Source organism: Candidatus Pseudothioglobus sp. uisw_070, assembly GCF_059512545.2.
This window is the reverse complement of the sequence record NZ_CM183456.2, coordinates 1324986-1381933: the sequence shown is the minus strand read 5'-3', so window position 1 is coordinate 1381933 and position 56948 is coordinate 1324986. Positions and strand designations below refer to the sequence as shown.

Here is a 56948-nt window from a genome sequence, read left to right as displayed (position 1 = left end):
GCTCCTCCAAGCTCTAAAAACATACCTTCATTATTTTTTAGTGGCTCATCATTCCATGTCATATGACAGGCCGCCGCTTCTTCTCCTGCGCCAATAAGAGGAACGAATGAGGCATAGTCTCCATAATGCCCTTGGTGTCCTTGAACGCCTGCGTGATATATTTCAGCAACCAAGTCATTTTTCTTCATTCCAGGTTCTGCCACCTGCATAACCCTTTCATAAACTCCTTCGATAACCTTACCTGCACGTTTCATGTAAGTAATCTCAGTTTCAGATTTAACGGCTCTTTGCCAGTTAACTAACCCTGTCTGATCACTGAAAGTTGCTGCAGGAAGTGAGCTATATAATGACTCTGCGGCTCTGGCAGAGAAATAATAGTTGTCTTTTTCTAGACCAATTCTTTTAGTATGCAGACCTTTCTCTTTTAGGATATTGGCAAGGAACTCCATTGGATGTCTCTCGGGGCTCATCACATAATCATCTGGATATGAGAGGATATTATTTAACTCAAGGTCTGTAGTAAGTTCTGCCCCTTTTGCATCAATCCCTCTGCCATACCAAAAAAGACTACCATCTGTTGTAATTACAACGCATTGATGAACATAAAATGACCAGCCATCATAACCCGTTAACCAGAACATATTAGCAGGGTCGTAAACAATTAAAACTTCTACGTTTAAAGCATTCATTGATTTGCGTGTCTTTAATTGTCTATCAAGGTACTCCTCTTGAGAAAATCTTCTTCTTTCTTGTTTCATTGTATTCTCCTAAAATTCTTAAGAAATTTCTTTAAATGCCTTCTCTAAATCAGCAATCAAATCCTCTACATCCTCAATTCCAGTTGAGTATCTGACTAAGCCTTCAGGTATTCCAGCAGCCTTTCGCTCTTCTGCGCTACACTCTACATGACTTGTCGTTAATGGAGGACCAACTACCGTTTCAACGCATCCCAAATTAGCCGCCATATGAGCATAGTTAAGTTTTGGTAAAAATTTCTTAATTGAATCTAGACCACCTTTAACAGAAAAACTTAACATTCCGCCGTATCCATCATTCATTTGTTCTTTAGCTATCTCATGCCCAGGATGAGATTCCAATCCAGGGTAATTAACCTGTTCAACCAAAGGATGATTTTGTAAATACGTTGCAATTAACATAGCGCTTTCATTTTGTCTTTCAACTCGAAGCTTTAATGTTTTCATACCTCTTAAGAGGCTATAGGCATCCATTGGAGCAAGGGTAGCGCCATTTATTTCACGGTAATGATAAATTTTCTTAACTAGGTCTTGATTGCCACAAATTATCCCTCCAAGAGCATCTGCGTGACCCCCTAAATATTTAGAGGCTGAATGCAGAGTAATATCAGCACCAAGCTCAAGCGGTCTTTGATTGATTGGAGTTGCAAATGTGTTATCAACAACGACTAGTGCACCTACTTTTTTAGCTGCCGCACTTAAGCGTTTGATATCTGTAATTTTAATGGTTGGATTGGTTGGCGTTTCTAAATATAACACCTTGCAGCCTTTAGCAATTTCACTTTCTATTTGCTCATAATTACCCGTTTCACAAAGACTAACATCAATATTAAGTGGCGGTAAAAATTCATTAAAAATGACATTTGTGCCCCCATAACTATCCTTGATTGAAACAAGGCGGTCGCCAGGCTTTAAAAAGGTGGCTAAGGTATTACTAATTGCCGCCATCCCCGAGGAAAAGCTAGTTGCCGCTTCAGCACCTTCAAGTTCTTTTACTTTATCCTCAAAAGCGCGGACTGTTGGGTTTGTATTTCGAGAGTATATATGGCCTTCAGCTTCACCTAGGGCAACTTTATGCCAAGTATCAATATCTTCGTAGGCAAATGAAACGCTGTGAACGACTGGTACTTGAGTTGAGCGCTCATATAGTTCGTGCTCTTGCTCTCCACCCCAAATACTTTGAGTGGATTGACCGATGTGTTTTTTTTCAAGCATAAGTAACCTCTTATAGTTGCGTTGAGTATAAAAAAAAATGATAATAAATCACTTAAATCCTATTTTCAAGGCAGCGCTTAATAAGCCTTTATCTTGATAAAAATTATTATACATCCACTTCGATGCTTTTGACAATCTTGAATTTTCATATTGATCGAGATTTCAATAAACTTAGAGCAGTAAATAAATATTGCTAAATTAATAGTTTCTGATATATTGCGAGTCTGCAATACACCACATTCAACTCTTTAAAACTATGAGTATATCTACCTCAAAAGAGTCAACTGACAACAAATCAACAATTGTTAAGTCTAACTTTCTTTGTGTGTTTTCCATACTTCTTTTTGCAACGGGCTTTCCTGCTGCTGAATATTTATTAAAGGACTGGGATGTTGTTAGCGTAATCACAGCTCGAAATGTTTTTTCCTTTATTTTAATTTTTATAATTTGGTTATTTATTGAAGGAATACAAAAAGTCAAATCTGCTAAATGGTTAAAGGGTTTTTTAATAGGCTTATCAGGATTTGGAATTGGGGCTTTTTTAATCCTTATGCTTCAATCATTAACAACACCAGTAATCGCAGCACTAGCTGTAGCCACAATGCCAGTTTTTGCTGTGAGTTTGGAGATGCTACTTGATGGACGTAAAATGACATTATGGTTTTTCTTTGGTGTCGTTCTAGTATTATTTGGTGGCTATATTGCTTCAGGCGCCTCACTAAGAGAGGATAATGTTGGCATAGCTGCTCTCATAGGAATTATTGGAGTTGCATTATTTGCATGGGGCTCCAGAGCAACAGTCAAAAGCCTTCCTGGCATGACTAACTTAGGTCAAACAGCAGTCACATCTTTTGGTATGGCGGGGCTATCAATAGTCTTATATTTTGTCTGTAGTGTATTTTTTGATTTAACTAATGCTACGTCAATTATTACTATTGAGCATTTAGGCTTAGTGCTTATTTACGCTTGGCTTGGGTTGGGAATTTCTCAAATTTTCTGGATAAAGGCTGTTAGTCAACTCGGAATTGGTTTGGCGTCATTTCATTTAAATGCTGTTCCATTCTACGTCATGTTTATGCTGTTTCTTCTTGGTGATAGCTGGATATGGCATCAAGCATTTGGAGCTTTAATCGTTATTTCTGGGGTTATATTAGCTCAACAAAAGTCTTCAAAGAAAAAAGCAGAATTTTTTGAGTTACCTTAGTTCTGCAAGGATTGCCCTGTCGAGCTTATTGAGATCTTTAAATGTTTTGATATTTGTAAAAGACTCTTCTAGCAACTTAATAATTCTATCCTTTTGGTCATATCCATGCTCCAGCAGTAAATATCCACCAATGTTAAGAAATTCTGCTGATTTGGTGATGATTTCTCTGATGTCATTAAGCCCATCATCACCTGAGACTAAGGCTTCAATAGGTTCATATTTTAAATCTTCTAAGTGAGGGTCATGCTCATTAATATACGGCGGGTTACTGACAATTAAATCAAATTTTGAAAGAGGTAATGGGTCAAACCAACTGCCACAATAAAAATCAACATATTTAGTTGAATTGAGTTTGGCAATATTCAGCGCATCAATCGACAGATCAGTGGCTGAAATCTTCCATTTTGGACGCTTTTCAGAAAGAGTTATGGCTATTATGCCGCTTCCAGTTCCTAGGTCTAGTAAGGTTATTTTTTTATTTTTATCAAACGTATCAAGTGCAATGTCGATTAATAGTTCTGTTTCGGGTCTTGGAATTAAAGTTGCAGGTGAGACTATAAAATCAAGATCATAAAATCCTTGAGTGCCTTTGAGATAGGCAAAAGGCTTGCCATTACTTCTTTGCTTAATTAAACTATCGAGTGTTTTAAGTTCTGCATTATTTAGCTCATAATCCAGATTTGAAAACAACTGCTCTTTAGTTTGTTCAAGTGCTAAACATAAGAGTTTTAATATATCTTTGACATCGATCTTAAGATAGTCTTTAGTCGATTTTCTTATAGACATGGAGTAAATTTAGGTTGCTTGAGATTGTAAAAAGCTTCTAATTTCTATGTAATATTTCATTTTTAATATTATATCAATAAGCGAGTTTTGGTAATTGGTTTATGTTCTATGGGATGATAATGTTATTTGTGAAAAGTAGCTGTATGTTAAATTTAGTTTTATACCAACCCGAGATACCCAGTAACACAGGAAGTCTAATACGTTTGTCAGCAAATATGGGTGCAAATCTTCACCTTATAAAGCCTTATGGATTTGAGATTAATGATAAGCGCTTAAGACGAGCTGGGCTTGACTATAAAGAGTTAGCTCAGGTTTATGAATATGAAAATTTTGATGACTACTTAGACAAAGCTAACCCAGCTAAACTCTATTTTGTAAGTACAAAAGTGAGTAGAAGCTATGCTGACGTTAAATACCACAGTGATGATTCATTTCTATTTGGCTCTGAAACTAAGGGTCTTCCAAAGGAGATAATGGATGAATATGATGGCATAACCCTACCTATGCAAAAAGGCTCGAGAAGTCTAAATCTTTCAAACTGTGTTTCAATCGTAGCATATGAGGCTTGGAGACAGGTTGGATTTTCTAACTAAGAATATATTTTTAGCTTAGCTCAAGTAATTGGTAAGCATTATTAAAGTCTTTAATTGAAACTTCATTTTTTCCAGCAAGCTGGACTCTCTTGAGGCTTAAGACGCCATTTCCAGTCGCAATATAGCAATTATTTTTACTTTGCTCAATGATTGTTCCTGGGATTTTTGAAGATTCATGTTGAACTTCATCAGCCTCAATAATTCTAATAACCTTGCTTTCGAATTGTTTAGCTTTTGCGTAAGTTTGAGCTATAGGTCTTGGATTAAAGGCTCTAATCATCAGGCTTATATTTTTCGCACTTTGATGCCAGTCTATTTGAGCTTCCCCTTTCACAATCTTTTTTGCATAAATCGCGTCTTTATTATTTTGAGGAGTAGCCTTTAATTCCTTTAATCGATTTAAAGCATTAAAAATTAATTCAGCCCCCATGATTGATAAAGATTCTGTGAGTGATTGAGAGGTCTCATTACTGGCAATTAAATATTTTTGTGTAAGTAAAACATCTCCAGTGTCAAGCCCCTCATTCATTTGCATTATTGAAATTCCAGTTTCTTTATCTCCTGAAAGGATCGCTCTTTCGATAGGGGCAGCTCCCCTCCATCTTGGTAGCAGAGATGCATGAATGTTAAGACATCCATGCATTGGAGTTTTAAGTGCATTACTTGGAAGTATCTGGCCATACGCTGCAACCACCATGATATCTGGGTTTAGTGAGGTCAATATTTTTTGATTTTGCTTACTACTGAAATCTTCAGGTTGAATAACTCGCAAATTATTTTCTTCTGCGTATAGTTTAACTGGGCAGGCTGTTAAAACCTTTCCTCTTCCTTTTGGCCTATCAGGTTGGCAATATACCCCAATTATCTCATGATCGGATTTATGAAGAATGGCTAGAGATTCGACAGCAAATTTAGGGGTTCCTGCAAAAACTATGCGCATTACTTAATGGATTTTCGCCCTGCTTTAATGGCAATTGAAATTTGATTTGGGGAGGTTCCACCTAGATGATTTCGAGAGTTAATAGAGCCTTCTAGAGAGATTACATCAAAAATATCTTCTTCAATTAAAGAGTTAAATTTTTTGAGCTCATTAATTGAAAATTCACTTAAGTCTTTACCTTCTTTGATTCCATAAAAGACAGCCTTACCAACAATATCATGCGCATCTCTAAAAGCTAAACCCTTCTTTACAAGATAATCTGCTAAATCAGTTGCAGTTGTATAACCTTTAAGAGCAGATTGATACATGTTTTCTTTGTTAGTTTTGATCGTTGGAACCATATCAGCAAAAACACGAAGACAAGAATAAATAGTTTCAACACTATCAAATAGCGGCTCTTTATCTTCCTGGTTATCCTTGTTGTATGCCAATGGCTGACCTTTCATTATTGTTAATAGGGAAATTAAATTACCAGTTACTCGACCAGTCTTACCTCGCACTAATTCTGGAACATCTGGATTTTTCTTTTGAGGCATAATGGATGAGCCAGTGCAAAAGCTATCAGGAAGAGATATGAATTCAAATTGTGCGCTTGACCATAGAATTAGCTCTTCAGAAAACCTTGAAAGATGCATCATAATTAGACTCGCATTTGAAGTAAACTCAATCGCAAAATCACGGTCACTGACAGCATCAATCGAGTTTAAGCTTATTCGCTCAAATCCTAAAAGTTCAGCAGTACGTTCGCGATTAATTGGATAACTAGTTCCCGCAAGAGCAGCGCTCCCTAATGGCATTGTATTAATTCTTTTAAAGCTCTCTTGCAGGCGCTCACGATCTCGCTTGAGCATCTCAAAATAGGCCAGTAAATGATGGCCAAAGCTAATTGGCTGAGCAGCTTGAAGGTGAGTAAACCCAGGCATAATCGTTTCTTTTTCTTGCTCTGCTAGATCAAGAAGAGCATTTAAAAGTCTTTCTAACTCTTTTGTAATTAGCCGTACTTGATCTCTAAGGTAGAGTCTAATGTCAGTCGCAACTTGATCATTTCGAGAGCGACCAGTATGAAGTTTTTTCCCTGAATCTCCACAAATTTCAGTTAACCTTGATTCAATATTCATGTGAACATCTTCCAGTTCAACTGACCAACTAAATTGATCATTAACTATTTCATCTTTGACTTTATCAAGGCCTTCAAGAATTTGTTTTAGCTCAGAGCTTCTAAGGACATTAACTTCATAGAGCATTGTTGCATGAGCAATAGAACCCTCAATGTCATAGAGTGCAAGAACTTTATCAAAGGTAACAGATGCGCCAAAAATTTTGACAAATTTATCTGTTGGCTGATTAAAGCGTCCACCCCATAAATGATTTTTTTTAGACTTCATAGTTCAATTTACTCTGTCATTAATACGAATTTCAATAACTGCACATTATTCCACTATATAGGCGATAAGTTACTGAAAATAATATAAAAACCTTTTTTAGGTGAGTATTGATTACTAAAAATATATTTTTTATCATTATAAATATAATTGGCAAAAGCCAACATTATTAATAAACACTCGATAAAATATTGTTGGTAGTAAATTGAATTGGAGACATTATCACAGTGCTTAAAATTGCAACACGTAAAAGCCCTCTGGCCCTTTGGCAGGCAGAGTTTGTTAAGTCAAGACTGCAATTTTTTAATCCTAATATAGAGGTTGAGTTGGTAAAAATGACTACTCAGGGCGATAAGATATTAAATTCACCACTTTCAAAGATTGGCGGCAAAAGTCTATTCATTAAAGAGCTCGAAATAGGTATTCTGGAAGGAAGGGCTGATATTGCTGTTCATTCTATGAAAGATGTTCCTTATGAGCTTCCAAAGGAATTCGAGGTTGGAGCAATTTTGGAGCGAGAAAATCCTTTTGATGCATTTGTTTCAAATGATTTTGATAGCATAAGTGAACTTCCACATGGAGCTAGAGTTGGTTCTTGTAGTTTAAGGCGTATAGTTCAATTAAAAGTATTAAGGCCTGATTTGACCATTTTAGATTTAAGAGGAAATGTTAATACTCGATTAAGAAAGCTTGATGAAGGTCAGTATGACGCTATTATTTTGGCATGCTCAGGCCTTATAAGGCTGGGTTTTGAAGGTAGAATTAAGCAGCATCTGAGCGCTGAAAAATCCTTACCAGCAGTTGGTCAGGGTGCTTTAGGTATAGAGATTAGAAAAGGTGATATGGACATAATTAGACTTATTGAGCCGCTTGTAAATAAAAAAACCATGAATGAGGTTTGTGCTGAAAGGGCAATGAATTCTACTCTTGAGGGTGGATGTTCAGTTGCAATTGGTGGCTATGCAACCAGTAATAACACTGAGATGAGACTTAAGGGTATGGTCGGTAATGTTGATTCTGGAGTTATTTTGAGGGTAGAAGAAAGTGGCGATATATCAAAGCCAAAGGTATTAGGTGAGCTTGTAGCTAATAAGTTATTATCTATGGGAGCAAAAGAGCTCTTAAACGAGGTTTAATTTGATTTTAACTAATAAACAATTAAATGTATATTTAGAAGAGCATAATGACTGGAGTATCGTTAATGAAAAGCTTTCTAAGACGTTTAAGTTTTCTAACTTTATCCAAGCTTTTGGTTTTATGACGGAAGTTGCAATTACCTCAGAAGCTATGGATCATCACCCAGAATGGTCAAATGTTTATAATAGAGTTGAGATTAATTTGATTACTCATAGTGAGGGCGGAATAACAAAGCTTGATACTGAGCTTGCTAAGAAGATTGACACTATCAGTAGCTCTATAAAATCATAAATAAGTTAACTAATCAAATAAAGCATCAACAAAATCTTTTGCATTAAAAGGTTTTAAATCATCGATTGCTTCCCCAACCCCAATAAAACGAATAGGTAGTTTAAGAGAGTCTGAAACTGCAAATAAAACTCCACCTTTAGCTGTTCCATCAAGTTTAGTGACAGCGAGTCCTGATAGGTTTATGGATTTATGAAATTCATTTGCTTGTTGAATCGCATTTTGACCTGACCCACCATCGATAACTAAGAGAGTTTCATGTGGCGCATCTTCATTATGTTTTTTAAGTACTCTCTTAATTTTTTCAAGTTCTTGCATTAAATTATCTTGTGTATGAAGTCTTCCTGCAGTATCTGCAATTAAGATATCAATATTTTTAGCAATCGCTGACTGGTAAGCATCATATACAACCGAGGCTGCGTCTGCCCCTGTTTTTTGAGCGATGACTGGAATATCATTCCTCTCTCCCCAAACTTGAAGCTGCTCAACAGCAGCAGCACGAAAAGTGTCTCCAGCTGCAAGCATTACAGATTTTCCCTCACTTTGAAATAGCTTAGCAAGTTTACCAATCGTGGTAGTTTTTCCAGCGCCATTGATACCAACAACAAGAATAACAAAAGTTTTATCAACATTTGTTTGTAGTAAATTTTCTTTAATTAAGAATGATTCAAGTTCAATTTTTATAAGTTCATAAAGGCCATCACTGTCCTTAAGTTCTTTTCTAGATGCTTTTTTTCTCACAGATTCAATAACCTTGTCAGTTGTTTGAATACCTATATCTGCTCCAATTAAAAGCATTTCTAAATCTTCAAGAAGTGCTTCATCTATTTTCTTTTTACCCATTAGAAGGGATGAAAGACCATCTCCAAGCTTAGTTTTGGATTTAAATAGCCGATCTTTTAGTGAAGGTTTTTTTGTCTCACCTTCAGACTCAGGGCTTTGATTTTTTTTAAAAAAGTTTAGCATTAAAGTTCAATTATAAAGACTAGGCAAATTTTACTATGTCAATCAACATAATAACTGTTAATCAATAGATAGTGTTTCATATAACTTCTTTAATTAATCCTATAAATTCATTGTATTCTGACGGTATTATGTAACTATTTTGGAGTTCAAATGCTTTGGATTAAGGCTTTTCACATTTTGACGGTAATAACTTGGTTTGCAGCACTGTTTTATTTGCCGCGACTTTTTGTTTACCATGCTATGTCAACTGATGAGATTAGTATAGAGCGCTTCAAAGTAATGGAGCGAAAACTATATAGAGGCATTATGATGCCAAGCTTCATTATCACAACGCTTATGGGTGTCTGGATGCTTTATGGCTATGCTTGGGAAGTCTATGCTGATCAATATTGGCTTCAGCTTAAACTAGCTTTAGTTGCAGTTCTAATTGCGTATCATTTTTATTGTGGCTATTTGGTGAGAGTATTTGCTGAAGATAAAAATACACGTAGTCATACTTTTTATCGATGGTTTAATGAGTTTCCAGTTTTACTTCTTGTTGGCATTATTATTCTTGTTGTTGTTAAGCCTTTTTAAAAATTTAGTTATATAATTTAAATCTTTATTTCAAAAAAAATAAACTGATGAGCATCTCGCAAGACACAAAAGAGTTAAATTCATATATCAATAAAAAAGTTGATATTGAATCAGTTGCTTCTTTTAAAGGCAATGAGCACATTATCAAATTAAATCTTAAGTTTGATATTAATCAAATGCGCGAAGCGCTTGATGAAGTTAAAGCTATGTCAGAGTTTAAAACTGCTGCGTCAGGGTTTCATGCTCTTGCGATGACTCACAGAAAGAATAGCTCTGTTGAGTCTGATAATAATCTTGTGGGTCGCTACTATACTCGCTTAGATGATAGCTATGAAGAGATAGCCAAGGATGAGTTAGTTGATGAAGGTTCATTTACTGAGCTTGTTGAAGTGTTTAAGGGTACTTATTTTGAAACCATTCACAAGGAACTATCAGCTCGTTACCCTATTGGAAGGGTTCGCATATTAGAGAAAGATAGCTTTAATTGCAATTCATGGCATAGAGATCCTGAGCCAAGGATACATATTCCAATTTATACAAACCCAGGTTCTTTATTTATAGTTAACCATCACTGCACCCACCTTCCTGCTGATGGCTCCGTATATTTTACGGATACGAGGGGTTACCACACCGCCCTTAATGGTGGAGATGAGCCTAGAACTCATCTTGTAGCCACTTTAGCCTATCCAGAATACAAGCCTTAAGAGTAAATTAGTTATGAGCCAATATAAGAAAAATATTAGTAACCAAGAGAAGTTAGAGAGTCCAATAGATTTTCGAAGTGATACAGTTACTTTGCCATCCAATGAAATGCTTGCAAGTATAGATAATACAAAGCTTGGAGATGATGTTTATGAAGAGGATATTGAAGTAATCGAGCTACAAGAATTTGCAGCGAATCTCTTAGGAAAAGAAGCAAGCTTATTTTTTCCTAGTGGCACTCAAAGTAATTTAACTGCTATGCTCGCCCATTGTCAAAGAGGTGATGAAGTTTTGATTGGAAGACACTATCATACTAATGTTTATGAGGCTCGAGGAGTTTCAGTTTTAGGCGGTGTGGGGATTTGTCCTATTGATACTTCAGCATCTGGATCTATGAAAGTAAGTGATATGCTCAGTCAAATTAAAGATAACGACCCTCACTATGCTGTAACAAAACTTCTTTGTTTAGAGAACACTTTTTCTGGAAAAGTTCAGCCTCAACCGGAGCTTGATGCATTGGCAAAAGCGGCGCATAGTAAAGGTTTAAAAGTACATTTGGATGGTGCTCGCTTATTTAATGCACATATACATTCAGGCCTAACACTGAAGGCTTTAACTGAAAATTTTGATAGTATATCAATATGCTTATCAAAAGGCTTAGGCGCTCCAATTGGGTCTCTTTTAGTAAGTGATCAAGCTACCATTAATAGAGCCTTACGATTACGAAAGATGCTTGGTGGCGGCATGAGACAAGTTGGCGTTATCGCTGCTTATGGAATGTATGCTTTAAAGAATAATGTAAAGAGGCTTCAAGAGGATCATGATAATGCAAAATATCTTGCTAGTGGCTTGTCATCATTATCAGAATTAACTATAGACTATGGTGAAAATCAAACAAATATGGTTTTTGTAGATTGTCCAGAACAGCACAGAGAAAGCTTAGGAAAACACCTTTTTGATAGAAATATTATAATTTCTAATCTTGATCGAGGAAGGTTAGTATGCCACTTAGGAATTAGTAAAGAAGATATTTTGGTGGTTATTGATGCTTTTAAAGATTATTTTAAAAATATTTAAATTATTAGATAAGAATTTGGTCTAAAAAAGTTTTAGTGCGATCACTTTTTGGGTTATTAAAGAATTCATCTGGAGTATTTTGCTCCACAATCTCACCATCTGCCATAAATATTATTCTGTCTGCAACTTGTCTGGCAAAGCCCATTTCATGAGTAACACAAATCATTGTCATGCCGCTATTTGCAAGCTCGACCATGGTATCCAAAACTTCTGAAACCATTTCGGGGTCTAGCGCTGAAGTTGGCTCATCAAATAACATGACTTTAGGCTCCATACATAAGCTCCTAGCAATAGCAACTCGCTGCTGCTGACCACCAGATAGTTGATCTGGATATTTGTCTGCCTGCTCTGGAATCTTGACTTGTTCAAGCATGGCCACTGCTCTTTTTTCTGCTTCTTTTTTATCAATTCCTCTGACCCAATTTGGCCCAGCCATGCAGTTTTCAAGGACTGTTAAGTGTGGAAATAAATTAAAATTTTGGAATACCATTCCAATGTCTCGTCGAACAATATCAACATCTTTCATGGTTTCATGAAGCTCAACTCCGCTGACATGAATTTTACCTTCTTGATGAGCCTCAAGTCGATTGAGACATCGAATTAGAGTCGATTTTCCTGATCCAGATGGGCCACAGATGACAATTTTTTCTTTAAGATTTATTTCAAGATTTATATCCTTAAGCGCCTGAAAATCTCCATACCATTTGCTGACACCATCCAGTGATATAACAGGGTTTTCATTTTTAGCTTTAGTATTCACAATCAAGCCTTTTGTTGGTATTTTCTTTCAATGCGAGCTTGAATCATTTCAAGAATGATTGTAAGGGCCCAATAAATCATTGCAGCTGTAAGTAGCATTTCCAAATTATTGAAATCTTTAGAGCCAATTTTTTTGGCCATGAACATTAACTCCCAAATCCCAAGAACAGAAACTAAAGAACTGTCCTTAAGCATCGCAATAAATTGGTTGCCAGTTGGGGGAACTATAATTGGTATTGACTGGGGTAATATAATTTTTCGAAGTATCAGTCCAAATTTAAAACCTAATGCTCTTGAGGCTTCCCATTGCCCTTTTGGTATGCTTTGAATACCTGCACGAAAAATCTCCGTCATGTAGGCACCATAACAAAGTGACAGAGCTGCAATACCAGAAGGAATAGCATCAATCATGAATCCTAGTTGAGGAAGGCCCATATAAATTAGATAAATTTGAAGAAGAAGGGGGAGTCCTCTAAATAAAGACGTATAAAAACTTGCTATCGCATAAGCAAAGCCATTATTTGAAAGTTTAGCAATAGCTCCAACGATTGCTATTGCAGTAGCAATTGCAATTGAAACTGCTGAAATATAAATCGTAGTAAATAGACCCTTAGAAATCATAAGCCAAATTTTGCTTGGTTCACCGATAAATATATACGCTAACTCAAGATCAAAAGAGTAGGCAAAAGCAAGAAAAAGAAAAAATAATTCAATCCAAACAATGAATATTTGAATTTTCAACCTAGCAAAGCTAATTAATAATAAATTTAGGACAAATATTATTGAAAGTACAAAAGAGACAACCAGTCGACCAAAAAAACCACTTTCTTGCGGTTTTCCAATAACTGGACTGAGGAATTCACCAAATATGGTGTTGGTAAAATTAAAGGCAAAGAAAAACGCCAATACCGCTATTGATAATCCTAAAAGAAACGCTGGTTTGTGCAGCGATTTATCTTCAATAACGGTATCGACGAACATACCTTTCTCTAAAAACTAATTAAAACTTATATAACTAAATGCTCTAATTAAAACGCAATAGTGTAGTCATTTGAACTACCATCTGCATTTTTAAACCACTTCATTGACATTGACGTCAATGTGTAGTCTTTTTTCATATCAGCAATAATTCTAGCAATCTCTGCATCTAACTCAGGATCATCATTACCTTTGTCAGTTGCTACTGAAAGAGGCTCGAAGAAAGCAGGATCACCTAAGAAACGAATTGGGTATCCATCTTCTATAGCGCCTTGAATCATCGGGATAGAGTCAATAATACCGTCATTACGAACACCAGCACCTAGACGAGTATCATCTAGACATGTGTGACCGTCAGCAAGTGAAGTAATTGTTCCTGGAGTAACTTTATATGTAAACGCTGGAGCATCAATCATATCTAAACTTCCTTCAAGATACATTTCCCAAGTTGAGGCTGCTGTAGTACAAACATTTTTTCCATTTAAACCTGCCAATGTTGTTATAGGGGAATCTGTGTGAACAGCAAAACCAGCTGGAGTGTAATAATAAACTGCAGGGAAGTTGAGCACTTCAGAGCGAGTTTCTGTTGGCGTCATAGAACCAACTGATACGTCCCAACGCATATTCCAGTTACCTGAAGTAATAATATCCCATGAAGGAGTAATGAAGCGGGCTTCTACGCCCATACGCTTAGCAATTTCTCTACCAACATCAACGTCAAAACCTTCCATTTCACCGGCATCATTAATGTATGAATATGGCGCCCAGTTTGCATCAGTTGCAATCATTAATTCATTGTTTGTTTTAATATAATCATAAACTGCACCTGCTTGAACTGTCATGTTTAATGATAATAGCGCAACTGCAAATGCAATCGACGACTTTGTAAAGCCTAGCTTAATACTCATTTGTCTCTCCTATTTATATTTTAAGAATTTACGAATTTACAATTGTACACATATTTTTAAAGAAAATTAGCCTTCAAAACAGATAGAAACATATAAAAATCTAGATTTTTAGGCTTTGAAGACCCCTGTAGAAAGATAGCGATCACCACGATCGCAAATAATTGTAACAATAACGGCATTATTAACCTGCTTAGAAAGCTCTATTGCTGAAGCTACTGCGCCTCCAGCTGACACACCACAGAAGATGCCTTCACGAGTTGCAAGATCTCTTGTTGCTTGCTCTGCACTTGATTGCGAGATATCCATAATTTTATCCACCCTGGTTGAGTCAAAAATAGTAGGGAGATACTCTTTAGGCCATCTCCTAATTCCTGGAATGTGTGAGTCATCATCAGGTTGAATCCCTACAATTTGTATTGCTGGATTTTTTTCTTTGAGATACCTTGAAACGCCCATAATAGTGCCAGTAGTTCCCATGGAGCTTACGAAATGTGTAATTTCTCCATTTGTATCATTCCAAATCTCTCTGGCAGTTGAGGCATAGTGAGCGCTTGGATTATCTTGATTAGAAAATTGGTTAAGCTGAAGGCCTTTATTTTCTGAGCACATTTGATTTGCAAGGTCACGCGCTCCTTCCATGCCAAGCTCTTTGGTCACTAAAATCAATTCTGCGCCATATGCAGTCATCGCATCTCTTCTCTCTTGCGATAGATTTTCTTGCATAATTAGAATCATCTTATAGCCCTTAATAGCTGCAACCATAGCTAGGGCAATGCCTGTGTTTCCACTAGTTGCTTCAATAAGAGTATCTCCAGGATGAATCTCACCCCTATTCTCTGCCTCAGTAATCATATTAAGGGCGGCGCGATCTTTAACAGACCCAGCTGGATTATTGCCTTCAAGTTTACCAAGAATTATATTATTAGGATTTGGATTTAATCTTTGTAGCCTTACTAAAGGAGTCTTTCCTATGCATTGATCAATTGTTTTATAGTTATTATTGCTCATAATTTGATAGTTATTATCACAAATTTAAAGCCTTTAGAACTACATATTGTTTAAGATGGCTTTTTTTACTTCCTCAAGTGCTGGATTAACGTTGATCATTGCACTAGTATCGCATTGAGCAATTGCTGTATCGGGATCTTTAAGGCCATGACCTGTAAGCGTACATACAACGCTCGAGCCATCAGGTATTTTTCCTGACTTTATATCTCTTAAGGCTCCTGCAACTGATATTGCAGAGGCTGGCTCACAAAAGATCCCTTCCTTTTCAGTAAGCATCTTTTGTGTCGCTAAAATTTCTTCATCTGAAAATGCATCAAACCATCCGCTCGATTCTTTACTAAGTTTTAAAGCTTGATCCCAACTTTGAGGGTTTCCAATTCTTATTGCAGTAGCAATAGTTTCTGGGTTATGAACTCTCGACCCTTGAATAAATGGAGCAGCTCCTTCAGCTTGATAACCAAGCATGGTAGGTGTTGAGTCTGACTTTCCTTTCTCATGATATTCTGTATAGCCCATCCAGTGTGCAGTAATATTTCCTGCATTACCAACAGGAAGGCAGTGGTAATCTGGAGCATGACCGAGCTCTTCAATAATTTCAAATGCTGCAGTTTTTTGACCTTGAAGCCTAAAAGGGTTGATTGAGTTGACTATTGAAACGGGTGCAAATTCAGCAACATCTTTAACGAGCTGCATGCCGTCATCAAAGTTACCCTTAATTTGAATAATAGTAGAGCCATGTATCATTGCTTGCGCTAATTTACCTAGTGCAATTTTTCCTTCTGGAATGAGAACAAATGCTTTAATTCCTGCTCTTGCAGCATAGGCAGCAGCTGCAGCTGAAGTGTTTCCAGTTGACGCACAAATAATTGCTTTTGAGCCACTTTCCACAGCCTTTGTAACTGCCATAGTCATTCCGCGATCTTTAAATGATCCTGTAGGATTTAATCCTTCATACTTTATATATAGTTCAACTTGCGTTCCCATTTCACATGGGATATTTTCAAGTCTAATTAATGGTGTATTACCTTCACCAAGACTTATGATGCGAGTGTTGTCGCTGACAGGCAGAGTGTCTCTATATTTGTCAATTAATCCTGTATATCTCATAGTTCTCTCAATTAGTTTAGTCTAATAATTCAATATGTATAATTTGAACTTCAGCTTGGTTAAAGGCGCTTGCTTCAATCGATTTTTTGATACTCATGATTGTTTTAGTGCTAACTTTATCAGTTGTTATTGCAATATGAGCGTTATTGTTTTCATCGGCTTGCTTTTGAATTAGCGCATCTATACTAACATTATGGTCATTAAATATCCCTGTAACTTTAGCAAGAACTCCTTTAATATCACTCACTAATAACCTTAAAAAGAATTCACTTTGAATATCATCACTTTTAATTACAGGGAGTTTTTGTTGTGATTTCCAGCCTAAGATATGATTACTTGTTTGGTTGTTAATGATGTCATTTAGATCAGCAATAACTGCAGAAGCGGTAGCCTCATCACCAGCTCCAGCACCATAATATAAGCTAGTTCCTAAAGCATCACTTTTAACCATAACTGCATTCATCACGCCATCGACTTGTGCAATTAATTGTTTATTTGGAACTAGAGTAGGGTGCACTCGAAGTTCGATTCCCTCACCAGCTCTTTTTGCTATTCCAAGATGTTTAATTGTATAACCAAGCTCTGAAGCATGAATGATATCTTCAGTCGTTATATCACTGATACCTTTGGTAGAAACTTTATCAAATTGTAGTTCAGTACCAAATGCAATTGCAGCTAGAATAGATAACTTATGAGCAGCATCAATACCCTCAACATCAAAAGTTGGGTCTTCTTCTGCGTAACCTAATGCTTGTGCCTCTTTAAGAACGTCGTCAAAATCCCTTCCCTTTTCCTTCATATCAGTAAGAATAAAGTTACCCGTCCCGTTAATGATTCCAGCAAGCGATTCAATATTATTTGCACTCAGGCCCTGTTCAAGAGATTTTATAATTGGAATACCTCCAGCGACTGAGGCTTCAAATAAAAGCCGTACTTGTTTTTTATTGGCTAATTTAATTAATTCATTACCATGATTCGCAATCAACGCCTTATTGGCAGTAATGACATGTTTTCCATTGTTTATGGCTGTTTCAACTAGCTCTTTTGTAAGTCCAATTCCACCAATTAGCTCAAGAACTACATCAACATCAGGGTGATTGACAACCTCAAAAGGATCTATAGTTAACTTTATATTTGAGGTATCGCAGATACGTTTTTGTTTGACATCTCTAACGCCTGCTAAAACAACTTCTATTTTAACGCCAGTGCGCCTTTCAATAGATTCGCTATTTTTTTGCAATACATTTACAACACCACCACCAACTGTACCAAGACCAAGAATTCCAACTTTCATTATTGTATTTTATAAATTCAAATGCGCCATTATACCAACCAGTGAAAAGGCGCACTGGAAATCATGTTTAAAAATGTTAGTAGAATTATTGAGCTAGATTAAAGTTATAGGTTTAAAAAAAATATTACTTTAGCCCGCCCATACAAATGTACTTTAGTTCGAGAAAGTCATCTATTCCATAGTGCGAGCCTTCTCTGCCTAATCCTGACTCTTTGATTCCGCCAAATGGAGCCACTTCATTAGAAATGACACCTTCATTAACACCAACCATTCCGTATTCTAAGGCTTCAGATACGCGCCATATTCTATTAATATCATTTGTATAAAAATAAGAGGCTAGTCCAAATTCTGTATCATTAGCCATATCTATCGCTTCTTTCTCAGTTGAAAATTTGAATACCGGTGCAAGTGGCCCAAAAGTTTCTTCTGAAGCCATTTTCATAGAGCTATCTACATTACTTATTACAGTTGGCTCAAACATAGTGCCGCCATTTTGATGAGGTTTTCCACCTGCAACAATTACAGCGCCTCGATCAACAGCATCTGACAAGTGGTCTTTAACCTTATCAAGTGCTTTAAGGCTTATTAATGGACCTTGATTAACTCCTTCATCCATTCCATTTCCAACGTTTAGGGTTTTAACCGCTTCAGCAAGTCTAGTTACAAACTCGTCATAAATTCCCTCTTGAACCAAAAAGCGATTAGTACAAACGCAGGTTTGTCCAGTATTTCTAAATTTTGATATTAGTGCGCCTGAAACTGCAGAATCTATATCAGCATCATCAAAGACTATAAAGGGAGCATTGCCTCCAAGCTCCATAGATACTTTTTTCATTGTATCGGCACAATTCCGAGTTAAAAGTTTTCCAACAGCAGTTGAGCCAGTAAAAGAGAGTTTGCGGACAACTGGATTATCTGTTAACGCCTTGCCAATTTCACTAGAATTAGTTCCTACAACTACATTTATTATTCCTTTGGGTATTCCAGCTTGCTCAGCAAGTTCTGCAATTGCTAGCGCTGACAATGGAGTTTCTGCAGCGGGCTTAATAACAACTGGACAGCCTGCAGCAATAGCAGGAGCACATTTTCTTGTAATCATTGCGATTGGGAAATTCCAAGGCGTGATTGAAGCTACTACGCCGATTGGCTGTTTAATTACAAGTATCCTTCTGTCATTTGCGGGCGTTGGAATTATGTCACCATAGGTCCTTTTTCCTTCTTCTGCAAACCATTCTATGAAGGATGCGCCATAACCAACCTCACCTCTAGCTTCTGCTAATGGCTTTCCTTGTTCTGCTGTCATTAATATGGCTAAATCCTCTTGATTAGACATAATTAAATCAAACCATTTTTTTAAGATAATTGCTCTTTCTTTAGCAGTTCGGCTGCGCCAATCTGGCCACGCGGCATTTGCTGCATCGATGGCCTCATCGGTTTCTTTTTTACCCATGTCAGGCAAAGTACTAATTACTTCATTTGTATAAGCATTAGTCACATCAAAACGCGATTGAGCATCATCACCAACCCACTGTCCATTGATGTACCCATGAGCTTTTAAAAGGTTAGTATTTTTAAGCATAATTTATCCTTGTAGCTGTATTGAAATTTAAAAGTGCTAATTATAATGCTCTATTGAGCTGAAATGTCCTTCAAGTATGTTGCGTTTTTAAAATTTGTTGTTTCTGTCTTCTTCCAATTAATGAGGCGGTTATGACGCCTAGAGTGACAACTCCTACTAAGATTGTTGAAACTGCATTTATTTCAGGAGTGACTCCTAGCCTTACCATCGAATATATTTTCATTGGAAGAGTTGTAGAGCCTGGACCAGAGGTAAAGCTCGCAATTACTAGATCATCAAGTGATAGAGTGAAAGATAAAAGCCAGCCAGAGATAACTGCTGGGAGAATTATTGGAAGTGTTATTAGGGTAAACGTTTTAAATGGGGTGCACCCTAAGTCAAGCGCTGCTTCTGTAAGGCTGTCGTCATAGCTCGACATTCTTGACTGCACAACAACTGCAACATAGCACATTGAAAATGTTATATGAGCCAGAGTCACAGTAAAAATACCGCGATCAATTGCAAGCGCTACAAACATAAGTAAAGTTGATAGTCCAATGATCACTTCTGGCATAACCATTGGCGCATAGATCATCCCTGAAAAAAGAGTTCTACCTTTGAAATTACCAAAACGCGTCATTACCAGGCCAGCAATAGTTCCTAAAATTGTTGCAATAGTTGAAGAAACAAAGGCAACCTTTATTGTTACCCAAGCAGCATCTTTTATGCCCTGGTTTTGCAATAGCTCACCATACCATTTAGTTGAGAAACCACCCCAAACTGTAACTAACCTTGATTCATTAAAGCTAAATAAAATTAATAATATTATTGGTATATATAAAAATGAAAATCCAACAATCAGTGAGAAAATATTGAAGCTACCAAACTTTTTCATGAGATTGCCTTCTCTTGTGACCTTTGGTAAAGCATTATTGGGACAACGAGAATTGCAAGTAGAAGGATTGCGACTGCTGAGGCCACTGGCCAGTCTCGGTTATAGAAAAACTCTGTCCAAAGAACCTTTCCAATCATTAGCGTTTCAGAGCCACCAAGTAAATCTGGGATTACAAACTCACCCATAACTGGTATAAAAACCAAGAAGCAGCCAGCGATAATTCCAGATAGAGAAAGTGGAACAGTTACTGTCCAGAAGGTTTTAAAGGGTCTGCAGCCAAGATCTGCTGCAGCTTCTAATAAACTCATATCCATTTTTTCAAGATTTGCATACAAAGGGAGAATCATAAAAGGCAGATAAGAGTAAACAATGCCAATATAGACTGCAAGATCAGTATTCATTATCATGAGTGGCTTTTCAATAATTCCAATGGACATTAAAGCTAAGTTTAGTAAGCCCTCCGTCTTTAGAATTCCAATCCACGCATAAACTCTTATTAAGAAAGAAGTCCAAAAAGGAAGAATAACAAGCATTAGCAATATTCCCCTCCATCGAGTCGGAGCTCTTGCGACGCTATAAGCGATTGAGTAGCCTATTATTAGAGTTAGTATTGTTGAGATAAAAGCAATTTTTAAGCTTGAAAGATAGGCTTTAATATACAAAGAGTCACTAAAAAGAAATAAATAGTTATCAAAACTTGCTTTAATTGAAGGTAGCCATGAATCTCCCCAAATTAGAAGGGAGGAGTATGGCGGCCTTGCATAAATTGTTTCTGCAAAACTTATTTTTAAAACATAGATAAAAGGTAGTAAAAAAAGCAAAAGCAGCCAAATATATGGAATTGCAATTACGGCATTTCTTCCATTAAAGATACTTTTAAAAAAGTTTGGATTTGTTTGCATAAGCTTCACAGGAAGCTAAGAAAGAAGAACCACAGCAGAGTGTGGAGCCCATTGAAGGTAAACTTCATCATCCCATGTTAAATGGTGCTCTTTAGTTCTTTCACGATTTGCACGTATTGCTTTTAAGATTCTTCCATTATCTAGTTTGACATGGTAAGTGGAAAAGCTTCCTCCATAGGCAATATCTTCAATCGTTCCTTTTAATATATTGTGATCATGAGATGGCGCAACTTTAGATATTTCAAGTTTTTCTGGTCTGATTGCAAACCACATTTCATCTTCAACTGAGGCGCCAACTTCTTGTGTTGCAAACACAATTGAATTTGAGTCTTCAGAAAACAACTGAGTGCCAACTTCATTTTGTCCTTTATAGATTCCTTTTAATATATTAACGTCACCTATAAAGTCAGCAACATCCTTGTTGATTGGTGCCTCATAGATTTCTGTAGGTGTTGCAACTTGAACTAAATTTCCAGAATCCATAACGCCGATCCTACTTGAAACAGTCATTGCCTCTTCCTGGTCGTGGGTAACAATAACAAAAGTGACCTCTAGTTTTTCCTGAATATCCATTAGTTCAAACTGAGTTTGTTCTCTCAATCTTTTATCGAGTGCCCCTAAAGGCTCATCAAGGAGTAATAATTTTGGACGCTTGGCTAAGCTTCTTGCAAGAGCAACCCTTTGACTTTGACCTCCAGAGAGCTGATTTGGTTTGCGATTAGCAAAGTCAGTAAGCTCAACAAGCTCGAGCATTTCTTCTACTCTTTGATTAATTTCGTTAGCAGGAAGATTGTCTTGCTTTAATCCAAAGGCAATATTTTTTTCAACAGTCATATGAGGAAAAAGCGCATAGGACTGGAACATCATGTTAATTGGTCTTAGGTGAGGAGGTATTTCAGATATATCTTCTCCATCCAAAAGAATCTTGCCATCAGTTATTTTTTCAAAGCCTGCAAGCATTCGAAGAAGCGTTGTTTTTCCGCAACCAGAAGGGCCCAGTAAGGAGAAAAATTCATTTTTGTAGATATCTAGAGTTAAATTATCGATTGCTGTAAATTCGCCAAACCGCTTAGTGACATTTTGAATTTGGATATACGGCTTCTGACTTGAATCGAGCCAAGGGCTGAATTTAATATTTTCGGACATAGAATTATGCTAATTAAAAACCCTTCATGATGCATAGCATCATGAAGGCAATAGTAGTTTAAAGTTACTGACCTGTTGTGACTTTAGTCCAGGTACGTGTTACTACTCTTTGAGATTTAGAATCGTATGTTGGGCTAATGTATAAACCTTCCATAACCTCAGGTGTTGGATAAACCGCTGGATCATTTAGAAGGTCTTCCTCTAGGAGCGGTTGAGAGGCTAGATTACCATTCGCATACCAAACATAGTTTGTTGCTGTTGCAATTTGCTCAGGATCCATTATCCAGTTAATATACTTATGCGCATTATCAGCATTAGGAGCGTCATCTGGAATTGCCAATTGATCAAACCACATTAGAGCGCCTTCATCAGGAATCGAATAAACGATTTCTACGCCATTCTCCGCATCCCAGGCTGCATATTGAGCCATAAATATATCACCTGACCAGCCAACAACTAGACATATATCTCCATTTGCAAGAGCATCAATGTACTGAGAAGAGTGAAATTTTTGAATGTACGGACGAACCTTGGTCAAGACAGCTTCTGCTTTAGCTATAACATCCGAATCAGTACTTCTTGGATCTTCACCAAGATAAGCAAGTGCTGCAGGAATTATTTCAGTTGGCGCATTTAGAAGATGAACGCCACAATCAGCGAATTTTGAAACGACATCTGGATCAAAGACCATAGCAAGAGAGGTTGTAGGAGCATTCTCCATCCTTTCGCTAATTAAACCATCGTTGTAGCCAATACCTGTTGTTCCCCACATGTAGTTAACAGAGTAGTCATTCAGTGGGCCAAATTGTGCTACCTGCTCTTCAATATCGCTCCACATGTTTCCAATATTTGATAATTTTGATTTATCCAATTTTTGGAAGACACCCGCTTCAATTTGACGCGCTAAGAAACTACTAGAAGGAACGACAACGTCATATCCAGAGCTTCCTGCAAGAAGCTTTGCTTCGAGGACTTCATTAGAATCGAACACATCATAAACAACCTTAATACCTGTTGCAGCTGTAAAGTCTGTATTAACCTGCTCATCAATATAATCAGACCAGTTTAGAACATTAACTACTTCTTCTGCAATTACAGCTTGAGCGGTAAATGTTAACGCTCCAGCAATAAGTAGATTATTTAATTTATTTTTCATTATTACTCTCCTTTTATTTTATTTTTATTAACTGGATTATATTAAAGTTTATTCTTTAATACACACCTTTTTTTTGAAATTACAATTCAATCATATATTAAAGATGCCTTAAATATGAGTTATATTCAAAGTCAGTAATCGTACTTTCAAATCTTTTTATTTCAGATTCTTTGACGCATTGATAGGATTTTTGAAACTTTTCACCAAAAAATTCTTTAACTACTGGGGATTCACTTGTTTTATGAACAGCTTCTCTCCAGGTTATTCCTAATGCAGCTTCATGCTGTGCATGAGCATTTCCAATGGTTTCTTTATCAAGCGGATATTTATTTGTTATTCCTGACAAGACACTTGAAAGAATGGATGCGAATACTAAGTAGGAATTTGAGTCTGCACTTGGAAGTCTAAATTCTAAACGCGTTGCTTTTGAGGATGCCTCCGGTAATCTTACTAGGGCGGTCCTATTTTCATTACCCCAGCTTAATGTTGTTGGAGCATGATCTGCATTATGAACTAAACGTCGATATGAATTTGAGTGTGATGCATAAAAAGAAAGAAAATCAGGGGCATTCTTTAAAAGGCCCGCAATAGAGTTCGCAAAAATACCTTGAGGCTGTTTATTTTTGTCGACTGAAAAAACATTGTTACCATCTTTATCAATAATGCTAAGGTGGGCGTGCATACCGTTGCCAGCTTGATCTGAAAAAGGTTTGGCCATAAAGGTTGCGTTCATATTAAATTGTCTAGCGCAGTTTTTAATTAAGCGTTTCATTAAAAAGGCTTGATCAGCCATCAAGAGGGCGTCTTCATGATGTAGTAAATTAATTTCAAATTGTCCAGGTGCACACTCCTTGATGGCAGTCTCAGCAGGAATTCCTAAAGAGTGAGCACTTTTTTCTACTAGGGCAAAGAAGCTTTCAAAGTCATCCATCTCATTCAAGTTGAGAAGCTGAACATCTTCATATCTTCTGTTAGTGCCTGGAATGATTGGCATTTGTGGATGGCCATTTTTTTGCAATTGTTTATCAACAAGATAAAATTCCATTTCAGGTGCGATAACTGGCTTTAAATTAAGCTTTTGAAAACGCTCAAGAACTGAAGATAGGATTTGTCTTGGGTCTGCATAAATTGCCTCTCCATCAACATTTTCCATGCTAACAAGGCACTGGGCTGTCTTGCGAGTGCTCCATGGCGTGACTGCTAGTGAGCTTATAACGGGCCTACATATTGCATCACCGTCACCTGACATCACTAGACCAGTTCCCTTAGGGTTATCACCCCAAACATCAAGTACATAGCTTGATATAGGCATTTTAAGGCCACCATCAAAAGCTTTAACTAGCGTTTTTGGTGCGGCATATTTGCCTCTTGGGATGCCATTAAAGTCAACATATATAAATTCAATTTTTTCTAAATCTGGATTATTCTTTAAAAATTCTTCAGCGATATTAGTCATGTATTTAAAAGTTTGCTATTTAATTATTTATGTTACTTTTGAACAATCGTAAATTATTTTTTACTCATGATTCAAAAAAGTATTACACTATAACATTTAAAATTGTGTTGCAAGATAATTTCAATTTCTTGCGATTTAAAGTTGATAATTTAATTGAGGAATTCCCATGACTATAAGCACATCTGCTCTCCAACAAAAAAATGCCAAGCATTTAATTCAATCCTTTAGTGATTTAAGTTACATCAATAATCCTGAGGAAACTCATATCATCAGCCGAGCAGATGGAGTTTATATTTATGACAATGATGGTAAGAAGATTTTAGATAGTATGTCTGGTCTTTGGTGCGTTAATATGGGCTATGGTCAACAATCAATTATTAAGGCTGTGAATGAGCAAATGAAAGAACTTGTTTACTATAATAATTTCTTTGGGTCTAGTCATCCTTCTGCAATTAAGTTATCTGAAATGATTGCGGATAAAACTCCAGAAGGGATGAATAAAGTTTATTTTTGTGGTTCTGGATCTGAAGCAAATGATACTGTTGTGAGATTAACAAGACACTATTGGAATGCAAAAGGTAAGCCCTCTAAGTCTGTCATTATTAGTCGCAAAAATGCTTACCATGGCTCTACTATGGCAGGTGCTAGTTTAGGAGGAATGAGCGCCATGCATGCTCAAGGTGGCTTACCAATTGCTGATATTGAACATGTAGAACAACCCTACTATTATGATGCTTGCGTCGAAGCAGGTGGAAAAATTGATGAGGACGAATTTGGAATTAAAATGGCTCAAAGCCTTGCTAAGAAGATTGACGAGCTTGGTGAAGATCGCGTTGCTGCATTTATTGCGGAACCGATTCAGGGTGCAGGTGGAGTTATTATTCCTCCAAAAACTTATTGGCCAGAGATTAGTAGAATTTGTAAAGAGAGAAATATCCTTTTAGTTGCAGATGAAGTAATATGTGGCTTTGGAAGGACTGGGGAATGGTTTGGTTCTGGACACTTTAACTTTAAGCCAGATTTAATGGCATTTGCAAAGGGAGTAACTTCGGGTTATCTGCCAGTTGGAGGTGTTATTGTTCATGATGATATTGTGGATGTATTAGCCTCAGCTAAGGAAGAGTTTAATCATGGATATACTTATTCAGGACATCCAGCCTGCATGGCTGCAGCTATAGCTAACCTTGAGTTAATGGAGAGCACTAATATAATTCACCAAGTCAAAAATAATACCGCCCCATACTTGGGAAGTAAGTGGAAGGATTTAGAGAGCCATTCCTTGGTGGGTGAAGCTAGACAAGTTGGAATGCTTGCAGCATTAGAAATTGTTGAAGATAAAGAAAATTGCAAGAGATTTGATAATAGTGGAGAGATTGTTGGAAAATGTCGGGATTTTTGTTATGAGAATGGCATAGTGATGAGGGCAATTAAAAATAAGATGGTTATTTCTCCTCCTTTAATTTGTACTAATGAGCATATTGACGAGATAATTGAAAAGGTTTGGAAGTGTCTTGATTTGACTGCCAAATCAATTAAGTAAATACTATCTTTGCGTGCAATCTTATTACCTAGCATCTCGAAATATTGAAATTAATCAACCTAAACTTACTGGTGACGTGCATGTTGACGTTTGCATAATTGGTGGAGGTTACACGGGTCTATCGACCGCTCTTTATTTGGCAAAAGAAGGAGTAAATGTTCTCTTGCTTGAATCCAACAAGCTGGCATCTGGAGCCTCTGGCGCTAATGGAGGCCAAGTTTCTGGTGGTATGAGAAGAGACCAGTTCTATCTAGAAAAAACGTTAGGAGTTGATTATGCTAAAGTTTTATGGGAGATTGGTGAGAAATCAAAATATCACGCTAAACATCTAATTGATCAATATCAAATTCAGTGTGACTATAAAAAAGGTATTGCCCACCCTAATCATAAGCAAAAATATTGCGAAGATTCAAAACAATATGTAGGTCATATGAATGAAAACTATGATTATCATGATATTGAGTATTTGAATGATAATGAAATGAGAGATGTGACTGGCTCAAAAACATATTATGGAGGTAGTTATGATGAAGGCGAGGCTCACTGTCACCCACTTAATTATGCACTTGGGATTGCAAAAGCTGCTATTTCTGCAGGTGCAAAGATCTTTGAAGACACTCCTGCATTAAGTTATAAAGTTAATGATGACCATGTTAAGGTAATCACTAAAGATGGCTCCATCAACGCAGATCGAGTTGTTCTGGCTTGTAACGGTTACCTTGGTAATTTTGAAAAAAGCTTAACATCAAAAATACTGCCAATGAATAACTATATTATTGCAACTAAGCCACTTGACGATGAAACTGTTCAAAAGATAAACCCAAAAGACATAGCCTTTGCTGACTCAAGATTTGTAATCAACTATTTTAGAATGAGTGCTGATAAGCGCTTACTTTTTGGTGGTGGTGAGAATTATTCTCAAGAACTTTCAAATAATATTATTCCCATAGTTACTAAGCCTTTAGAGAAAATTTATCCATTTTTAAAGGGCGTAAAAATCGATTATGCTTGGGGAGGAAAGCTTGCGATAACAATGAATCGCCTGCCCTTCTTTACAACTCTCCATAATGAAAAAGTTATATCTGCTCAAGGCTATTCTGGTCAGGGTGTTGCTCTTGCTAGCTACTCTGGAAAATTAGTTTCTGAGAAAATTACTGGAAATGGGGAGACTTTTGATATTATGGCAAAGATTCCAAGGCAAAGTTTTCCTGGCGGAAGGTTTTTGCGAAATCCAAGTATGAAACTCGGCATGCTATATTATTCGCTAATGGACCGATTATAATAAGAAGCTAGTTTTTCAACATATAGGAAAAATTAATGAGTACTGATGATTTTGAAGAAATAAAAACTGATCAAGCTTTCACTAAAAAAACTCTCTATGGTAGAGACAATGAAATGACCTATGGCGGCGCTCTTAGTTTTTTAAGGCGCAAGTATACAAAGAATCTAAAGGGCGTTGATATTGCTGTAAGTGGTATTCCATTTGATGCTGCAACGAGCTTTCGACCTGGTGCAAGATTTGGCCCTAAAGCAATAAGAGAAGCCTCAGTTCAGCTTGCAGAATTATTAGCATTTCCAGACGGAATAGACCCCTTCAAAACATTAGCGGTAACCGATTATGGAGACTGCGAATTGGATTATGGTTTTCATGGAAATGTGGTTGCTCAAATCGAAGCCCATGCTAAAACTATATTAGACTCTGGGGCAGAGATGCTCACTTTTGGGGGTGATCATTTTGTAACCTATCCACTTTTAAGGGCACACGCTGCAAAGCATGGACCAATTGCGCTTGTTCATTTTGATGCGCATACAGATTCTTGGCCCGATGAAGATGGAAGGCTTGACCATGGCACGATGTTTTCAAGAGCCATCAAAGAGAATTTAATTGATACCGAGCACTCCATACAAGTTGGAATAAGAACTCATAATAGCAATACCAAGGGGGTGACTATTCTTGATGCGCCATGGGTTCATGAGAATGGCGTAAATAAAGTAATTAAAAAAATAATTGAAGTTGTTAAAGATCGCCCTGCATACCTTACGTTTGATATTGATGGTCTTGACCCTGCCTATGCACCTGGAACTGGAACACCAGTCTCGGGAGGTTTAACTTCTGCCCAGGCCTTAGGAATTATTAGGGGCTTAGAAAATTTAAATTTTATTGGTGCAGATGTTGTTGAAGTGGCTCCAGTTTATGATCATGCGGAAATTACAGCAATTATCGCAGCTACTATTGCGCATGATTATCTAGTTATTAGGGCAAAACAAAAAATGAAACAAGTAAAAATTTAATTTCTTAAGAATATGATGAAAATTGGAATATTATTAGTTGGAAGGGCTTCAGAAGATTTGGTTGAAGAATACGGTACTTATGCAGAAATGCTTATTGCACTTATTAATTCTGAAGAGAAAGTGTTTGAGTTTAAAACATTTAATATTCTTGATTCAGTATTTCCAAAAGATCACCTTGAGTGTGATGGATGGATTGTTACTGGCTCTCCGCATGGCGTTTATGAAGAGCACTCTTGGATACCAGTAATCAGTGACCTGATTAAAAATATCTATAAGGACAGCTTACCAATCTTTGGAGTATGTTTTGGTCACCAGCTAATTGCCCAAGCACTTGGAGGCCATGTTGAAAAGTCAATAAAAGGATGGGGCTTGGGGCTTCATACTTACCAAATTAACAATAAAACAGGTTACATGAGTAACTTGTTGAAAGAGGTAACCTTAAATATTTGTCATCAAGATCAAGTTCTTCGATTGCCAGAGGGGGCAACTGTTTATGCAAAATCTGAATTTTGTGAAAATGCTGGTTTTTATATCAAAGATAAAGTTCTTACAATGCAAGCGCATCCAGAGTTTTTGGTTAATTTTATAAAAGATCTTCTGTCGGCTAGAAGGGATATTACAATTCCAAAAGAATTTGTAGACCCTGCTTTAATTAAGCTTAAAGCGAAGCCAGAAAGCGTTCAATCAGCTCAGTTTGCTGAGACTATAAGGCAGTTTTTTAAATTAAGCTAGTTTGTTATAAGCCTCAGTCGCTTTATCAGTAATATACCTTCCAATTGGTATAGCTGAGGTTGCTGCAGGAGATGGTGCATTACATACATGGATTGATCGCCTGCTCTCAGCAAATAAAAAGTCATGTACAAGTGTACCATCATCCAAAACTGCTTGTGCTCTAATTCCTGCAGGGTATGGTTTGAGATCGCTAAGTTTTACCAAAGGGCTATATTTTTGCACCTCCTTTAAATAACCTCTCTTAAAGATTGAATTTTTCATTTCATATAAGCCCGATTTAAAGTTTTTCATAAGTACTTTATGAAACCCTTTGAATGATAATAGTTGAAAACTATCTTTCAGGCTGAAATTAAACTTACTATAACCTTCACGCTTAAATCCAAGAACCGCATTTGGTCCAACAGTTATGCTTCCATCAATCATTTTGGTTAAGTGAACTCCTAAGAAGGGGAGAGTTGGATCAGGTACTGGGTAGATCAAATGCTTAACTAGATTGTTATGTTTTTCAGGAAGCTTAAAGTACTCTCCTCTAAATGGAACAATTTGAAAGTTAATTTTAATTTTCAGTAGTTTTGCTATTCTGTCAGCCATTAGCCCAGCGCAGCAAACAAGATATCTTGAGCTGAATATTTCATTCGAAGTTATTATTTGGATTTTATCTTCGTCTTCTTTAAGATTAATTATTTGAGTGTTAAGAAGAAACATGCCACCTAATGACTCAAATTGCTCTGACATTTTCTTTGTAATTAATTTATAGTTAACGATTCCAGTTGATTTGACTAAAAGCGCACCAATACCAGAGATGTTTGGTTCAATTTCATTTAATGTTTTTTCGTTTAAAATTTCAACTTCAATATCATTCGATTTGCATCGCTCATAAAGCTCTTTCATCCGCTTCAATTCTGTGTCATTAGTTGCTACTAATAGCTTACCACACTGATGATATGGGATTTTATGAAGCAAGCAGAATTTGATTGTTTCTGTTAATCCTTCTCTGCAAAATTTTGCCTTTAAGCTGCCAGGTTCGTAGTAAACGCCAGCATGAATGACGCCACTATTGTGTCCCGTTTGGTGTTGAGCGAAAGATTCCTCTTTTTCAACAAGCAGGATGCGTTTATCAGGGTGTTTTGTAATAAGCGAAAGTGCCGTCGAAACGCCAACAATACCACCTCCTAAAACAACATAATCGAACATTAGCTCCTTCTTCATTTTTACAAGTGTATATGGAATAAATTATTTATCATTATCGCCAGTATTTTTAGCAAAAACACCTCTTTGACGAAGAAGTTCTCTATGAAGGTTTTTTTTGGCTATAAATTTGTCTCTTCCATGAAGCCAGTAATAATTATTAATAATAAGCATACTGCCTTCGGGTAATTTTATATTTGAAGTATTTGTCTCTTTTTCAAGTGACTCACCCATTTCATATAAATAAAGCCCTTGGGCAATATTCAAAGGTTCAACGAATTGATCAATAAAAGACATAATTGGCTTTCCATCATTCATCTCCTCTAAAAAAATTGGATGAGACGTTTTATAAGTAATATTTTTACTAGAGGGCGATCCCCATTGAAGATTTTCTTTTGCTAATGGATGATGATAAAATTTGTCCAAATCCTTCCAGTCATCAACATGAAGTAGAAGTGAATCACCACCTTCAACATCAACTTCAAGTATTTTTTGCATGATTACCCAGTCAGTAGTCTCTTCAACATAAGTCCCATCATTGTGGAGTTCCATTCTGCGATGAGCTTGACGGAGATAGCTATCACTATTATCTTCATTTTTAACACTAAATCTGGCATAAAACTTGCCAGACATTGAATCAAGATTTGGAATGCCAATAAGATGAGAAATTGCCGTAGAAAGTAGAACATTAAAATCTACAAACTCTATTCCGTTAATCTTTGAGTTATTTAATAGCTCACATTCCAGTAATATTGCCCCTGTTGAGCGATTCTTAAGAGTTTTTAATAGAAATTTACCTAAAGAATCATCGGTTAGCTTATTTAGACAATCAGCAAGATAAAACCTTAAAAACGGTTTATATTCAATAGATTGAACATTATGATCAACTATTTTCTTAGAAAATTTTTCTACAGTATTTTTTGATAGCTTAAGGACCTGAACTCTTGAGTTATTTTTGTGTTGACTCAATTCAAAACCAACATTTAAAGTATTTTTTGAATTCATAGTAATATATTAAGTATTTTTGAATAATGTCGACATTATTCAATTATAACTACATTTTTAAATAATTCAAGTTATACTGTAGTTAAATTGTAAATTATCTAACTTTAAATTACATAAAAAAATAGTGAATGAATACTTCTAAGCAAAATACAGCTTCTAAAATTCTTTATGCATTAACTAGTGATATTATTCAGGGCGTGTTCCCACCTGGGGAAAAACTACAAATTAAAACTTTAAAAGATCGTTATAAAGTTGGAACAAGTCCAATAAGAGAAGCACTATCACAACTAATTGCCAAGGATTTAGTTGTGTCTGAAAACCAAAAAGGCTTTTATGTTAGTAATATATCTATTGATGATTTAACTGACATTTATCAGGCAAGATCAAAAATAGAGGGCTTATGTCTTGATATGGCTATAAAAAAAGGTGGTGATTTTTGGGAGTCAAAAATAATTGCAGCTTCTCATTTATTAGCTAAATATAGCAAATCTGAAAATATTGATATGGATGAATGGCAAAATCGACATTTTTCATTTCATGAAGCGTTAGTTTCTGGTTGTAATTCCCCAAGACTTTTTCAGATAAGGCAATCACTTTATGAAAAATCTACCCGATACCGAAATCTTTGGCTTCAAGAAAACGTTACTAACTATGAAAGACTGCAAGCAAATCAGAATGAGCATGTTGCGCTAATGGTATTGGTGCTTGAAAGGAATTCCATGCCTGCTCAAAAGCTTATTGAGGCACACATAATGACACCAGTCGAGATTATAAAGAAAAACCTGCCTTAATAAAGCTTGATGGCAGTAAACTGCAGAGGCCGAGAAAGTTTTGTTGGAATGCTATGTTCATTTTCAAATAGAATTGGAGCAAGTGCTTTTAACATATCCTCATAGACCGCTCTTTTAAAGTCAATCACTTCATCGACTGGTTTCCAGTAATCAACCCACTTCCAGTCATCAAACTCAATATCATGGTGTGAGTCAAGAGTGATATTGTCATCACCAGATTTAAGTTTTAATAGGAACCAAACCTGTTTCTGACCAATACAGGTTGGTTTTTGGCGACGCCTAATGTGCTCTGTAGGCAGATCATAACGTAGCCATTTAGGAGTTTTAGCTAAAAGAGTTACATGGCCTGGATTAAGACCAACCTCTTCTTCAAGCTCTCTATAAAGAGCATCTAGCTCAGTTTCATCGGTATCAATTCCACCCTGAGGAAGTTGCCATGCATCTTGTTTAAAGCGCTTTGCTAGAAGTATTTGCCTTTTTTCATTAGTAATTACAATGCCAACATTTGCGCGATATCCATCGCTATCTATCACTAGTCATCGCCAGAAAACACACCTAATAGGTGAAGAAGGCTTAAGAATAGGTTGTAAATAGAAATGTATAGGGTAACTGTCGCCATGATGTAATTGGTTTCTCCACCATGAATAATATTGCTTGTTTCATATAATATAAGGCCACTCATTAATAAAATGAATGCAGATGAAACTGCAAGAGACAAAGCAGGTATTTGGAAAAAGTATGCTGCTATACCCGCTAGAAATGCAACTACTATTCCAGCAGTCAGGAAGCCGGCCATAAAGCTAAAGTCTTTTTGAGATGTAATAGCGTAGAAAGAAAGCGATAAAAAGATAACCGCAGTTCCTGTCATTGCCATTCCAACAAGCTCGGCCCCATTTGAGAAGGCAGTTGTGTATGCGCCAACAATTGGCCCAAGGGTTAAACCCATGAAGCCAGTTAGTGCAAAGACTGCGAGGATTCCAAAAGCCGAATTTCTAAGCTTTGTCACCAAAAACAAGAGACTAAAATAGCCACCAAGCGTTATTAGAAGTCCGAAGTAAGGCAGTCTAAGATACATGGATAAGTAAGCCATTAAACCACTGAAAAGAAGCGTTGCTGATAAAAGCTGATACGTATTTCTTAGCGTCCGATTTATTACAATCGCGCTTGAAGTTGTCTGAACATTTGTAGGCATAATAAAATTGTGAAGTAAAAGTGTAAAATATAGTCAATTTTGGTCGAAAACACAAGGTTTTCATGAAACTTATTTTAGGTCTAGGTATTACAGGACTTTCTGTAGCTCGTTTTTTCTTTAAAAATGAAATCTCATTTCGCATTGCTGACACTCGTCAAGAGCCTCCTATGCTTGAAGTAAGTAAAAAAGAGGGTCTACTTAGTGATGCTTATTTTGGAGATTGGAATGAGCATATTTTAACTGGCATTTCTGAAGTAATTATTAGTCCAGGTGTCGCTGAGTCAGAAGATATTGTAATTTGGATGCGCAAAAAAAATATTTCAATAATTAGTGATATAGAGTTATTTGGTCGATATGCTATGGCACCAATTATTGGCATTACTGGCTCAAATGGAAAATCAACCGTAACTCAATTATTAGGTGAGATGGCATTTGCTGATGGAAAAAATGCTGTTATTTGCGGCAATATCGGCAAGCCTGTAATGGACAGTTTAAGTGATGAAGCCGAACTCTATGTTGTTGAGCTTTCAAGTTATCAATTAGATTACACAAATAAACTTTCTTTATTAGCTGGCGTAATTACGAATATAACTCCTGATCACCTTGATAGGTACTCTAACTTTAGTGATTATATTTCCTCTAAATTATCGATTTATAGCTATTGCAAATTTAAAGTTATAAATCTCAGCGATGATTTGCTGAGTGATTTGAGCGGCCACAACTTCTATGCGGTTGAGTCTGTTGATGATAGGTGTGATTTCAGTGCAAATCGAATTGGTGACTTGTATGAAGTTCTACACAAAGGCAAATTCCTACTAACAAGTGATGAATTGAAGGTTGTTGGAAGACATAATATAGAAAATCTATTAGCTGCCTTAACGTTAGGCCATCGTTTTGGATTAACCTTAAAAGTAATGGTTCAGGCTGCAATTGACTTCAAAGGCTTAGAGCATAGATTGGAATTTGTTTCAACGATAAACGATATAGATTACTACAACGATTCAAAATCAACCAACGCAATTTCTTCCATAACTGCCGTTAACGCTCTTTTTGAAAAATACAATAACTTAATATTAATTTCTGGTGGAATATCCAAAAAAGAAGACTACTCAGAGTTTTTCAAATTAATAAATGAAAAAGTTAATGCAGTTGTTTTAATTGGAGAGTGCAGTAGTAATTTTTCAAAGCAAATTACCGCACCTCATGTGGAAGTTGTTGATACAATGAAAAAGGCGGTATCGATGGCAACTTCAATGGCAGAAGGGGGCGCAGTATTGCTTTCCCCTGGGTGTGCAAGTTTTGATATGTTTAGTGATTTTAATGAACGTGGAAAGGTTTTTAAGCGCTTCGTTCTTGAAGAAACTTAACGGCTTTTTCAATTTCTATTTGATTTAATGTTAGAGCCTTATCTTCGTCCCTTAGCCATGTACATTGACGTTTACATAGTTGCCTAGTCGCGATGATTACTTTTTCAATCATTTCTTGTTTGCTATAGTTCCCTTCAAAATAATTCCATGCTTGCCTATAACCAACGCATCTCATAGAGGCAAAATCTAGATTGAGTTTTGTATTTTGTCTAAGTGCTTCAACCTCATTAAGAAATCCATCTTTAATCATTTTTATAAAGCGCTGCTCAATTCTTTGATGAAGCATAGCTCTATCAGGCATGAGTACAATTTTTTTAATACTAAGATCGAGCTTATTCTGGTTTTTTTTGCCTTGAAGCTTGCTTAGTGTTTCTCCAGAAAGATGAAAAACCTCAAGTGCTCTGGTTACTCTTTGGGAGTCATTTGAATGGATGCGCGCTGCAGACTTAGGATCAATTTCCGCTAATTTTGAATGAAGTTTTGCAGTGCCTTCACTTTTTAAAAGTTCATTAAAATGCTTTCGAGACTCATCAGTTGATGAAGGAAGTTTTGATAAACCATGCTCTAAAGCGTTAAAGTAGAAAGAAGTGCCACCAACCAGAATAGGTAATTTACCTTCTGCTAGAGCCGATTTAATGTGTTCTTTTGCCAGTGATATAAATTCAGTGACAGAAAAGCTATCTTCAGGCTCACAAATATCAACTAATTCATGTGGATGGGCTGCAAGAATTTCCTTGCTAGGCTTTGCTGTGCCAATATCCATACCCCTGTAGATCAAGGCAGAGTCGACACTTATTAATTTTGAGTTAATGTGTTTACTAATTTCTATAGCTAGCTCAGTCTTTCCAGAGGCTGTTGGTCCCATCAAAAAAACTACAAAATTTATTGGCTCAATTGCCATAATAATAGTAAGTTCATAACTATAAGACCTACATTATAATGGCACCTTTATATTTTTTATCTCCAAAAACTATGTTTACGGTTTTAAATCAAGTTAGTGGTAAATCATTCAAGTGTGGAGATGAAGAATCTGTTCTAGATGGAGCGCTTTCAAACGGCTTTAATTTTCCATACGGCTGTCAAAATGGTTTTTGTGGTCAGTGTAAAGCAGTTATCCTTAATGGAGAGATTGATTATGATGGTGAGGTCCCATCAGTTCTAAGCGCTGATGACATTGATTCAAATATGGCATTGCTTTGTCAGTGTAAAGCAAAGAGTGATTTATATATTGCAGTTGATGAGCTTGACTCTCTGGCAGTTATTGAAGTTCGAAGTATGCCTTGTCGTGTAGAGCAAATTAATCATTTGAATCATGACGTAATCCAGCTAATATTAAAGATACCTGGCGCTCAATCTTTGCAGTATTTAGCAGGGCAATACCTCGACTTAGAGCATTCAGATTTTGACTCAAGATATTACTCTATCGCCAACGCGCCAACTAACTCAAATCTGATTGAGCTCCATATTCGTTTGGTTGATAATGGAAAGCTCACTAACTTCATTTTTAATTCGTTAGCCCCTAAATCAATTTTAAGAATTGAAGGCCCCAAAGGAAGTTTTTTTCTAAGAGAAGAAAGCGAATGCCCAATCATTTTTATTGCTGGAGGAACTGGTTTTGGCCCAGTTAAGGCAATAATAGAGCACCTTATTAATATAGGGTCTCAAAGGAAGGTTTATTTATACTGGGGGGTAAGAAGTGAAGTTGATTTGTACTCGAACCTTCCATCTGAATGGAGTGAAAAATACCCCAATATCTCTTTTATTCCAGTATTATCAGAAGCAAATGAGACTTGGGATGGAAATAAAGGCTATGTTCATGACTCAGTTATTAAAGATTTTGAAGACTTAACAGGATTCGAGGTTTATGCTTGTGGCCCACCTGTAATGGTTAATGCAGCAGCTAAAAGCTGTCTTGAACATCAACTAATTAAAGAGAACTTCTTTTCTGATTCTTTTGAATACGCAAATGTGAGTAATGACGATGCCTAGTATGGAAAATCATTTAAAAAATCAACTTGATTTAGCTTTGAGTCCAGAATATTGTGAAGTTAGTAATGAGTCTAGTCAGCATTCAGGACCAGCTACTGAGTCGCACTTTAAAATTGTAGTCGTAAGTCCAACCTTTGATGAAATGAAGCTTATTGATCGTCACCGTTTCATTAATAAGCTTTTTGCCGAAGAGTTAAAGCATATTCATGCTTTGGCAATGCATACCTACAGCCCTCAAGAGTGGCAAAAACGTCAGATTGCACCTAATTCACCCGAATGCTCAAGTAAGAAGTAGAAGTGAGATCTGCTCTTTTATTAATCTTTTTGATTCTTTCTGGCTGTCAATCGGTCATTGATAAAAATCAAACTTTAGCCAGCCCCAAGGGTAAGTCAGTCAATACTATTCAATACTCTCAAGAGGATGATTTATGGCAAGTTATTGCCAATCGTCAGGATATTAAAAGTGTTTCTAATTCAAGAGTTCAAAGTCGTATTGATTGGATAAGTAATCATCCAGAGTATCTATCTTTAATTTCAAAAAGAGCAGAGCCTTTTTTATATCTTGTTGTCTCTGAACTAGAGAAGCAGAACGTTCCAATTGAAATTGCTTTGCTGCCTATTGTTGAATCTGATTACTATCCATTTTCATATTCTCATGGAACGGCAGCAGGGTTGTGGCAATTTATACCTTCTACTGGGAGAATGTATGGCCTAGAAGAAGACTGGTGGCATGCAGATAGAAGGGATGTGCTTGCCTCAACTAAAGCCGCTGCTAATTATTTAAATGATCTAAATAAAATGTTTAAAGGAGATTGGCTTCTATCTATTGCTGCTTATAATGCAGGCCCTGGAAGAATTCAAAGAGCAATTGACACAAATATTAAGCTTGGAAAAAAGACAGATTTTTGGAGCCTAGATCTACCTCAGGAGACTGAGAAGTATGTTCCTAAGCTCCTAGCCCTTAGTCAGGTAATTAAAAATCCTTCTCGCTATAATCAAAAACTGCTTGAGATCGATAATAAGCCCTTCTTAAATGAAGTCGAACTAGATTCACAGTTTGATTTAGCGCTTATTTCTCAGTGGACTGGCTTAAGTATTGATCAGATTTATAACTACAACCCTGGATTGAAACGCTGGGCAACTCCTGAATCCCTGCCATACATAATGCTGCTTCCAGAAGAGGTTATTTATAGCTTTAATGACAATTTATCTAAGCAAGACCAAAGACCAAAAATTAGTTGGACTCGTTATAAGATTAAGCAAGGCGATAGTCTTAGCCTTATTGCACAAAATTACAATACAACAATTGGTCAAATAATGAGCGTTAATGAGCTTGATAATGATGCCATAAGGGCTGATAAGTATTTAATTGTCCCTTTAGCTCAAAAATCAGAGAACTATTACTCTTTGTCAGATAATCAACGGGAAAAAAGTAGATTAAATATTCAAAAAAATTCAGAAAAAATTATCTATACGGTTGTTGCTGGAGATAGCCTATGGAAAATTTCTATTAAGTTTGATACCACAATTAATAATCTTGTAAGGTGGAATCAAATTAGCCCCTCGGACTCTTTGTCTATTGGAAAAGAATTAGTTATCTTAAGGGATAACAAAAACAAGACAGAGTTGGCTAAAATAACGAATACTGGAATTGATATTAATAGAGATATTTTTTACACGGTAAAGGAGGGCGATAACCTATCAAGAATTGCCCAAAAGTATAATGTTAAAATTGCAGAAATTAGATCTTGGAATGATTTGAATGAAGAATATATATTACAACCAGGCGATAAATTAACTATTACTATTAACGTGGTTAACTCAAACTTATCATGACAAATATCCCGATACAAAAAACTATTTTAGCAACCTTAGCATTTGCTTTTTCTAATTGGAAGAAGTTACTTGAGGCCAGTATTTTCCCAATACTTTTAGCTCTTCCATTCTTGCCTGAGCTGGTGCATTTATTATCTATGCTAAAGCCTGGAAGTGAAGTGCCAGAAAATATTAGTTTTCATATAACTTATTTACTAATGTTTATTTATGCCTCAATGGCAATATTAGTAAATATATATAGAGTTGTAATTCTAGGGGGTAATTCTATAAATCGATTTGGTTTTGTTTTGCCTAGCCTAAGGTTTGGCCGCTTCTTTCTTTTGGCGATTCTTTTAGGTATTGGTCAAGCAGTAACACTTTCTTCAATTTATTTGCTACCGTTTTATCTTTTACTTATCCCATTAACACTTAATTTAGTATCAATAGCAAACGATGTGCCCTACAAGAGAATAGAAGTGACATGGCAGGCTCGCCTAAACATTTTTTTAATCAACTTTATAGGCCCATTTATTTTAATTTCGTTGATAGGCCTAATTGAAAATAGCTATCTAGATTCTCTCTTTAGTTTTATCTCAATCTACTGGACTTCAATAAGCATAGCATTGTGCTACAAAGTCATAATGGCGAATAGCTCAACGCAAAGCCATTAGGGTATCTCATATCAAAAATTCCTCTTGTTCTAATTTTTTTATACTTCTTTAGTTTTTCAAAAGATTTGATAAATAACTCTAGGCGTTCATTTTGTTTTTGATATCCTAAAATAATCTTTATATTGTTATCTAATGTTAATTCATCAATGGAAGTCCTTTCAAAAAGAGAAATTTTAACCGGCTCAAGGATTGACTGGTACATAGTAAAGTCAAAATAAAATTGTTGAACCTCTGATTCAGATACTATTCCAATTGGTTTTCCAGAGTTAATTGTTAAGTTTGGTTTAAATAATATGCCTCGAGAGGATATATAACCTTCAGTTCCATATCGCATAGCAATATCATGCTTTTCTAATGATATTCGAATCCTATTCCAAAATATTCTTTCAACTTCTACATTTGAAACCCACGGACTCTGTTCTAGTTTATTTTTAATTTGAGAGAGATTAAGTAAATATTTATTGACAAGAAGAGGTTTAATTAATTCATCATATTCGTATGCTTGGGCTTGCAATTCTCCCTTTATTTCCCATGAAATATTTGGTTTGAGTAGGGTTGATTTTTCAACAAGATATATCAAGAAGGCAATTGAAAGCGCAAAAAGTATATAGAAAACTAATTTAAATATTTTGTTTAAAAAATACTTAAAAGGTTTTTTTGGTTTCTTTACGTAATTTTTTCTTTCTCTAGCCATTAAGGATTTTGATTACTAATTCTTCAAAACTTATATTGGAGGCTTTAGCTGCAATTGGAACAAGTGAGTGAGATGTCATACCCGGCACTGTATTTATTTCTAATAAGTATGGCTTCATATTTTTATCAAGAATAAAGTCAACCCTACCCCAGCCAGATGCCCCAGTTAAATTAAAGGCCTTTAAAGCTATCATTTGAATATTTTTTTCTTGCGCTATAGTTAAACCTGACGGACAAAGATATTCGGTTTTATTACTAAAGTATTTTGAGTGATAGTCGTAAATATCATGGTCAGAAATAATTTTTATACTTTGGAGCGTTTTGTTATTTAATATTGCAACAGTATATTCGTCACCTTCAACCCACTGCTCTATTAATGCCTCATCGTTATAATGCCATGCTGCTTTAAGTGCTTCATCAAGTTCATTCTGATTTTTAACCTTTGTAATACCAATACTAGAGCCTTCCAAAGTTGGCTTTACAGCCCATGGAAGAGGAAAATTTATTGAATCTAAATTCTGCCCTTTTATAGCCACGATTGAGGGAGATAAGGGAAGGCTATGATTTCTCCATAAGTCTTTAGTAGTAGCTTTATTCATGCATAGATTTGATGCAATAGCATTAGATCCTGTAAACGGGATACCTTTTTTTATAAGTTGGGATTGAATGTAGCCGTCTTCTCCGCCTCTGCCATGTAAGACAATAAACGCTTTATCAAATTCTTTTTCCCAAAGACTTTCAAGATTTTCATGGGTGAGATCAAATGAGAAACAATCCACATTACTTTTAAGAAGAGCTTCATAAACAGCATGGCCACTAAGAAGTGATATTTCTCTCTCAGCTGAGTAGCCTCCCATTAATACAGCAATCATATGATTATTATTTCAGTTTCAAGTTCAATATTATGTTTATTCTTTATTACACTTTGAATATGAGTAATTAAATTTTCAATATCTGAAGCACTTGCATTATTCTGATTAATAATATAGTTTGCGTGCATTTCTGAAACGCAAGCTCCTCCAATACAAAAGCCTTTAAGGCCAGTTGACTCAATTAATTTAGCTGCATAATGATCTTTGGGATTCTTAAAAACACTCCCACAGCTTGCTAAACCGATTGGTTGTGTCGAGTTTCTTTTATGAAGCAGGTCCCGAACATTGTCATTGGGCTGCTTTAAATTAAAGTCAAAAATAGCACTAATAAAAACTTCGTCACTAAATTTATGAAGAGTAGATCGATAAGAAATTTTATAATCTTTGGGAAATCTTTCTTGGATCTCTCCAGATAAATTAATGGTTTTGACTGAATGGACATATTGCCATATCTCAGAGCCAAATGCACCTGCATTCATCGCTAATGCGCCGCCTACACTTCCAGGAATAGCACTAAGGAATTCAGCTCCAAATTTTAAATTTGCTTGAGAAAATCTTGATAATTTTGCGAGAGAGGTTCCTGCTCCTGACTCGATTAATCCATTTGAAATAGAAATATCTTTGAGATTTTTTGTATTAATTGTTACGCCATTAAATCCTCTATCACGGATCAATAGGTTACTTCCCAGGCCAACTATTAGAACAGGCTTTGTATTGATTTTTAAAAAATTAGAGAGCTCATTTACATCTTCAGGCTTAAGAAATTCACTAGATATTCCTCCTGATCTTAAAGAACAGTGTTTTGACATTGGTTCATTAAACTTGAGCATTATCTTTTATTCATGAAAATGATCTTTTAACTGGTGTGGGATTTTATTGACATCACCAGCTCCAAGAGTAAGAATTACATCATTTTCAGTAACTATATTTGGAATTATTTCAATTATTTCATCAATATCTTTAACTACGATTGGATCGATTGAGCTTCTTCTTCTTATCGAGTCGGCAAGGGTTGATGAGCTAATTGTATTAATTGGCGACTCATTGGCTGAATATATATTAAGTAAAACTAATACATCTACTTTAGATAGGCAGCTAACAAAATCATTGAATAGGTCTCTAGTTCGTGAATATCTATGAGGCTGAAAAATAACCACAAGCCTTTTATCTGGATAGGTATTTCTTAAAGTACTTACAACCTCAGTGATTTCATTGGGATGATGACCATAATCATCAAAGAGTGGAATAAGATAAGTGTTTACAGTTAAATTCTGGTGGTAATCAAGCCTTCTTGATACACCACTAAAATGAGACAATGCTTTCTGTATTACCTCAAGCTCTATTTCTAGTTCAATTGCAACACTAATTGCAGCAAGAGAATTTAAGATATTATGCCTTCCTATTAAATTAAGTGACACAGGAAATTTTTTTTGATATTTTTTACAGTAAACATCAAATGACATTTTCATTTCATTCTGTTTAACGTTTGATGCCAGGACATCTGCATCATCACTGAAGCCATAACTCAAAACTGGCCTATGAATTTTTTTAAGGATGTCCTTAACTCCGCCATCATCAATACAAGCAACACAAACTCCATAGAAAGGCAGATTTGATGTAAAGCTTATAAAGGCATCAGTTAGGTTATCATAGCTATGATTATAAGTACTCATGTGATCTTCATCAATGTTAGTAATAACACTCAACATGGGCTGAAGGTGAAGAAAAGATGCATCGCTTTCATCTGCTTCGGCAATTAAATAATCACTTTTTCCTAGTTTGGCGTTCATACCGGTTGCATTTATAATGCCCCCAATAATGTAAGTTGGGTCAAGCTTTGCTTCAGTCATTATGTGAACAATTAGGCTGGTTGTAGTTGTTTTGCCATGAGTTCCTGAAATTGCTATTCCAAAGCGAAAGCGCATAAGCTCTCCCAGCATTTCAGCTCTTGGAACAATTAATAGTTTTTGCTGCCTAGCCTCTTGGAGTTCAGGGTTGTTTTTATTGATTGCAGAAGACACAACTACTGCCTGTTTGCCTTTAACATTTTCAGCTTTTTGCGTATAGCTAATATTACAGCCTATTTCTTCAAGTTTTTTTGTTGCTTGATTGGACTGAATGTCTGATCCAGATATTTCGTAACCTAAGTTAGCAAGAACTTCTGCAATGCCACTCATTCCAGAGCCACCTATTCCTATGAAGTGTATTTTTTTAATTTTTGAGCGTGTGGGGTTATCTATTAGAGTCATGATTTGCTAACGGTTATGATGGTTATTGCTTGAATTCCTTCGCCTCTTCCAAAGGCGGTCAATCCTTCACCTGAAGTTGCAGTTATACCTACATCAGCAATTTTTATTTTGCAGATAGTAGAAATTTTTTGTTTCATAAGATCAATTTTTGGTGATATTTTTGGGTTTAAGCATTCTACTGATATTGCTATATGACTTATTTTCCATTCATGCAAATCATCAAGTGCAAGTTGAAGGTATTTACTACTGTCCTTTTCTCCTTGTTGCACAAGTTTGTCCGCTACTGTCCCTAAAATATTTATACCAGTAATGCTTGATATAGCATTAGTGATTGAATGAAAGACAACATCTGCATCACTATTGCCTTTTAAGCCAAAAGAGTGATCAAATTTGATGCCTGATAGTATTAAAGGCTTTCCAGGTTTTTTTTCGAATGCATGAGAGTCTTGTCCTATGCCTGTTTTTATAGTCATAATTTACTGAAGGTAGTGGTTCGCTTGCTCAAGGTCATCTATTTGAGTAATTTTAATATTACTTGAAGAGCCAACAACAATTTTAATTGAATAACCTAGGTTTTCTATTGCTTCAGACTCATCTGTAATGTTATGATTAAGTTTTACTGCCTTTTCCAATGCATCTTTTAAGACTCCATACCTAAACATTTGAGGGGTTTGAGCCTTAAAAAGTTTGCTTCGATCAATTGTAGACACTTTTCCATTAATGGCAACTTGTTTAATTGTTTCGACAACACCGGTAGCTAAAATACCACCAGTTTGATGATTTGATACCTCATTAATCAACATTTCAATGTCTATTTTTTTAACACAAGGGCGAACTGAATCATGCACTAAAATCCAGTCATTAGGTTTTGCAATCTTTGCTAGTGAATTTAATGCATTTAGAACAGAATTAAATCTTTCCTTCCCTCCCTTGGCACTTGCTAACATTTTTGAGTGGTTAAAATAGATTGAAGATTTAAATAAAGTGTCTTTTTCAGAAAGAGCAATGACAAAGCCCGAAATTACGTCAACCTTTAGAAGTGTTTTAAGGCATTGATCTATTATAGTTAGGCCATTACTAAGCTTGAGGTATTGTTTTGGGGTTTCAGATTTCATCCTCTTCCCCATGCCACTAGCTGGCATTACCAAGTAATAATTATCATTATTCATGTCAGCAAAAGGCTTCATTATAAGATTGAGATAATGCCATTAATTATAAAGAAGAATCAATAGTTTCTTCTAAGTTATCAGTTACGATAATCTTATTAATTTTAAAAAAATATTCCCCTTCCTTAATTAGGCCATATTTAAATCTAGCTTTAGACTCAACCAATCTTGAGTCTTCTTCAGTAAAGCTGTTTATTTGAGCTTCAATCAGAGCATTTTGATCTATTAAATTAGTATTAGTTTTCTTAATATCATTGATTATTTTTTGTTTATTTAAAACAATATATGGGAAATTATTAGTAAAAATATTCTGCTTTATTAGAGAAAATAAAATAACAATGAGAACCAAAGTAAGTTTATTTCTATTAATAAACCCAATTAGTCCTGTTGCAGATCTATTAGTCATTTATTTATGAATTTCAGTAAGGTAAGTTTTAGAATAGTAATCATGCAATGGAAGCTTATATTTATTAAAAAACTGAAATATAAAGCCAATTCCTGCTAATGAAGTTATCGCTAATATTAGCCTTATAAGAGATTGCTTATAAGTGACATTTTCACCATCTTGCTGGGTAATTTCAAACTTCCATGCTCTCATGCCCAGAGTCTGTTTACCTTTAACCCATGATATGGAGAAGTAAGAAAAGATTACTGGAAGCGTTAAAAGATAAAAGAAAAGACTATTAGTGATAGGTTCTTTTTGGTTGATAAGAATGACTATTCCAGCAATAAAAAATACAAATGAGAATACAAGCAATAGATCATAAGTAATTGAGCCTAATCGACGTAAAAATGAAACATTAGATTGCATAATTAAATTTACTAGAGTGTTGATGTACTCTAATTATCCTCTTTCTTTGTAACTTTTGAAATGACTTTACCGTCATGAAATTTAGTGACAATAAGGTCTCCAGAATTAATTTTTTTAAATGAAACTATAACTTTTTCTTTTTCATTATGCGTTATTGTGTAACCCCTTGAAAGAGTATTAAGAGGTGATAGAAGATTAAGAAGACTGGCTTTATTACTTAATTGATTTTTTTGGTGCTTAATGAAGTAATCTGAGTAGTTTTTTAATCGAGTTATTTGTTGATTAAGATTTGTCTTATTTTTATCAATTAGGCTATTTGTAATCCTAAATAAGCGCATCTCGTAGTCATCAAGTTTTTGAGCATTTTGAAGTAATTGTTGACTTGGATCAATAATTTTTAGCTGAAGCATATTTAGGTATGCATGCTTTTGATCCAAAGTCTGAGCCATTAAATCTTGCAAATTTTTTCTCAATTTAGATGCTTTATAGATTAAAACGTTTCGGTCAGGCGTTGCAGAAACAGCAGCAGCAGATGGGGTTGGTGCTCTTACATCAGCAACAAAGTCAGCAATTGTTGTATCAGTTTCATGACCTATAGAGCTAATTATGGGAGTTGAGCATTTAAATATTTCTCGAGCAAGCTCTTCTTCATTGAAAGCCCATAAGTCTTCTAATGATCCACCACCTCTTGCCAGAATGAGAACATCACAATTTTTTTGTCTGTCGGCAGCTTGAAGCGCTTTAACTATTTTTTTATGCGCATTTTCACCTTGAACAACTGTGTCATAAAGCAGAATTTCGGCAAAAGGGTAGCGTGAATTTAAAACTTTAATTATGTCCTTTATAACTGAACCAGTGGATGAAGAGATAACGCCAATTTTTTTAGGATACAAGGGCAGGTCTTTTTTATTCTCCAATTCAAATAATCCCTCAATCCTTAACTTATTCTTTAGTTGGTCAAACGCAAGCTGAAGGTTTCCAATTCCTGCGGGCTCCATTTGTTGAACTATTAGCTGAAAATCTCCTCTTTGTTCATAAAGTGTTGGCGCCCCTCTAATAATTACAGACATTCCATTTTCAGGATTAAATTGTACTTTTCTCTGATTTAACCTAAAAAATGCACATCTGATTTGACCACTTGAATCTTTTAATGAAAAATACCAATGCCCAGAAGATGGTTTAGATAAGTTTGAAATTTCACCTTGAATGAAGCAATGTGGCACATTTTTTTCAATTGAGCTTCGACACAACCTCAAGAAGTTAGATACTGTATAAATTTCATCAATATTAAACATTTGCTTTGAGATGAACAAAAACAGCCCCAGTTCCGCCCATTTCCTGCGTGCAGGAGCAGAATGCCAGTACTTCTGGGTGTTGCTTTAGATAATGAACTACTTGAGACTTCATAATTGAGAGGCCATTATCTGAGTGATAACCTTTTCCATGAATAACATGAATAAAGCGTTCGTTCGAATGAAAATGAATAAACTTAGAGAGTGATTGGCATGCCTCCTCTATCTTATGGCCATGTAAGTCAATTGATGGAGTGGAGCCTAAGTTGCCTTGTTTCATTTTTTTAAGAACTTTTGGTGATAATCCAGATTTATAATGAACTACAGCTTCAGAGCCAGATATATTAGGTTCATATAAAAAACTATATTTTTGAAAGAGTTTGTCTGACCTATTTTTAGAGGTAGCAGTTTTTTTAACACCATCTTTATCGATAGGTTTCTGTTGATCTACAGTAGATCGAAATAATGATTTGTCGCTTTCATTAATCATATTAGTAAAAAATTTGAATATAAAAAAACCCTCAACAGAGGGCTTTAATTATAGCAATGATTTTGCTATCGATATATTAACCTGCAGTAAGCAAATTTTATAGCGCCTTAATTTGAGCAATAATACGAGATTTCTTTCTGGCCGCTTGATTTTTATGCATTAAGCCCTTGCTTACAGCCTGATCAACATTTTTTTGCATTTCAGTAAAACCACTAGTTGCTTCTTTTTTGTCTCCAGCATCAATAGCATAGGAAACCTTCTTAATAAAGGTGCGAACTTTTGCTCTAATTTGAGAGTTATGTTTATTGCGCTTTACTGCTTGTCTTGCGCGTTTTTTTGAACCTGCTGAATTGGCCATATTTTTTAGTTAATGCTTAAATTACGAAAACACGAATTATAGAGTCTCGCCTTCATTTATGCAAGCATTTGTTTGCATTAGGTTAATTTGCTAAAGATTTAATACATTCAAGTGTTTTCTTCTTATTAAGCAATAACTGCCAGGTATTACCACCTTGAGTTTTCCATAGAGACACAGCTCTTATTCCTGCGAGTAACAATGCCCTTATATGGTTTGCAGTATGACGGTTTGAAAGATAAATTTGCTCACCTCGGACCATGATTGTTGGATTGAGACTTCCAATTGTATTTTTATAAAGCTCTGCCAGTCGAGCAATTGAATTGCTATGGTGAATGTCAAAAAATTCCTGTTTATTAATAACACTAATTTCATTTGAAATTTGATTTAATAAATCTGGTTTTTTCATTAATTTTTTTTCTAAATTTATTAGGGCCGTTGCATAGAGCATAACATTGTGCATATCAATGGTTTTCTTCTCAAGAATTAATTTTAATGAATCAAAGCCTAACTTTAGGTCCTCGGGAGAGGTAAATATTTCATCAATAGAGTCACTTTCACTAACAATACTGCTAAGGCTTGCTTTATTAGTATGGCCATCACATTTACCTGTCAGGGCGAGTTGATGCACTAAAGCTGTCGATTGAAATATACTTGCTAGTGCAAGCGTTTTTTGTGCTGTCTTATTCATTAGATTTTGATTTGATAACGCTACCACCTAGGCAAATATCTCCATCATAAAACACAACAGATTGCCCTGGAGTTATCGCTCTTTGTGATTCATTAAAGTCAACTTTAATAGTTTGGTCATCATTTAGGCTTACATCACACTTTTGTGAGTCTTGTCGATACCTAATTTTCGCGCTGCAGTTGAAAGATGACTTGGGAGGACTATCAACCCAGTGGATATCATCTGCAATTAGAGAGTTATGATAAAGTAAGGAGTGGTCACCCTGCACTACAATAATTTTATTGGACTCTAGAATTTTATCTGCAACGAACCATGGCTCGGAAGAATTGCTAAAGCCTCCTCCAATTTCAAGTCCTTTGCGCTGACCTATTGTATAGAAAGGCAGCCCATCATGATGTTTTATAAAGGCGCCATTTTGATCAACAATATCACCCTTCTCTTTTGGCAAGAAAGTGGTTAAAAACTCTGAAAATGGCCTTTCGCCTATAAAACAAATACCTGTTGAGTCTTTCTTATCAGCATTAAGAAAGTTATTATTTTTTGCTATTTTACGAACCTCTTGCTTGTCAATTTCACCCAACGGGAAAAGACTTTGAGATAGTTGTTCTTGGTTAAGTAAATGCAAAAAATAGCTTTGGTCTTTATTTCCATCTAGCCCTGACTTTAATAGGAACTTGCCATTCTCTTCTGCAATCCTTGCGTAGTGACCGGTTGCGATTTTTGTTGCACCGAGATCTTTTGCGTAATCCAAAAAGGCTTTAAATTTAATTCTTTGATTGCAAAGAACATCTGGATTAGGGGTCCTTCCTTTTTTATGTTCAGATAAGAAGTGCTCAAATACATCTTCCCAATACTCATGAGAGAAATTGACTGTATGGAGCTTGATCCCAAGCAGGTCTGCTACTTGCTGAGCATCAGCAAGATCCTGAGATGCGCTGCAATATTCATCGTCATCATCTTCATCCCAATTTTTCATGAATAATGCTTCTACTTCATAACCTTTTTCAAGCAAAAGAAAAGCTGCAACGGATGAATCAACTCCCCCTGAAAGGCCAACAATGATTTTGTTGTCAGTTGCCATCATTACGCATTATCGTAAGCTCTTACAATATTTTTAACCAGTTGATGTCTGACAACGTCTTGGGCATCAAAGTTACAAAAAGCAATTTGTTCAATATCTTTGAGAATTTTGATTGCATCTGTTAGTCCTGATTGTTTTGGATTTGGCAGGTCAATTTGAGTAACATCGCCTGTAATTACCATCTTTGAACCAAACCCCATACGAGTCAAAAACATTTTCATCTGAGGTATGGTTGTATTCTGTGCTTCATCAAGGATGATGTAAGATTCATTTAAGGTTCTTCCTCTCATGAATGCTAATGGGGCAACTTCAATAACTCGCTGTTCTATTAGTTTATTGACTTTTTCAAAGCCTATAAATTCATAAAGTGCGTCATAGATTGGACGAAGGTAGGGGTCAACTTTTTCACTAAGGTCGCCAGGAAGAAATCCTAGTTTTTCACCCGCTTCAACTGCTGGTCGAACCAAAACTATTCTCTTTACATCTGAACTTTCAAGAGCCTCAACTGCTCTTGCAACGGCTAAATATGTTTTACCTGTTCCTGCTGGACCAACTGCAAAAACAGCATCATTTTCTATAATTGCATTGACATAATTTTGCTGATTAGTGCTTCTAATATGAATATGTTTTCGACTGGTTTTAATTGTGACAGATTTTACTTCTCCATTAGGGCTGTTAAGTGATTTAATGCAAAGATCTATGTCGCCAAAGTCGATTGCTTTAGCTTCAGATACAATAAGAAGATCCTGCAAAACTGAAACAGCTAAAGCAGAATTCTCCCCTTTTATATTAAAGTCTGACCCTTTATTGGAGATATTAACGCCAAGGTTAGCGGCAATATTCTCAATATTTTTGTCAAGTCCACCACAAATATTTGCTAGTTGCTCAGAGCTTTGAATGTTGAGTGTAAATTTCATGGGTTTTATTTTACTGAATTACTTTGAAAACAAATGTTAAGTTGCATGATTTGGTGCACTATTTAATTTATCATTTATCTTATGAAAATATTAAATATGTTTTTAAAGTTATTTATTTTAATAAGTTTTTTGCTGCCACTAAATTCCTATGCAAGCGATAGTGGTTGTGTGATTCTTGTTTATCATCGTTTTTCAGATGAAGAGCCAAAGTCTACAAGCACTTCACCAGATCTGTTTAATCAGCATTTAGAATATTTAAAGAAAAATAATTACCAGGTACTTCCTTTGAAAAAAGTTATTGAAAGCCTTCAAGCTAAAGAAAATTTACCTAAGAAATGCGTTAGTTTAACTGCTGACGATGGTTTTTTGTCATTCTATAATGAGGCCTTTCCATTACTAATTGATTATCAATTTCCAATGACTGTCTTTGTTTCAACAGAGTCTATTGATAAAAAATATGACTTAATGATGTCTTGGGATCAGCTTCGTGAAATGGTGCCTTTAATAGATGTTTATAACCACAGTAATAAACATCTCCATTTAGTTAATCAAGATACTTCAACACTAGAAAATGAAATCTCTTATGCCCAAGACAGGATTGAAAAGGAGTTGGGTGTTAATGACAAATTTTTTGCTTACCCATATGGCGAGTATGACGATAAGACTTATTCATATCTAGATGCACTTGGCTACACTGCATTTGGACAACAGTCTGGAGTTGCAAGTCAGTCTAGTGACTTTTTAAATTTACCCAGATTCTCAATGTCAGGGCCTTATGCAAAAATGGACAGCTTTTCACTGAAAGTTCAAACTGTGGACATGCCAATTAAGAGCTATAGTCCTAAGTCTTTAATAATTTCAAATGATTACAAACCCTTATTAGATTTAGTTTTTTCAAGGCCACTCACGAACTATGAAAAAAATAATTTCTCTTGTTTTGTTTCTGGACAAGATGTAGCGGATCTTGAATGGAGCGGCCTTCAGGCGGTAAGTGTTAAATCAAAAGCGCCTCTTTTGACTGGAAGGAGTCGCTATAACTGTACTATGCCTTATAAAGATAAAGGCCGATATTACTGGTATTCTAAACTCTGGCTAAGGTTGTAGTTTTTAAATTAACTCTGCTTGAAGCGAGTTTCCTATACCGTCAGTAATTTTAACTGATACGATTTGCCCAATTAATTGCTCATTGCCAATGAAGTGAGCTGTTCTCATGTTTTCAGTTCTGCCTGATAAAGTTGCTCCTTTTTTTGAGCTACCTTCTACAAGGACTTTTTGTATACTTCCAATCATTGATTTAGAGATTTCTTCGGTATTTTCATTAAGCTTATCTTGAATGATGACTAATCTTTGTTTTTTAGTTTCAGCGCTCACATCATCGTCAAAGCTTGCAGCAATTGTCCCAGGTCTTTTTGAGTAAATAAAACTAAATGATTTATCAAAGCCAATCTCTTCAATTAAATTAACTGTGTCATTAAAGTCCTTTTCAGTTTCACCAGGAAAGCCAATAATGAAATCTGAAGATATAGAAATACCAGGCCTAATTTTCTTTAAATTTCGAATCTTAGATTTATATTCAATAGCGGTATGTCCACGTTTCATAAGCCCTAAAACTCTATCAGAGCCACTCTGAACTGGTAGGTGAAGATGCGATACTAACTCTGGAACTTCAGCATAAGTTTGAATGAGCCTGTCGCTAAACTCTACTGGATGAGAAGTGGTGTAGCGAATTCGCTCAATGCCTGAAACCTGGGCAACAATGGCTATTAAAAGTGCTAAATCAGCAACTTCGCCATCATCCATTACGCCCATAAAGGAGTTTACATTTTGACCAAGCAGATTAATTTCTTTAACGCCCTGATTGGCTAAAATTTCCACTTCACGAATTACATCATTAAATGGCCTAGAGATTTCCTCACCTCTTGTATATGGAACAACACAAAAAGTACAGTATTTACTGCATCCCTCCATTATCGAAACAAATGCTGTTGCACCATCACTATGAGGCTCAGGTAAGTGATCAAATTTTTCAATTTCTGGGAAAGAGATATCAATGCTTATTTGATTTTCATTAAGGGCTTCATTTAGCATATTTGGAAGTCTATGAAGTGTTTGTGGGCCAAAAATCATATCAACATAGGGCGCTCTTTTAAGAATAAGGTCTCCTTCTTGAGAGGCGACACAGCCACCAACACCAATTACTAAGTTTGGCTTCTTTTCTTTTAATTTTCTCCAGCGACCCAATTGATGAAATAATTTCTCCTCAGCCTTCTCTCGAATTGAGCAAGTATTTACCAATAGAACGTCAGCTTCAGTAATGTCTTCAGTTAATTCAAGGCCGTGAGACTCTCTAAGGACGTCACCCATTTTATTTGAGTCGTATTCGTTCATTTGACACCCAAAAGTGCGAACGTATAATTTAGAGATGCTCATTTATGTCTTTTGAATATGCAAAGTCTGAGTTGGATAAGCGATCTCAGCATTATGATCTGCAATTATTTGAGCAATATCAAGGAGAAGCTTGCCTTTCATTTTCTTAAATTCTCCTACCTCAGTATCGGAACTAAAGGCCCAAATTACAAAGTCAAGTGAAGACGCGTTGAATACATCAAAGTATACTCTGCAGGGCTGATCATTCGCAATATGCTTGTTGTTTGCTAACAATGCTTGAACCTTTTCAATAATACTTTCCATTTGCGCAATATCATCGTATCTTATTCCAATAACCTCATAAATCTGACGGTTAGTCATTCGAGAAGGGGTTTCAATGGGGATGGTTGCAAAAATTCCGTTTGGAACATAAACTGGATTTTTACTAAAGGTTCTAATTCGTGTCATTCTCCAGCCAATTTTTTCAACAACGCCTTCGATGCTTCTATCTGAAGTGCGAATCCAATCTCCAGTAGAAAAAGGTTTGTCCATTTGAATCATAAGGCCACCAAAAACGTTAGCAAGCATATCTTTAGCAGCAAAGCCAACGACAATACCACCAACACCACCTAGGGTTAGTATTGAAGAGATACCATAGCCATAAAATTGAGCAACTCCAAGAATAATAGCAAAAACAAAAAGAATTTTGATTAGTCGAGTGAACAACCGAACAGAGTCTTTGTCTACCCTCCCTTCTTTCTCTAACATGTAAGTTTCAGTATTAGATATTAGTCTTAGAATTCCCCAAGTCAAAATAAACACCGGCGCAATAACTATGTAACTTACAATTTGGCTAAGAGGTGGAATTTCTGATGTAAGTTCTACTAATGAAAAGTAAACCCACCCATACCAAATTAGTAATTTAAGTGGCGCTGAAATAGCGCTAATTAGGTGATCATCTATTTGTGTTTTAGTACTGCTAGAGTGTTTTTTTATTTGCTTAAGAATTGTCCCTAGCGCAATATGCGCAATAACCGCAAGAACTAATAGTGCGCCTGACATCTGGACTGGGCTTATATTTTGGATAAAATCATTCATTAAAGATATTTTAAAGGATTAATAGGTTCTTCGTATTTTTTCATTTCGAAATAAAATGGTTTGTCGCTGGTAAGAGCAATTAGTCCACCTTTTTGTATAATATCACCCTCACTTACAAGTAGCTCTTGATTTTGATTGTAAATACTATAGAAGCCATAAGCATGCTTGATAATAATCATTTTTCCATAGCTTGTCATTTTATCACCGCTATATACTACTTCACCTTTTCTTATTGCCCTTACTTCTTGATCAGCAGAATTATTGTAAGTTAACCCAAAGTGACTGTCTTTTTCAGAGTAGGTTTTAAGTATTGACGCGTCAATAGGCAAAGACCAGTCATTGTTAACATTTGAATTACTGGTTTTTGCTTTAGTGTTTTGTTGTAAAGCCTCTACTTTGTTAAATGATTTTTCAACAACAGTAACTTGACCGGCATCATTGGTAAAGCAGCCCGCAAGAAAAATAAGTAAAAAAAGAGTCAAAAATTTAGTATTCATACCACACAAATAAAATAATAATAAAAATAAGTAAGTAGCCTAGCCAATCTATGTACTTATTTAACCATTGATCTGCCATTTTTCCTAATTTTCTTACTAGAAACGAAACTAAAAAATATCTAGCTCCCCTTGCAATTAAAGAAAAGGCCACAAAGGGGATAAGTGACATGGACATCATTCCAGCGGAAATAGTAAATAGCTTGTATGGAACTGGACTAAAGCCAGCGATAAGAATAATCACAATTCCATAAGTATTAAAATAAATTTGCGCACTCTCTAGCTTTGATTCGTAACCTAGGTTAGCAAGTAAAGGCCCAATTTGATCCATAGCAAAGACTCCAATATAATAGCCAGCTACTCCACCAAGTACAGAAGCTAGAGTACAAATCGTTGCAAAATAGTATGCCTTCGATCTATTTTTTAGAGACATAGAGGCTAACAATAAGTCCTGAATTGGCAGTGGGAGAATCGAGGACTCTAAAAAGCTTATCAGAGATAGCCATAAGATTGCAAATCGACTGGCTGACCAATTTAAAATTTTGCTATATATGAAGTGAAAGGGCCTCATTGACTTATGAGGACTTATTTTTTTAACATTGGGAAGCCAAGTCTTTCCCTAGAATCAAGATAAGCTTGAGCTACTTTTTGGCTCATTGACCTTACCCTACGAATAAATCTTGCTCTGTCTGTGACGCTTATTGCTCGCCTCGCATCAAGAAGGTTAAAAAGATGCGACGCTTTCATAGCTTGCTCATAAGCAGGAAAAGGAAGGCTCTCTTCAATGAGTTTTAAGTTCATTGCTTCAGCTTCATCAAACTGCCTAAAAAGAACTTCAATATCTGCAAGTTCAAAGTTGTATTTCGATTGTTCAACTTCATTTTGATGGAAAACATCCCCATAAGTTAAGCCTTCTGTCCAAACAAGGCCATAAACGCTATCAACACCTTGAAGGTACATTGCTAACCTCTCTAAACCATAAGTTAATTCTCCAGAAACAGGCTTACATGGTAGGCCACCAACTTGCTGGAAATATGTAAATTGACTCACCTCCATGCCATTAAGCCAGACCTCCCAACCAAGGCCCCATGCACCTAATGTTGGTGATTCCCAATTATCCTCAACAAACCTAACATCATGCATCTTTAGGTCAATGCCAATAAAAGATAACGAGTCAAGATAAAGGTCTTGAATATCACTTGGAGAAGGCTTTAATAAAACCTGAAATTGATAATAGTGCTGAAGGCGGTTTGGGTTCTCTCCATAGCGACCATCACTTGGTCTTCTTGAAGACTGAACATATGCCGCTTTCCATGGCTCAGGTCCTATTGATCTCAAAAAGGTTGCTGGATGAAAGGTTCCCGCACCAACTTCCATATCAAAAGGTTGCGTAATAGCGCATCCTTTTTCAGCCCAATAATTTTGTAATTTGAGGATTAAATTTTGAAATGATTTAGTTGTATCGAGTTCTGAGGCTGACATTAATTTGAACTAAAAATAACAATAACAAAAATTTTACCTCACCAACAACTTTTGAGGGTTAGCATTTATATTTTTGTATTAAATACTATTAAAAAAAATGCGGGAAGTTATCCCGCATTTTTTATTTAACTAAGAGAAAGCTTAATATTTATAGGTCTCTGACTTAAACGGACCTTCTTTAGGAGTATTAATGTATTTTGCTTGAGTATCAGTCAAAATGGTCATTACGCCTCCAAAGCCTCCAACCATTCCAGCAGCTACTTCTTCATCAAGTTTCTTTGGTAGAATCTCGACTGTGACATTCGCAGTTTTTTGATCATTAGGAAGGTCAGCAAATTTTTTCTCAAAAAGGTGCATTTGAGCTAAAACCTGGTTTGCAAAAGAGCCATCCATAATTCTAGATGGATGACCAGTTGCATTTCCTAGATTTACTAAACGACCTTCAGACAACAAAATTAAGTAGTCATTTTTATTTTCAGAGCGATATATACGGTGAACTTGCGGTTTTACTTCATCCCATTTCCAGTTATCACGCATATATAAAGTATCAATTTCATTATCAAAGTGACCAATATTACAAACTAATGAGCCTGCTTTTAGGCTTCTAAGCATGGCCGAATCACAAACATTTGTATTGCCAGTTGAAGTTACAATTAAATCAGTAGTGCTCAGTAACTCTTTATTAATACAATCCATTGAGCCTGTGTTAACACCATCGATATATGGTGAAACAACCTCAAAGCCATCCATACAAGCCTGAAACGCACAAATAGGATCAACTTCAGTAATCTTTACAATCATTCCTTCTTGACGAAGTGACATAGCAGAGCCTTTGCCAACATCACCATAACCAATTAGAAGCGCCTTCTTACCTGACATTAGCATGTCTGTGCCGCGCTTTATAGCATCATTTAATGAGTGACGACATCCATATTTATTGTCATTTTTTGCTTTAGTAACAGCATCATTAACATTGATCGCTGGAACTTTAAGCTCACCACTTTCAATCATCTCTAGAAGGCGGTGGACACCGGTTGTAGTTTCTTCACTAATACCATGAATTTTATCAAGCATTTCAGGATATTTTTCATGAACCATACCAGTCAAATCGCCGCCATCATCTAAAATCATGTTGGCATCCCATGGCTTACCATTGTGAAGAATAGTTTGCTCAATACACCATAAAAATTCTTCTTCAGTTTCACCTTTCCAGGCAAAAACTGGAATATTTTTTGCAGCCATCGCAGATGCAGCATGATCTTGAGTTGAAAAAATATTGCAAGATGACCAGCGAATTTCAGCGCCTAAATCTATTAGCGTTTCCATAAGGACAGCAGTTTGAATTGTCATATGAATGCAGCCCATAATTCTTGCTCCATTCAAAGGCTGCTCTTTTCTGTATTTTGATCTAAGAGCCATTAAAGCAGGCATTTCAGCTTCTGCTAACTCAATCTCTTTACGCCCAAATTCTGCCAAGTTAATATCAGCAACTTTGTAGTCAAGGTTAAGATCAGCAACTT

61 protein-coding genes (2 of these 61 cut by a window edge) are annotated in these 56948 nt (G+C 35.9%); 18 read left to right on the top strand and 43 right to left on the bottom strand.

Annotated elements, in window-relative coordinates; all coding sequences use genetic code 11:
* Positions 1-758, bottom strand: partial view of a M24 family metallopeptidase gene (locus tag AC5YGD_RS06950; protein WP_496141240.1) — the 5' portion only. 421 nt of this gene lie to the left of the window's left edge; the window shows 758 of its 1179 coding nt (coding positions 1-758); its start codon is at positions 756-758; its stop codon lies off the left edge, out of view.
* An 18-nt stretch (positions 759-776) separates the two neighbouring features.
* Positions 777-1970 carry a cystathionine gamma-synthase family protein gene (locus AC5YGD_RS06945; RefSeq protein ID WP_496141239.1) on the bottom strand — a complete coding sequence of 398 codons (1194 nt, stop codon included), beginning with the start codon at positions 1968-1970 and terminating at the stop codon, positions 777-779.
* Positions 1971-2226: 256 nt separating this feature from the next.
* Between AC5YGD_RS06945 and AC5YGD_RS06940 the strand changes: the two genes are divergently transcribed.
* Positions 2227-3174, top strand: coding sequence for an EamA family transporter (locus tag AC5YGD_RS06940; protein WP_496141238.1), 948 nt, complete (start codon positions 2227-2229; stop codon positions 3172-3174).
* On the opposite strand, the gene prmC is transcribed toward AC5YGD_RS06940, so the two are convergent.
* Positions 3166-3960 carry a peptide chain release factor N(5)-glutamine methyltransferase gene (gene prmC / locus AC5YGD_RS06935; RefSeq protein ID WP_496141237.1) on the bottom strand — a complete coding sequence of 265 codons (795 nt, stop codon included), beginning with the start codon at positions 3958-3960 and terminating at the stop codon, positions 3166-3168. The genes AC5YGD_RS06940 and prmC overlap by 9 nt on opposite strands.
* Positions 3961-4103: 143 nt before the next feature.
* Between prmC and AC5YGD_RS06930 the strand changes: the two genes are divergently transcribed.
* A complete protein-coding gene (locus tag AC5YGD_RS06930) occupies positions 4104-4553 on the top strand; it encodes a TrmH family RNA methyltransferase (RefSeq protein WP_496141236.1) in 450 nt (149 codons plus the stop codon).
* A gap of 10 nt (positions 4554-4563) precedes the next feature.
* On the opposite strand, the gene fmt is transcribed toward AC5YGD_RS06930, so the two are convergent.
* Together fmt and argH are read right to left on the bottom strand one after the other, a co-directional pair.
* The gene (fmt, locus tag AC5YGD_RS06925; protein WP_496141235.1) at positions 4564-5493 is read right to left on the bottom strand and encodes a methionyl-tRNA formyltransferase; all 930 of its coding nucleotides are present in this window, start codon (positions 5491-5493) and stop codon (positions 4564-4566) included.
* Positions 5493-6878, bottom strand: coding sequence for an argininosuccinate lyase (argH, locus tag AC5YGD_RS06920; protein ID WP_496141234.1), 1386 nt, complete (start codon positions 6876-6878; stop codon positions 5493-5495). Before argH ends, fmt begins: the two co-directional genes overlap by 1 nt.
* A 215-nt stretch (positions 6879-7093) precedes the next feature.
* On the opposite strand from argH, the gene hemC reads away from it, so the two are divergent.
* Both hemC and AC5YGD_RS06910 read left to right on the top strand, forming a co-directional pair.
* Positions 7094-8011 carry a hydroxymethylbilane synthase gene (gene hemC / locus AC5YGD_RS06915; protein ID WP_496142367.1) on the top strand — a complete coding sequence of 306 codons (918 nt, stop codon included), beginning with the start codon at positions 7094-7096 and terminating at the stop codon, positions 8009-8011.
* A gap of 1 nt (position 8012) precedes the next feature.
* Positions 8013-8303 carry a 4a-hydroxytetrahydrobiopterin dehydratase gene (locus tag AC5YGD_RS06910; protein WP_416686418.1) on the top strand — a complete coding sequence of 97 codons (291 nt, stop codon included), beginning with the start codon at positions 8013-8015 and terminating at the stop codon, positions 8301-8303.
* Positions 8304-8312: 9 nt separating this feature from the next.
* On the opposite strand, the gene ftsY is transcribed toward AC5YGD_RS06910, so the two are convergent.
* Complete coding sequence (ftsY, locus tag AC5YGD_RS06905; RefSeq protein WP_496141233.1) at positions 8313-9266, bottom strand: signal recognition particle-docking protein FtsY; 954 nt, start codon at positions 9264-9266, stop codon at positions 8313-8315.
* Positions 9267-9416: 150 nt separating this feature from the next.
* On the opposite strand from ftsY, the gene hemJ reads away from it, so the two are divergent.
* The 3 genes from hemJ to ltaE are packed head-to-tail and all read left to right on the top strand — an operon-like array spanning position 9417 to position 11621.
* The gene (gene hemJ / locus AC5YGD_RS06900) at positions 9417-9842 is read left to right on the top strand and encodes a protoporphyrinogen oxidase HemJ (protein WP_416651297.1); all 426 of its coding nucleotides are present in this window, start codon (positions 9417-9419) and stop codon (positions 9840-9842) included.
* A 47-nt stretch (positions 9843-9889) separates the two neighbouring features.
* A complete protein-coding gene (locus AC5YGD_RS06895; RefSeq protein ID WP_496141232.1) occupies positions 9890-10546 on the top strand; it encodes a hypothetical protein in 657 nt (218 codons plus the stop codon).
* 13 nt (positions 10547-10559) lie between these two features.
* Positions 10560-11621, top strand: coding sequence for a low-specificity L-threonine aldolase (gene ltaE, locus AC5YGD_RS06890; protein ID WP_496141231.1), 1062 nt, complete (start codon positions 10560-10562; stop codon positions 11619-11621).
* 4 nt (positions 11622-11625) lie between these two features.
* Here ltaE and AC5YGD_RS06885 read toward each other — a convergent pair whose 3' ends face one another.
* The 12 genes from AC5YGD_RS06885 to AC5YGD_RS06830 all read right to left on the bottom strand — a co-directional run bounded on the left by AC5YGD_RS06885 (position 11626) and on the right by AC5YGD_RS06830 (position 24788).
* Positions 11626-12381, bottom strand: coding sequence for an amino acid ABC transporter ATP-binding protein (locus AC5YGD_RS06885; RefSeq protein ID WP_271541071.1), 756 nt, complete (start codon positions 12379-12381; stop codon positions 11626-11628).
* Between the two features lie 2 nt (positions 12382-12383).
* The gene (locus AC5YGD_RS06880) at positions 12384-13361 is read right to left on the bottom strand and encodes an ABC transporter permease subunit (protein ID WP_496141230.1); all 978 of its coding nucleotides are present in this window, start codon (positions 13359-13361) and stop codon (positions 12384-12386) included.
* A gap of 47 nt (positions 13362-13408) precedes the next feature.
* Positions 13409-14266, bottom strand: coding sequence for a transporter substrate-binding domain-containing protein (locus AC5YGD_RS06875; RefSeq protein ID WP_496141229.1), 858 nt, complete (start codon positions 14264-14266; stop codon positions 13409-13411).
* A 108-nt stretch (positions 14267-14374) separates the two neighbouring features.
* Entirely contained in the window at positions 14375-15274 is a 900-nt protein-coding gene (cysM, locus tag AC5YGD_RS06870) for a cysteine synthase CysM (protein ID WP_496141228.1), read from the bottom strand.
* Positions 15275-15313: 39 nt separating this feature from the next.
* Positions 15314-16381: a threonine synthase gene (gene thrC / locus AC5YGD_RS06865; RefSeq protein WP_496141227.1), complete on the bottom strand. Its 1068-nt coding sequence runs from the start codon at positions 16379-16381 to the stop codon at positions 15314-15316.
* Positions 16382-16397: 16 nt separating this feature from the next.
* Positions 16398-17675, bottom strand: a complete 1278-nt coding sequence (locus tag AC5YGD_RS06860; RefSeq protein WP_496141226.1) for a homoserine dehydrogenase — start codon at positions 17673-17675, stop codon at positions 16398-16400.
* A gap of 124 nt (positions 17676-17799) precedes the next feature.
* Entirely contained in the window at positions 17800-19254 is a 1455-nt protein-coding gene (locus AC5YGD_RS06855; RefSeq protein WP_496141225.1) for a succinate-semialdehyde dehydrogenase, read from the bottom strand.
* A 70-nt stretch (positions 19255-19324) separates the two neighbouring features.
* Positions 19325-20128 carry an ABC transporter permease subunit gene (locus AC5YGD_RS06850; RefSeq protein ID WP_496141224.1) on the bottom strand — a complete coding sequence of 268 codons (804 nt, stop codon included), beginning with the start codon at positions 20126-20128 and terminating at the stop codon, positions 19325-19327.
* The gene (locus AC5YGD_RS06845; protein WP_416694683.1) at positions 20125-21030 is read right to left on the bottom strand and encodes an ABC transporter permease subunit; all 906 of its coding nucleotides are present in this window, start codon (positions 21028-21030) and stop codon (positions 20125-20127) included. Before AC5YGD_RS06845 ends, AC5YGD_RS06850 begins: the two co-directional genes overlap by 4 nt.
* A 15-nt stretch (positions 21031-21045) precedes the next feature.
* The gene (locus tag AC5YGD_RS06840; protein WP_496141223.1) at positions 21046-22176 is read right to left on the bottom strand and encodes a polyamine ABC transporter ATP-binding protein; all 1131 of its coding nucleotides are present in this window, start codon (positions 22174-22176) and stop codon (positions 21046-21048) included.
* Between the two features lie 64 nt (positions 22177-22240).
* Entirely contained in the window at positions 22241-23332 is a 1092-nt protein-coding gene (locus AC5YGD_RS06835) for a polyamine ABC transporter substrate-binding protein (protein WP_271541051.1), read from the bottom strand.
* A 97-nt stretch (positions 23333-23429) separates the two neighbouring features.
* The gene (locus AC5YGD_RS06830) at positions 23430-24788 is read right to left on the bottom strand and encodes a glutamine synthetase family protein (protein WP_496141222.1); all 1359 of its coding nucleotides are present in this window, start codon (positions 24786-24788) and stop codon (positions 23430-23432) included.
* Positions 24789-24954: 166 nt separating this feature from the next.
* Between AC5YGD_RS06830 and AC5YGD_RS06825 the strand changes: the two genes are divergently transcribed.
* From AC5YGD_RS06825 to AC5YGD_RS06810, 4 genes are read left to right on the top strand one after another with little or no spacing between them, the layout of a single operon-like run.
* Positions 24955-26328 (top strand): aminotransferase, encoded by a 1374-nt coding sequence (locus AC5YGD_RS06825; RefSeq protein ID WP_496141221.1) that lies wholly within the window; start codon positions 24955-24957, stop codon positions 26326-26328.
* A gap of 13 nt (positions 26329-26341) precedes the next feature.
* Positions 26342-27610: an FAD-dependent oxidoreductase gene (locus tag AC5YGD_RS06820; protein ID WP_496141220.1), complete on the top strand. Its 1269-nt coding sequence runs from the start codon at positions 26342-26344 to the stop codon at positions 27608-27610.
* Between the two features lie 35 nt (positions 27611-27645).
* Positions 27646-28620, top strand: coding sequence for an agmatinase (speB, locus tag AC5YGD_RS06815; protein WP_496141219.1), 975 nt, complete (start codon positions 27646-27648; stop codon positions 28618-28620).
* A 15-nt stretch (positions 28621-28635) separates the two neighbouring features.
* Complete coding sequence (locus tag AC5YGD_RS06810; RefSeq protein WP_496141218.1) at positions 28636-29352, top strand: glutamine amidotransferase-related protein; 717 nt, start codon at positions 28636-28638, stop codon at positions 29350-29352.
* Here the strand turns inward: AC5YGD_RS06810 and lhgD are convergent.
* Entirely contained in the window at positions 29344-30546 is a 1203-nt protein-coding gene (lhgD, locus tag AC5YGD_RS06805; RefSeq protein ID WP_496141217.1) for an L-2-hydroxyglutarate dehydrogenase, read from the bottom strand. The genes AC5YGD_RS06810 and lhgD overlap by 9 nt on opposite strands.
* A 39-nt stretch (positions 30547-30585) precedes the next feature.
* Positions 30586-31545, bottom strand: coding sequence for a glutarate dioxygenase GlaH (glaH, locus tag AC5YGD_RS06800; RefSeq protein ID WP_496141216.1), 960 nt, complete (start codon positions 31543-31545; stop codon positions 30586-30588).
* 128 nt (positions 31546-31673) lie between these two features.
* On the opposite strand from glaH, the gene csiR reads away from it, so the two are divergent.
* Positions 31674-32336 (top strand): DNA-binding transcriptional regulator CsiR, encoded by a 663-nt coding sequence (gene csiR / locus AC5YGD_RS06795; RefSeq protein ID WP_496141215.1) that lies wholly within the window; start codon positions 31674-31676, stop codon positions 32334-32336.
* Here csiR and AC5YGD_RS06790 read toward each other — a convergent pair.
* Entirely contained in the window at positions 32333-32869 is a 537-nt protein-coding gene (locus AC5YGD_RS06790) for an RNA pyrophosphohydrolase (RefSeq protein ID WP_496141214.1), read from the bottom strand. The genes csiR and AC5YGD_RS06790 overlap by 4 nt on opposite strands.
* Positions 32869-33528, bottom strand: a complete 660-nt coding sequence (locus AC5YGD_RS06785) for a Bax inhibitor-1 family protein (protein ID WP_496141213.1) — start codon at positions 33526-33528, stop codon at positions 32869-32871. Before AC5YGD_RS06785 ends, AC5YGD_RS06790 begins: the two co-directional genes overlap by 1 nt.
* Positions 33529-33590: 62 nt before the next feature.
* Between AC5YGD_RS06785 and murD the strand changes: the two genes are divergently transcribed.
* Positions 33591-34895, top strand: coding sequence for a UDP-N-acetylmuramoyl-L-alanine--D-glutamate ligase (murD, locus tag AC5YGD_RS06780; RefSeq protein ID WP_496141212.1), 1305 nt, complete (start codon positions 33591-33593; stop codon positions 34893-34895).
* Here the strand turns inward: murD and miaA are convergent.
* Positions 34867-35796: a tRNA (adenosine(37)-N6)-dimethylallyltransferase MiaA gene (gene miaA / locus AC5YGD_RS06775; RefSeq protein WP_496141211.1), complete on the bottom strand. Its 930-nt coding sequence runs from the start codon at positions 35794-35796 to the stop codon at positions 34867-34869. The two genes, murD and miaA, sit on opposite strands and share 29 nt — an antisense overlap.
* Before the next feature lie 38 nt (positions 35797-35834).
* Between miaA and AC5YGD_RS06770 the strand changes: the two genes are divergently transcribed.
* The 4 genes from AC5YGD_RS06770 to AC5YGD_RS06755 are packed head-to-tail and all read left to right on the top strand — an operon-like array spanning position 35835 to position 39370.
* Entirely contained in the window at positions 35835-36884 is a 1050-nt protein-coding gene (locus tag AC5YGD_RS06770) for an FAD-binding oxidoreductase (RefSeq protein WP_496141210.1), read from the top strand.
* Positions 36877-37179, top strand: a complete 303-nt coding sequence (locus AC5YGD_RS06765; RefSeq protein ID WP_496142366.1) for a BolA/IbaG family iron-sulfur metabolism protein — start codon at positions 36877-36879, stop codon at positions 37177-37179. The genes AC5YGD_RS06770 and AC5YGD_RS06765 overlap by 8 nt, the downstream gene beginning before the upstream one ends.
* 2 nt (positions 37180-37181) lie before the next feature.
* Positions 37182-38720 (top strand): LysM peptidoglycan-binding domain-containing protein, encoded by a 1539-nt coding sequence (locus AC5YGD_RS06760; RefSeq protein WP_496141209.1) that lies wholly within the window; start codon positions 37182-37184, stop codon positions 38718-38720.
* Complete coding sequence (locus AC5YGD_RS06755) at positions 38717-39370, top strand: hypothetical protein (RefSeq protein WP_496141208.1); 654 nt, start codon at positions 38717-38719, stop codon at positions 39368-39370. The genes AC5YGD_RS06760 and AC5YGD_RS06755 overlap by 4 nt, the downstream gene beginning before the upstream one ends.
* Here the strand turns inward: AC5YGD_RS06755 and AC5YGD_RS06750 are convergent.
* The 14 genes from AC5YGD_RS06750 to AC5YGD_RS06685 all read right to left on the bottom strand — a co-directional run bounded on the left by AC5YGD_RS06750 (position 39336) and on the right by AC5YGD_RS06685 (position 49987).
* Positions 39336-40064 carry a cell division protein FtsQ/DivIB gene (locus tag AC5YGD_RS06750; protein WP_496141207.1) on the bottom strand — a complete coding sequence of 243 codons (729 nt, stop codon included), beginning with the start codon at positions 40062-40064 and terminating at the stop codon, positions 39336-39338. The genes AC5YGD_RS06755 and AC5YGD_RS06750 overlap by 35 nt on opposite strands.
* On the bottom strand, positions 40057-40935 hold the full coding sequence (locus tag AC5YGD_RS06745; protein ID WP_496141206.1) for a D-alanine--D-alanine ligase: 879 nt from the start codon (positions 40933-40935) through the stop codon (positions 40057-40059). Before AC5YGD_RS06745 ends, AC5YGD_RS06750 begins: the two co-directional genes overlap by 8 nt.
* Positions 40932-41744 carry a UDP-N-acetylmuramate dehydrogenase gene (gene murB, locus AC5YGD_RS06740; RefSeq protein WP_496141205.1) on the bottom strand — a complete coding sequence of 271 codons (813 nt, stop codon included), beginning with the start codon at positions 41742-41744 and terminating at the stop codon, positions 40932-40934. Before murB ends, AC5YGD_RS06745 begins: the two co-directional genes overlap by 4 nt.
* Positions 41745-41771: 27 nt before the next feature.
* Positions 41772-43184 (bottom strand): UDP-N-acetylmuramate--L-alanine ligase, encoded by a 1413-nt coding sequence (murC, locus tag AC5YGD_RS06735; RefSeq protein WP_496141204.1) that lies wholly within the window; start codon positions 43182-43184, stop codon positions 41772-41774.
* Positions 43181-43657: a 2-C-methyl-D-erythritol 2,4-cyclodiphosphate synthase gene (gene ispF / locus AC5YGD_RS06730; RefSeq protein ID WP_496141203.1), complete on the bottom strand. Its 477-nt coding sequence runs from the start codon at positions 43655-43657 to the stop codon at positions 43181-43183. Before ispF ends, murC begins: the two co-directional genes overlap by 4 nt.
* Positions 43658-43660: 3 nt before the next feature.
* Entirely contained in the window at positions 43661-44371 is a 711-nt protein-coding gene (gene ispD / locus AC5YGD_RS06725; RefSeq protein ID WP_496141202.1) for a 2-C-methyl-D-erythritol 4-phosphate cytidylyltransferase, read from the bottom strand.
* A 25-nt stretch (positions 44372-44396) separates the two neighbouring features.
* Complete coding sequence (locus AC5YGD_RS06720) at positions 44397-44756, bottom strand: septum formation initiator family protein (protein ID WP_496141201.1); 360 nt, start codon at positions 44754-44756, stop codon at positions 44397-44399.
* The gene (locus tag AC5YGD_RS06715) at positions 44757-45161 is read right to left on the bottom strand and encodes an RDD family protein (RefSeq protein WP_271542056.1); all 405 of its coding nucleotides are present in this window, start codon (positions 45159-45161) and stop codon (positions 44757-44759) included.
* 29 nt (positions 45162-45190) lie between these two features.
* The gene (gene xseA, locus AC5YGD_RS06710; RefSeq protein WP_496142365.1) at positions 45191-46456 is read right to left on the bottom strand and encodes an exodeoxyribonuclease VII large subunit; all 1266 of its coding nucleotides are present in this window, start codon (positions 46454-46456) and stop codon (positions 45191-45193) included.
* Positions 46449-46943: a Smr/MutS family protein gene (locus AC5YGD_RS06705; RefSeq protein ID WP_496141200.1), complete on the bottom strand. Its 495-nt coding sequence runs from the start codon at positions 46941-46943 to the stop codon at positions 46449-46451. The genes xseA and AC5YGD_RS06705 overlap by 8 nt, the downstream gene beginning before the upstream one ends.
* Before the next feature lie 97 nt (positions 46944-47040).
* Complete coding sequence (gene rpsT, locus AC5YGD_RS06700; RefSeq protein ID WP_416651240.1) at positions 47041-47301, bottom strand: 30S ribosomal protein S20; 261 nt, start codon at positions 47299-47301, stop codon at positions 47041-47043.
* Positions 47302-47383: 82 nt separating this feature from the next.
* Positions 47384-47989: a high frequency lysogenization protein HflD gene (hflD, locus tag AC5YGD_RS06695; protein ID WP_416677432.1), complete on the bottom strand. Its 606-nt coding sequence runs from the start codon at positions 47987-47989 to the stop codon at positions 47384-47386.
* Positions 47982-49070 carry a tRNA 2-thiouridine(34) synthase MnmA gene (mnmA, locus tag AC5YGD_RS06690; RefSeq protein ID WP_496142364.1) on the bottom strand — a complete coding sequence of 363 codons (1089 nt, stop codon included), beginning with the start codon at positions 49068-49070 and terminating at the stop codon, positions 47982-47984. The genes hflD and mnmA overlap by 8 nt, the downstream gene beginning before the upstream one ends.
* A gap of 2 nt (positions 49071-49072) precedes the next feature.
* Entirely contained in the window at positions 49073-49987 is a 915-nt protein-coding gene (locus AC5YGD_RS06685) for a PhoH family protein (RefSeq protein ID WP_496141199.1), read from the bottom strand.
* Positions 49988-50068: 81 nt separating this feature from the next.
* Here AC5YGD_RS06685 and AC5YGD_RS06680 point away from each other — a divergent pair, with 81 nt between their 5' ends.
* Positions 50069-51091 (top strand): polysaccharide deacetylase family protein, encoded by a 1023-nt coding sequence (locus AC5YGD_RS06680; RefSeq protein ID WP_496141198.1) that lies wholly within the window; start codon positions 50069-50071, stop codon positions 51089-51091.
* Positions 51092-51094: 3 nt separating this feature from the next.
* Here the strand turns inward: AC5YGD_RS06680 and miaB are convergent, their stop codons facing one another.
* The 6 genes from miaB to ahcY all read right to left on the bottom strand — a co-directional run.
* The gene (miaB, locus tag AC5YGD_RS06675; RefSeq protein ID WP_496141197.1) at positions 51095-52417 is read right to left on the bottom strand and encodes a tRNA (N6-isopentenyl adenosine(37)-C2)-methylthiotransferase MiaB; all 1323 of its coding nucleotides are present in this window, start codon (positions 52415-52417) and stop codon (positions 51095-51097) included.
* A complete protein-coding gene (locus AC5YGD_RS06670) occupies positions 52418-53452 on the bottom strand; it encodes a mechanosensitive ion channel domain-containing protein (protein ID WP_496141196.1) in 1035 nt (344 codons plus the stop codon).
* Entirely contained in the window at positions 53452-53949 is a 498-nt protein-coding gene (locus tag AC5YGD_RS06665) for a peptidoglycan DD-metalloendopeptidase family protein (RefSeq protein WP_496141195.1), read from the bottom strand. Before AC5YGD_RS06665 ends, AC5YGD_RS06670 begins: the two co-directional genes overlap by 1 nt.
* Positions 53939-54379: a VTT domain-containing protein gene (locus tag AC5YGD_RS06660; RefSeq protein ID WP_496141194.1), complete on the bottom strand. Its 441-nt coding sequence runs from the start codon at positions 54377-54379 to the stop codon at positions 53939-53941. The genes AC5YGD_RS06665 and AC5YGD_RS06660 overlap by 11 nt, the downstream gene beginning before the upstream one ends.
* 152 nt (positions 54380-54531) lie before the next feature.
* Positions 54532-55428, bottom strand: coding sequence for a glycine--tRNA ligase subunit alpha (gene glyQ, locus AC5YGD_RS06655; protein ID WP_496141193.1), 897 nt, complete (start codon positions 55426-55428; stop codon positions 54532-54534).
* A gap of 141 nt (positions 55429-55569) precedes the next feature.
* Positions 55570-56948, bottom strand: partial view of an adenosylhomocysteinase gene (gene ahcY / locus AC5YGD_RS06650; RefSeq protein WP_496141192.1) — the 3' portion only. It continues 34 nt past the right edge of the window; only the last 1379 of its 1413 coding nucleotides appear in the window; its start codon lies off the right edge, out of view; its stop codon occupies positions 55570-55572.

Bases quoted from the DNA above. Each gene is read 5' to 3' on its own strand.
- AC5YGD_RS06825 (WP_496141221.1), top strand. From the start codon at position 24,955: ATGACTATAAGCACATCTGCTCTCCAACAAAAAAATGCCAAGCATTTA.
- AC5YGD_RS06720 (WP_496141201.1), bottom strand. From the start codon at position 44,756: ATGACTAATAGATCTGCAACAGGACTAATTGGGTTTATTAATAGAAAT.
- hflD (WP_416677432.1), bottom strand. From the start codon at position 47,989: ATGAATAAGACAGCACAAAAAACGCTTGCACTAGCAAGTATATTTCAA.
- thrC (WP_496141227.1), bottom strand. From the start codon at position 16,381: ATGAGATATACAGGATTAATTGACAAATATAGAGACACTCTGCCTGTC.
- AC5YGD_RS06845 (WP_416694683.1), bottom strand. From the start codon at position 21,030: ATGCAAACAAATCCAAACTTTTTTAAAAGTATCTTTAATGGAAGAAAT.
- AC5YGD_RS06835 (WP_271541051.1), bottom strand. From the start codon at position 23,332: ATGAAAAATAAATTAAATAATCTACTTATTGCTGGAGCGTTAACATTT.
- lhgD (WP_496141217.1), bottom strand. From the start codon at position 30,546: ATGTTCGATTATGTTGTTTTAGGAGGTGGTATTGTTGGCGTTTCGACG.
- cysM (WP_496141228.1), bottom strand. From the start codon at position 15,274: ATGAGCAATAATAACTATAAAACAATTGATCAATGCATAGGAAAGACT.
- AC5YGD_RS06850 (WP_496141224.1), bottom strand. From the start codon at position 20,128: ATGAAAAAGTTTGGTAGCTTCAATATTTTCTCACTGATTGTTGGATTT.
- AC5YGD_RS06840 (WP_496141223.1), bottom strand. From the start codon at position 22,176: ATGTCCGAAAATATTAAATTCAGCCCTTGGCTCGATTCAAGTCAGAAG.
- AC5YGD_RS06895 (WP_496141232.1), top strand. From the start codon at position 9,890: ATGAGCATCTCGCAAGACACAAAAGAGTTAAATTCATATATCAATAAA.
- argH (WP_496141234.1), bottom strand. From the start codon at position 6,878: ATGAAGTCTAAAAAAAATCATTTATGGGGTGGACGCTTTAATCAGCCA.
- AC5YGD_RS06785 (WP_496141213.1), bottom strand. From the start codon at position 33,528: ATGCCTACAAATGTTCAGACAACTTCAAGCGCGATTGTAATAAATCGG.
- miaB (WP_496141197.1), bottom strand. From the start codon at position 52,417: ATGAGCATCTCTAAATTATACGTTCGCACTTTTGGGTGTCAAATGAAC.
- AC5YGD_RS06670 (WP_496141196.1), bottom strand. From the start codon at position 53,452: ATGAATGATTTTATCCAAAATATAAGCCCAGTCCAGATGTCAGGCGCA.
- csiR (WP_496141215.1), top strand. From the start codon at position 31,674: ATGAATACTTCTAAGCAAAATACAGCTTCTAAAATTCTTTATGCATTA.
- fmt (WP_496141235.1), bottom strand. From the start codon at position 5,493: ATGCGCATAGTTTTTGCAGGAACCCCTAAATTTGCTGTCGAATCTCTA.
- hemJ (WP_416651297.1), top strand. From the start codon at position 9,417: ATGCTTTGGATTAAGGCTTTTCACATTTTGACGGTAATAACTTGGTTT.
- AC5YGD_RS06680 (WP_496141198.1), top strand. From the start codon at position 50,069: ATGAAAATATTAAATATGTTTTTAAAGTTATTTATTTTAATAAGTTTT.
- rpsT (WP_416651240.1), bottom strand. From the start codon at position 47,301: ATGGCCAATTCAGCAGGTTCAAAAAAACGCGCAAGACAAGCAGTAAAG.
- AC5YGD_RS06765 (WP_496142366.1), top strand. From the start codon at position 36,877: ATGCCTAGTATGGAAAATCATTTAAAAAATCAACTTGATTTAGCTTTG.
- AC5YGD_RS06810 (WP_496141218.1), top strand. From the start codon at position 28,636: ATGAAAATTGGAATATTATTAGTTGGAAGGGCTTCAGAAGATTTGGTT.
- ltaE (WP_496141231.1), top strand. From the start codon at position 10,560: ATGAGCCAATATAAGAAAAATATTAGTAACCAAGAGAAGTTAGAGAGT.
- AC5YGD_RS06945 (WP_496141239.1), bottom strand. From the start codon at position 1,970: ATGCTTGAAAAAAAACACATCGGTCAATCCACTCAAAGTATTTGGGGT.
- AC5YGD_RS06880 (WP_496141230.1), bottom strand. From the start codon at position 13,361: ATGTTCGTCGATACCGTTATTGAAGATAAATCGCTGCACAAACCAGCG.
- AC5YGD_RS06750 (WP_496141207.1), bottom strand. From the start codon at position 40,064: ATGGCTAGAGAAAGAAAAAATTACGTAAAGAAACCAAAAAAACCTTTT.
- prmC (WP_496141237.1), bottom strand. From the start codon at position 3,960: ATGTCTATAAGAAAATCGACTAAAGACTATCTTAAGATCGATGTCAAA.
- glaH (WP_496141216.1), bottom strand. From the start codon at position 31,545: ATGAATTCAAAAAATACTTTAAATGTTGGTTTTGAATTGAGTCAACAC.
- ispD (WP_496141202.1), bottom strand. From the start codon at position 44,371: ATGAAGCCTTTTGCTGACATGAATAATGATAATTATTACTTGGTAATG.
- ispF (WP_496141203.1), bottom strand. From the start codon at position 43,657: ATGACTATAAAAACAGGCATAGGACAAGACTCTCATGCATTCGAAAAA.
- AC5YGD_RS06830 (WP_496141222.1), bottom strand. From the start codon at position 24,788: ATGACTAATATCGCTGAAGAATTTTTAAAGAATAATCCAGATTTAGAA.
- AC5YGD_RS06660 (WP_496141194.1), bottom strand. From the start codon at position 54,379: ATGTCTCTAAAAAATAGATCGAAGGCATACTATTTTGCAACGATTTGT.
- glyQ (WP_496141193.1), bottom strand. From the start codon at position 55,428: ATGTCAGCCTCAGAACTCGATACAACTAAATCATTTCAAAATTTAATC.
- AC5YGD_RS06930 (WP_496141236.1), top strand. From the start codon at position 4,104: ATGTTAAATTTAGTTTTATACCAACCCGAGATACCCAGTAACACAGGA.
- AC5YGD_RS06860 (WP_496141226.1), bottom strand. From the start codon at position 17,675: ATGAAAGTTGGAATTCTTGGTCTTGGTACAGTTGGTGGTGGTGTTGTA.
- AC5YGD_RS06875 (WP_496141229.1), bottom strand. From the start codon at position 14,266: ATGAGTATTAAGCTAGGCTTTACAAAGTCGTCGATTGCATTTGCAGTT.
- murC (WP_496141204.1), bottom strand. From the start codon at position 43,184: ATGACTCTAATAGATAACCCCACACGCTCAAAAATTAAAAAAATACAC.
- murD (WP_496141212.1), top strand. From the start codon at position 33,591: ATGAAACTTATTTTAGGTCTAGGTATTACAGGACTTTCTGTAGCTCGT.
- AC5YGD_RS06940 (WP_496141238.1), top strand. From the start codon at position 2,227: ATGAGTATATCTACCTCAAAAGAGTCAACTGACAACAAATCAACAATT.
- speB (WP_496141219.1), top strand. From the start codon at position 27,646: ATGAGTACTGATGATTTTGAAGAAATAAAAACTGATCAAGCTTTCACT.
- xseA (WP_496142365.1), bottom strand. From the start codon at position 46,456: ATGTTTAATATTGATGAAATTTATACAGTATCTAACTTCTTGAGGTTG.
- AC5YGD_RS06705 (WP_496141200.1), bottom strand. From the start codon at position 46,943: ATGATTAATGAAAGCGACAAATCATTATTTCGATCTACTGTAGATCAA.
- murB (WP_496141205.1), bottom strand. From the start codon at position 41,744: ATGTCAAAACACTGTTCTTTAAGATCAGGAGGAATATCTAGTGAATTT.
- AC5YGD_RS06770 (WP_496141210.1), top strand. From the start codon at position 35,835: ATGGCACCTTTATATTTTTTATCTCCAAAAACTATGTTTACGGTTTTA.
- AC5YGD_RS06755 (WP_496141208.1), top strand. From the start codon at position 38,717: ATGACAAATATCCCGATACAAAAAACTATTTTAGCAACCTTAGCATTT.
- AC5YGD_RS06665 (WP_496141195.1), bottom strand. From the start codon at position 53,949: ATGAATACTAAATTTTTGACTCTTTTTTTACTTATTTTTCTTGCGGGC.
- AC5YGD_RS06715 (WP_271542056.1), bottom strand. From the start codon at position 45,161: ATGCAATCTAATGTTTCATTTTTACGTCGATTAGGCTCAATTACTTAT.
- mnmA (WP_496142364.1), bottom strand. From the start codon at position 49,070: ATGGCAACTGACAACAAAATCATTGTTGGCCTTTCAGGGGGAGTTGAT.
- ftsY (WP_496141233.1), bottom strand. From the start codon at position 9,266: ATGCTAAACTTTTTTAAAAAAAATCAAAGCCCTGAGTCTGAAGGTGAG.
- miaA (WP_496141211.1), bottom strand. From the start codon at position 35,796: ATGGCAATTGAGCCAATAAATTTTGTAGTTTTTTTGATGGGACCAACA.
- AC5YGD_RS06745 (WP_496141206.1), bottom strand. From the start codon at position 40,935: ATGATTGCTGTATTAATGGGAGGCTACTCAGCTGAGAGAGAAATATCA.
- AC5YGD_RS06685 (WP_496141199.1), bottom strand. From the start codon at position 49,987: ATGAAATTTACACTCAACATTCAAAGCTCTGAGCAACTAGCAAATATT.
- AC5YGD_RS06855 (WP_496141225.1), bottom strand. From the start codon at position 19,254: ATGCTTAAAAATACTAACCTTTTAAAAGCTCATGGGTACATCAATGGA.